The following is a 54,898-nucleotide window of genomic DNA, read 5'->3' on the forward strand; positions in this document are numbered from 1 at the left end:
ATCAGAGGTGTCTACCAAACAGGGGTCAGGTCCACTCGTTGAGTTTTTACAACCTTATTGACACCCCACGCCCAGAAAAGGCACGTGGGTATTCCGGTTTTTAATGATGATTGCGGTGTTTGACTGGTTCCATTCCGTGCGGACCAAGCCGCTGGCAGTCATCGACCGAGAGGGCGCCAAGCGTTAAGGAATTGATCGCAGGGCGGACCCCAGGTCTGCCCTGCGGTTTACGCCGAGCTTCTTGTACACGCGGGTCAAGTGGTACTCAATAGTTTTTGTTGACAGGTTTAGCTGCCGGGCAATGCCACTGTTGGTTTCACCGCTGGCTGCCATGTGAGCGATTTCCCTCTCGTGCGCTGTCAAAAGCGTTAAGGCTGGGTTTTCGGCTGTAGTGATCTGCTGTTCCGCTTGGCAGCGTCGCAGCATCGCCCAAGCCCCCATCGACCCGTAGAGTTCAGCCGCCAGATGCATAATCTCGGCGGCTTTATTCCTGCGCCCATACCTCAGCTCTGCCAGCCCGTACTCATACAGGGAGCGGGCGTAGTACGCGGGCATGCCGGCGTCCCGGAGCATCTCCACCGCATCCTCAAAAGCGGAAAACGCCGCGGTGGCGTGCTGGCGGCGAAGATCAATGCTTGCCATCGGGATTGAGTACTTCGCGCGCACGGAAAGCGAAACCTCCCGAGCGCTATCATCCAGCGCCGGGGCTAGGACCTGTTCAGCCTCGTCGAGGTGGCCCGCGCGAATCAGGCTTGATGCGTAGACGTCCTCCCGCGGCCAAAACTCCGGCCGCGGAAAAATCCGCTTCGCGGTCCTAGCCAAGTTTTCCCCAGCTTTCAGCGCTGTTGGAATGTCGCTGAGCTGCGCGGCGATCACCATGTTGGCCATCAGCGATGGCAGTTGTTGGATGGTGAAGGCGTCGGCGCCGGGGGCGCTGCGTCGCAAATAATGCTCCGCTAGGCTCTGCTTGCCTTCCAAAGCTGCGATGTAGGCTCCCGTCCATAAGAGGAGTGGCTCTACAAGGCGAGCTTCGTTGCTTTCAGCTAGGAGCAGACCGTGTTCCACTGTGTGCTTGGCATCGGTCCAGTGGCCTGCCACAAATTGGGCGCGCGCGTACAGCGGCGTCTTCCAGAGCTTGGCCATGGGCGCTTTCGCCGGGACGCGGCCTCAAGTGGTTGAGGGCCCGCGGAATATCGTCATTGGCCAGGTGCATAAAACCCGTGAAGAAGTCCGTCTCTGGAGCCACCGGCAAGGTGGCCAGGTGCTGGGAAAGGGAAGCGCCGCTCGCCGCTTCGGCAAAATGCTGCACAATCTCAAGCATGGCGGGGGCAAGGTCGCTGGCGGTGTCGCCGAATGCAACCTTTCGCAGCCCCTCGATGTCCCAGTCAGCCACTGCAGTCATGATTGCAAGCTGTGTGCGCTTCTTGCTTATCGACGCCACGCCCAACCAATCACCCGCCACCCCCACAAACCCGCCGTACAGGGCCTTCTCCGCCTCCGCTATCGGATCCGTCCCGTGTGGTGCCTGTGCGGTGGTTGTTGTCTGCGTCGGCTGTGCTGGCTGTGGCGGTTGAGGGAGAGCGTCGAGTTTCACCTCTACAGACGCCAGTTTGCGCGCCCACTCTTGCGTGCCCGCCGCAATGAAGAAGGCATCGGTTGCCGCAAGGGAGTCAACAAATCCCGTCAGCGCGTTGCGGTCGCATTGATCGATATCCCGGAGGAGGTACACAGCGCCTTGGGGCTGTGTAGCCACCGAACTGGGGGAGCGGAATGGTGCTCGGCGTGATCACGCGAAGCGCATCCGGCGGGATCTGCTCTTGCAAGCGGCGCATCACAGCATTGGTGTCCTCCGAGTCATCGCGCATGAGAAGGACGAACCCACCAGGGTGGCTAAACAAGGTGCGAGCAAGTCGCTGTGAGTTGACGTCTACTTCAAGGACCATGATGCTTCGATCTTAGGCCCACCAGCTACCTGAACCCGCCGTCTGCGACGTAGCGGCCATCCGGCGCCACATAGCGCGCCTTATAGATGGCGGGGGTGCCGGCTTGGAGCGACGCAGCGTCGAGAAGCAAATGCCATGTGCCGCCGTCGTCGCAGGTACCTTCGGTGATGTGCTCGACGAATCCGGCCTGGCCCGTGTGGCCGGGTGGCGTCGGTTCGAGTGTGCCGCGGCAGCCCAACTCTGGGTAGGTCACGTTGGGGTAGGCGATCTCCACGTTGAAGCTGTCGCCACGCCAGTCGCGTTCGATAGAGTACTGGCGAAAACTGCCAGCCAGGGGCTGCGCCAGCGGGTCGGTGTTTGCCAAGGTATCCAGCGTGTTCAGCGCGCTGGGGTCGGTGGTGGGCAGCCAGCTGATCACATTGAATTCATCTAGCGGGTTGCCAACAACCGTCTCCGTCGGCCCGCGGACCTGCTCCACGCGCCCGCCGCGCAGCTCGTACTGCGTGATGGTCGCCGTGGTCTCGCCGAAGCGGTACTCCTCCAAACCCGGGTACATCCCGTTGGAAAAAAGGAGCGTCCCCTCGCCGTCCGCAAGCGTGCTTGTGGCCTGCTCCCCGGTTGCTAGGGCTATTGCTACTCTGCGTTCTCCCGTACCACCCTCACTCACCAACAACTCCGGCACGGCATCACCATCCACGTCCAACAACGCGTACTGGAACGTGCCGTCATGCCCCGGCTGCGGCTCCGGGAAGAACCGCGCCGGGTTGGCGACGGCATCCGCGTAGGTGTCACGCAGGTGTTGCTGTGGTGACGCTGGTGGTGGCGCAGGCGGGGTAGCCGCTGCGTCCGGGTCCGCGGACCCGGCGTACCGCATGAAGCGAGCGCCAGCACAGCAGCGGCGGTGCCGGCGGTGATGATCGTTCGGTTCGGCATACTGTGAGTCAACATGTGGTGAGGCTAGCGGTTGGGGCTGGGGGAACGCTGGGCGTCGATAAGCAAAAAGCTCCTAATAGTAGTAGGGGAACTCGTCCCAATTCGGCGGGCGCTTCTGCAGGAAGGAGTCGCGGCCCTCCACAGCCTCATCGGTCATATAGGCCAGGCGAGTGGCCTCACCGGCGAAGACCTGCTGGCCCATCAAGCCGTCATCAACCAGGTTGAACGCGAACTTCAGCATGCGCTGGGCGGTGGGGGACTTCGTGTTGATTTCGCGCGCAACCTGGATCGCCTCGTTCTCCAACTCAGCGTGATCAGCCACGATGTTTACCGCACCCATCCGCTGCATCTCCTCCGCGGAGTAGGTGCGGCCCAGGAAGAAAATCTCACGCGCAAACTTCTGGCCCACCATCTTGGCCAGGTAGGCGGACCCGTAGCCGGCGTCGAAGGACCCGACGTCCGCGTCCGTCTGCTTAAAACGTGCCTCCTCCTTCGATGCGATAGTGAGGTCGCAAACGACGTGCAACGAATGGCCGCCGCCAGCCGCCCAACCGTTAACCACCGCGATGACCACCTTCGGCATCGTGCGAATCAGACGCTGCACCTCAAGAATGTGCAGACGGCCGCCCTCGGCTTTCACACGGGCTTCATCGACGGTGTCCGCAGTGTCGCCACCTGCGTACTGGTAACCGGAGCGGCCGCGAATGCGCTGGTCACCGCCAGAGCAAAACGCCCAGCCGCCGTCCTTCTCGGACGGACCGTTGCCGGTAAGCAGGATCGTGCCCACGGACGGGTCACGACGCGCATGATCCAGTGCGCGGTACAACTCATCCACAGTGTGGGGGCGAAACGCGTTGCGCACCTCCGGGCGGTCAAACGCGATGCGGACAATGCCGTCTTTGCGCTCCGTGCCCACGTGGCGGTGATAGGTGATGTCCGTGAACTTATCGTTCGTTGCCGGCTTCCACTGGGAGGCGTCGAAGGGATTGACGGTGGAGTACTGGGGGTCCTGGGGGTTCTGGCTCATAAGGGTGATGGTACGTGGGCTTCGGTGTGGTTAATGCGAAGCTGGTCGGGAACCGCCAGCAGGCGGGAACCGACGGGGCGGCCGAAACTACCGCGTCAGCACCAACGCCACCGCGCCCAAGCCCAACAGCGTGACGGCAAAGACCGTCACCATCACCCGCGCGATGTTGGGGGAGAGGGATTCGTCTTGGATTCCGTGGACGTCCCGCAAGTAGTCCGCGCGGTTAGAGGACACTAAGTAAATAGCGCACACCACCAGGACGCAGATCAACGCGAAAATCGCCGGACCGTAGGCATCTGCCCAGCGCAGCAACGTCAAGGACACCACCAGCATCGCCATCGCTGTGCGCGCCCAGGACATAGAGGTGCGCTCCGGCTGCAGGCCGGGATCTTCGTGCGCCTGCAGCGGCGCTTGCGAAGGCAAACGCCCAGGCAGCAACCTACCTGAACGCGACACCTACACCGCCACCATCACAATGGTCACCGCCAGCGACACAAACACGATGAAGGACAACACCGGGATAATCGCCGGCACGGGCAGAGGTCGGCCAGTGCGCATGGCCCGCTCCACGTGCACCCAGCGCACTGCGGCTCCGGCGGAGATGCACAGCCCGCCGAGGATCACCAGGATGGCGACAGCGGTTTGGTAGTCGGGGTGTAACCCGTCAATGTCGAAAGCAGCCAACGCCACCCCGCCTGCCAAAAACGCCAGGGAGGTGCGCGTCCAGGCGAGGAAGGTGCGCTCGTTGGCAAGGGTGAAGCGCGGGTCGGGCTCGGTGCCGTCGGGAAACAGTCGCTGTGCCAGCCGGCTGCGTTCAGGTGCGCTCATGGTCACCCACGCTACGCTGGCGCGCATGGAACTGCCCGAAAACCCCCTCAACATCCAGGAAATAATCCAAGAAATAAACGTTGATGACATCCTGCAGCGCTCCCACGTGGTGGCGTTGCCGATGCGGGTGAAGTTCCGCGGCATTACTACGCGCGAGGCGCTGCTGATTAACGGCCCGAAGAGGTGGGGCGAGTTCTCCCCGTTCACCGAGTACAAGCCGCAGGAAGCGAAGCACTGGCTGCGCGCCGGGCTGGAAGCCGCCTACTTGGGTCTGCCCGAAGCGGAAGGCGCAGTGCCGGTCAACGGCACGGTCCCGGCGCTCCAGCCGCACGATGTCGAAGGCGTGCTTGAGCGCTTCCCGGGCGTGCAAACCTTCAAGGTCAAGGTCGCCGATCCCGGCCAGACGCTCCAAGATGACGTCATGCGCGTCAACGAAGTTCGCCGCCTGCGTCCGGAGGCCGCGATTCGTGTAGACGCCAACGGCGGCTGGAGTGTTGCCGAAGCCGTCGAGGCGGAGCGTGCACTCACCGAAGGCGGCCCGCTTGAATACATCGAGCAGCCCTGCAAAACGGTCGAGGAGCTCGGTGCTGTCCAGAACCAGGTGCGCACGCCGATTGCTGCGGACGAGTCGATTCGCCGTGCCGAGGATCCGGGGAGGGTGGTTGGGGTGGTTCCCGTGGGTGTGGTCAAGCAAGCGCCCCTGGGTGGGGTTCGAAGGACGCTGCAGCTGGCTGAAGCGCTGAACCTGCAGCTCACCGTGGCCAGCGCTCTGGATACGGCGGTAGGAATTGATGCCGGCCTGGTGGCGGCGAAGCTCACCGGATCGCGCGCGGCCGGGCTAGCCACCCAGCGGTTGTTCCTGGAGGATGTTGCACCGGAGCGTCAGCTTCACAACGGCACGTTGCCCCTCACCCACACCACCCCCGACCCGGAACGCCTCCATGCTCTACGCGCACCCGACACAACCCGTGACTGGTGGTTCGACCGTGTGAGGGAGTGCATTACCCAACTTCGGGTGTAGAAGTTGTCACACTTCGGTAGTTTCGCTGGGTTGGGCAACACGTGGGGTTAAAGTGCAATGCGGAAATTGTCATTCCCGTTTTTAGGTGACGTCACAGAGAGGAACTCGAGATGTCTACTCCCGTAGTTCATGAATCCACCGCCTTGTCAGACGGTGACCGCGCCCCAAGCCCCGAGGCGGGCGAGTGGCGCCGCCAACTCATCGGATTGCTCACAGGTATTGTCCTGGCAATCTTGGTGTACATCTTCTTCCCAGCAGGAGCGGCTGACACTGTCGCCCAGTCTTCCGGCGCGAAGGAGGGCGTGGAGTACTCCGCGCAGTCCATGCGCGTTGTCGCCGCAACGACTGTCCTTATGGCGGCGTGGTGGATGACGGAGGCGATCCCGCTTGCCGCAACCGCACTGCTGCCGCTTGCGATCTTCCCGGTCATGGGGGTTGCGCCGTTTAAGAGCGTCTCTTCCCCGTACGCTTCCGCCACTATCTTCCTGTTCATGGGTGGCTTCCTGATGGCCCTTGGCCTGCAGCGTTGGAACCTGCACCGTCGCCTGGCGTTGGTCGTGGTGAAGATGGTTGGTACCAGCCCGAAGCGCATCATCTTGGGCTTTATGCTGGCCACAGGCTTTATGTCCATGTGGGTGTCTAACACCGCAACCGCTGTGGTGATGCTGCCGATCGGTACCTCCGTGTTGGCATTGACCGCGGAGTCCGTGGGTGGCATGAAGAACCAGAAGCGTTTCGCCACCGCCCTGATGTTGGCAATTGCATATTCTGCGTCTATCGGTTCCCTGGGCACCCTGATTGGTACTCCGCCGAACGCTCTGCTGAAGGGCTACATGGAGGAAGCGCACGGCATCACCATCGGCTTCGGTGAGTGGATGCTTGTGGGTATGCCGGTTGCAATCGTGTTCACTTTTATTGCGTGGTGGATGCTCATCACCGTCTTCAAGCCTGAGGTTGACCGGATCCCGGGCGGTAAGGAACTGATTGACGCTGAGCTGAAGAAGCTTGGGTCGTGGACCTTCCCGCAGGTTGCCGTGGGTGTCATCTTCTTGCTTGCTGCGCTGACCTGGATTTTCATCCCGTTGGGCCGCAACCATTTCGGATGGGACTTCCCGTATGACGATGCAGTTGTGGGCATTATCGCCGGCCTGCTCATGTTCATTGTCCCGGCAAGCAAGGACGGCAAGCGCATCTTGGACTGGAAGACCGCCAATGAGATGCCGTGGGACGTGTTGTTGCTCTTCGGTGGTGGCTTGAGCCTGTCCGCCATGTTCACCGCCACGGGCCTGTCCCTGTGGATTGGTGAGAAGGCCAAGGGTCTGTCGGTCTTGCCGGTGTTCCTGTTGTTGGCTGCGGTCGCGGCGCTGGTGCTGTTCCTGACGGAGCTGACTTCCAACACGGCAACGGCTGCAACCTTCCTGCCAATCATGGGCGGTGTTGCAGTGGGTATTGGTTTGACCGAGTCCACCGAGATGAACGTCCTGATCCTGGCTATCCCGGTTGCGCTGGCCGCAACCTGTGCGTTCATGCTGCCGGTGGCAACCCCGCCGAACGCTATCGCCTACTCCTCCGGCCACGTCAAGATGGGCGAGATGATCAAGGGCGGTGTCGGGCTGAACCTGATCGGCCTGGTGCTGATCTCCCTGGCTACCTACTTCATCGCTGTGCCGGTGTTCGGTTTGGTGCTCTAACACTTACAGGCTTGGTGCGGTAACTTATGGCGCATGGATAACCAGACGCGCCAGTTCGGTGCGGGCGATTCGGGTGAACAGTATCCGGGTCGCCCGCAGCAGTATTTTCCGGACCCGTCCAGCCAGTACGGGGGCGGCTACAACGAGCCGTATTACGGCGAGCCGGATTACGGCGTTTCAAGCTATAACACGCCACAGAAGGGGACGAATACCGCGGCGTTGGCACTCGGTTTGCTTGCCGCGATTCTGGCGGTTGCGGCCGTAGTGCTGTTTTTCCTGTGGCGTGCTTCGGCGCAGGAGGCGAACAAGCCGCCGGTGACGGTGACGGAAACCACCACGGCTACCACCACAGTGACCACCACGCGCAAACCCTTTGATTTCGGTTTTGGGGAACGTGACAACGAGAATCCGGGTGATCAGCCAGCCCCGGTTGTGCCTACTGAGGTGCTGCCAACGGATGTCCCGTTGCCGGACATCGATTTTGAGGGACTGTTGAACAAGCTTGATGAGTTGTCGAGGGGGTAAGCATGGAGTCGTTTGAACTTGCCTCGGCGGTGGCTGATCAGCTGGCAGAACATGTCACTGATGTGGTGATGAGTCCAGGTTCGCGCAACTCGCCGCTGGCGTACGCGTTGCTTGCGCGTGGGGATATCCAGGTGCACATGCGTATCGACGAACGCTCGGCCGCCTTCACAGCCTTAGGGCTCGCCCGCGTGCAGAAACGCCACGTTGGTGTGGTTATGACGTCTGGTACGGCGGTTGCGAACGCGCTTCCAGCGGTAGTCGAGGCGCACATGTCGCACACCCCGCTCGCGGTGATCAGCGCGGATCGCCCGGAACACCTGGTGGGCACTGGTGCGAGCCAAACTATCTGGCAGCAGGGCATCTTCGGCCGTTATGCACAAACGCAGCAGGTGCAGTTGCTGGAGCACGTCAGCGGGATCTCCTTTACTGCCCCCCAAGTGCATATCAACGTGGCGTTGGATGTGCCGTTGGTGCCGGGGAACGTGGCGTCGGTAAGCAAGAAGCTCCGGAGGGTGGGGCCGGGCTGCCTGACTCAGGCGACAAGGTTTGTGGACCACGGCGTGGTGGATGTGGACCTGACGCGCGACACGCTGGTCATTGCTGGTGATGAGGCGTGGGAGGTACCCGGGCTGGAGCACGTGCCCACGATTGCGGAGCCGACCGCGCCGACGCCCTTTCACCAGGTACACCCGCTGGCGGCGAGGTTTTTTGCGCAGTCGGAGGTGGCGATTTCCCACGACGGTGGTGATTTCGCGGCGTCCACGAAGCCGGAGCAGATCATTGTGGTAGGGCACCCCACGCTGCACCGCGATGTGATGGCGCTGATGGCAGACCCGGCGATTGAGGTCATCGGGCTGTCGCGTAGCGAGATTTTCACGGGCAACCCGAGCGCGCGTGGTTCCTCTGTGCGTGTGACGGGTCAGCCGACGGACACGTGGCTGAAGATCTGCGATGCCGCCGGCGACGTGGGCGCGGAAACCGTCCGCAGCGCCTTAGAGAGCGAGGAGTTTGGCTTTAGCGGCCTGCATGTTGCGGCAGCCGTGTGCGATACGCTTGCGGTTGCGGACACGTTTGTGCTGGGCGCATCGAATCCGGTGCGTGATGCGTCCCTAGTCGGCATGCCTTTTGATGGTGTGGACACGTACGCGCCGCGCGGCGCTGCGGGTATTGACGGCACGCTGTCCCAAGCGGTCGGCATTGCCTTGGCTACGCAGGCGCTGCGGCCGGATGAGATCCGTGCCCCGCGCACCGTTGCGTTGGTGGGGGATTTAACGTTCCTGCACGATGTGAACGGACTGCTGATCGGCCCGGATGAGCCGCGGCCAGGCAACCTGACCATCGTGGTGGCCAATGACAACGGCGGCGGCATCTTTGAAACCTTGGAGGTGGGAGCGGATCACGTGCGCGAGTACTTCGAGCGCGCCTTTGGCACCCCGCATAACGCGGACATTGAGGCCATCGCCGAAGGCTATGGTGCTGATTACCGTCGTGCAGAAAATGTGGCGGAGCTGCAGCAGATCCTGGTTGACGTGGAAGCGCAGCCCGCGCCGATCACCATCGTGGAAGCCGTCACTACTCGTCACACGCGTCGCGCGCTGGCGCAGCGCTTAAACAAGTAGGCGTGTTACTGGCCGTGAGAATTCACGCGGACTTCACGTTGGGTTGCGCAAAAATTTCCTTAACTGTGCCAGGGTGACTGAGTATGCGAGTGGGAATCGTTGCAGAATCGTTCTTGCCAAACATTAACGGTGTGACCAACTCCGTGCTGCGCGTGCTTGAGCATCTCAAAGCGGAGGGCCACGAGGCGATCGTGGTGGCCCCTGGCGCGCGCGACTTCCAGGAGGAGGTTCCGGACTACCTGGGTTTTGAGATTGTGCGCGTGCCCACGGTGCGTATCCCGATGGTGGATTCCTTGCCGGTTGGCGTGCCCACCACCAACGTCACGGCGGCGTTGGCGGAGTTCAAGCCGGATGTGATCCACTTGGCCAGCCCGTTTGTGCTTGGCGGTGCGGGCGCGTTTTCCGCCGCCCAGCTGGGGATTCCGTCGGTGGCGCTGTACCAGACGGATGTGGCTGGCTTTGCCACGAAGTACCACGCAGCCATGGTTGCTTCCATTGCGTGGGAGTGGACGCGCACGCTGCACAACATGTGTGAACTGACGCTTGCGCCTTCTTCCCAGGCAATCGCAGAGTTGGAACAGCACGGCATTGAGAACGTGCACCACTGGGGGCGCGGGGTGGACGCGGAGCTGTTTCACCCGCGGCGTCGTTCAGAGATGCTGCGCCGTAAGTGGGATCCGAGCGGCACGAAGCGCATTGTCGGGTTTGTTGGCCGTTTGGCCGCGGAGAAGTCCGCGCACCGCCTTGCGCCGCTTGCTGCAGACCCGTCGATTCAGCTGGTGATTGTTGGTGACGGCCCGGAGCGCGCCGCACTCGAAGCAGCGCTTCCCGGCGCGGTGTTCACGGGTGCTTTATCTGGCGAGCAGCTCGCGCGCGCCTACGCCAGCCTGGATCTTTTCGTGCACACCGGTGAGTTTGAAACGTTCTGCCAGGCCATCCAGGAGGCGCAGGCTTGCGGTGTGCCCACCATTGGCCCGAAGGCGGGTGGTCCGATCGACCTGATTGCTAACCACGTCAACGGCATGCTGCTAGACGTTGACACCTTTGAGCAGGACCTGCCGGAGGCCGCCGCCTGGATTCTTGATCCTGCCCGATTGGATGAGCTCAAAGCCAACGCGCGTGCCTCGGTTGCGGATAAAACTTGGGACGCGTTGTGTACGCAGCTAGTTGGTTACTACGACGAGGCGATCGCAGGCTATAACCGCACAGTAGTGAACATTTTTGGCCGCGAAGTGCCGCTGCCAGGATGGGCGAAGATCCCGGGGAAAAGAAAACGGGCATAGGGGCCCCTTTTCGCGCCAGGTAAGGCTAAACGTACATGAGTAACCCTTACCTAATGCTCTTCAGTGTAAAAGGATGCGGCGCATGGCACAGGAGCTTTTGCTTATCGACGTTCCGGTGGGCACCCAAACCACCATCACCACCACCAACGCTGACGCGGCACTTGACCGTCGGCTGCACGAGCTGGTCGCCACAAGGGTTCGCGCCGGGCGCGCGAGCACAGTGAGAAGCACGGTGGGGACTACAACGTCATCGATTTTCCTGGTGCCTATTCGCTGGACCCGATCAGCCCCGATGAGGCACTGACGCGCGAGCTGCTGTTGGATAACCCCGGCAGACTGGGGGAGGGCCGGCCTGATCTGGTCATGGTTGCGGTGGATACCGCCAACATCTCGCGCGGGCTCTATTTGGCTGCGCAGGTTGCGGAGCTGCCGTATCGCATGGTGATCGTGCTGACCAAGGGCGATGTCGCCCAGCGCCAGGGGCTTGAGGTGGATGCGGACGTCTTGTCGGCGAAGTTGGGGGTGCCGGTGGTGGCGCTTGACCCGAGGCGTCGTGAAGTTGCTGGTCTTGCTGAGGTGGTGCACGAAGAGCTGCACAAGCCGGTGGTCACGCACCGCCCGCACACCCCCGAGGATGACGGATTCAAGGCCGCCGATGCCCGCTTCACCTGGATCGATGATGCAGTCACGGCCGCCACGCTTCGAGACGAAAGCCGCGCCACCACCTCCGAAACCATCGACCGTTTCGTCCTGCACCCAGTCCTTGGCCCGCTGATCTTCCTGGCGGCCATGTTTGTGGTCTTTGAGATCACCACCACCGTCGCCGCACCTTTCCAAGACTGGATGGAAGGCTTCTTCACTGGGCCGTTATCCGACTGGGCGGCAGCCGGCCTTGTTGCGGTTGGCTTGGATTACCCATTTGTGCATGGCCTGCTTATCGACGGCATCATCAACGGCGTCGGCATGGTCTTAACGTTCGTGCCTTTGATGGCGTTGATGTTTTTCTGCCTCGCGGTGCTGGAGGACTCCGGATACATGGCGCGTGCGGCCGTGGTGGCGGACCGCGTCATGCGGGCGATCGGCCTGCCCGGCAAAGCGTTTATTCCGCTGATTGTGGGTTTCGGGTGTAATGTGCCGGCGATTTCGGCGACTCGCGTGTTGGCGTCGCCAATCCAGCGCCGTTTGACGGCCATGCTGGTGCCGTTTACCTCGTGCTCAGCCCGGTTGACGGTGTACGTGATGATGGCGAACGTCTTCTTCCCCGACCATGCGGGACTTGTGGTGTTTGCCATGTACGTGATCTCCATTGTGTTGGTGGTGCTCTCCGGCTTGGTGTTGAAGAACCTGCTGTGGCGCACCCTCGGCGCAGACCCTTTGGTGATTGACCTGCCGGTCTACCAGCTACCCACGGCGCGCCTGACGGCGTCGGTGACCTGGGCGCGTCTGAAGGGCTTTTTACAAACGGCGGGCGGCATCATCGTCGCAACCGTGGTGGCCATCTGGTTCTTGCAGTCCACCCCGGCCGTTGCTGGCTACTCTTGGGGCGATGAGGAGCTGCACCCGCAGGACTCCGTCTACGGCGTGGTCTCTGAGGCGATCGCGCCGGTCTTTGAGCCGGCTGGCTTCAACTCTTGGTCACTCACCGGCCCGCTGATCACCGGGTTTTTGGCCAAGGAGGCACTGATCTCCACTTGGGCGCAAACCTATGCGGTGGCCGATCCTTTGGAAAGTGACGCAAGCCCCGAAGAGCAGGGTGACTCGGACCTGGCTAGGGCGGTGCGCGCGGACTTTGAGCAGTCCTCCGGCGGACACGCAACCGCCGCCGCCTGGGCGTACATGATCTTCCTGCTGGCCTACACGCCGTGTGTGGCAACGCTTGCCGCGCAGCGGCGCGAGATCGGCTGGAATTGGACCATGATTACCATGGTGGGCCAGATCGGCGTGGCGTGGCTTTTAGCCGTGTTGACATTCCAGGTGCTGCGGGTGTTCATGTGATGTTTCGCAGAAAAGCTACCGCTGCCAAGACGCTGGACATGCCACCAATGGAGGCCGTCACTACCGCCATGCGTGAGGGTGCGCGCAGCCGTAGGGAGATTTGCCGGCGCACCGGCTTGTCCACCTCTACGGTGGATGCGATTATCCACCACTTAGAGCGCACTGATCTGCTGAAGCTGGAACCGCTGGGCTCAGCGTGCTGCGCTGGCGGCTGCGGGTCCTGCAGTGCGTCGAAGTCGTGCACGGGGGAGCGCACCGCCAGCGGGCCTGTGGCGTTGGTGTTGATGACTCGGCCGGGTGCTGCTGGTAAGTAGCGCCGCAAGTAGAGTGGCCGATATGTCAGTCGGTGATCTTTCCCCCAGCACCCAGAACTATCTCAAGGCGATTTGGGCGCTGGCAGAGTGGTCGGATGAACCGGTAACGTCTACCTCTATTGCCAAACACCTTGACCTGCGTAAATCCACCGTCTCTGAGGCGGTGCGCAAGTTGGGTGAGCAGGACTTGGTCCAGCATCAGCCCTACGGCGCAGTCACACTGACGGAGACCGGCCACGCGTTCGCGGTGGCGATGATCCGCCGCCACCGGCTCATTGAAACCTTTTTGGTGGAGGCGCTTGGCTACACCTGGGATCAGGTGCACGATGAGGCCGAAAACCTTGAGCACTCCGTGAGCGACTTCATGGTTGAGCGCATTGACGCCTTCCTGGACCACCCCACCCGCGACCCGCACGGGGATCCCATCCCTTCCGCGAGCGGGCGCATCGACGCACCTCAGGCCGTCCCGCTTACCGGCGTCGAGCCCGGCCAGAAAGCCACGATTGAGCGGATTTCAGACGATGACCCGAAGCTGCTCCAATTCCTGGACAGCCACGGGCTTGTTGTCGGCGCCACCCTGGAGGTGGGCCAGGGGGCGCCTTACTCCGGTGCGCTTGAGGTGCGGCTGACCGGCGCCAGCGCAGCGGTCCCGCTTGGTCAGGAAGCCACGGACTCCGTCTTCGTTCGCTTGGAGGCGTAACGGCGCTCCCGGGTCACCCCGTGCGGGCCGAACAGGTACACCACGGCAAACACCACGCCCTGAGCCAGGACGATCATGCCGCCAGAGGCCGTGTCCAGGTAGTAGGAGCAGTACAGCCCAATGATGGCGCATGCCGCGGACATTGTCGGCGCGATGATCAGCATGGTGCCGAACTTGTTGGTCAGCAGATACGCGGTAGCGCCGGGGATGATCAGCATAGCCACGACAAGGATTACCCCGACGGCCTGCAGCGCCACAACCGAAGTCAGCGCCAACAGCGCCAGCAATGCCGCACCCAGCAGCCGCGGGTTAAGCCCAATGGCGTGCGCGTGGATCGGGTCGAAAGCGTACAGCGTGAAGTCCCGGCGCTTGAGCAGTAGCACACTGAGGACGATTGCGCCCAGGAGCAGCACCTGCAGCAAGTCACCGCGGGAGACACCAAGCAGGTTGCCAAAGATGATGTGGTTTAGATCCGTATGCGAGGGCGTGACCGAGATCAGTACCAGTCCCAGCGCAAACATGGTGGTGAACACGATGCCAATGGCCGCGTCTTCCTTCACCCGGGAGGTATCACGCACCAGCCCGATCAGGGCCACTGCGATAAAGCCGAAGACCACCGCACCCAGGGCAAACGGCACGCCCACGATGTAGGCCAGCACCACGCCGGGTAGCACCGCGTGGCTGACCGCATCGCCCATCAGGGACCAGCCAACTAACACCAGCCAGCAGGACAACACCGCGCACACAACCGACGCCACCAGTGACGTGGCAAGTGCGCGCACCATGAAGTCATACGCAAACGGTTGCGTCAAGATATCGATCATGTTGCTGATCATGATGCGACCCCCATCCCAAATCCCTGCACCAGGTTGTCGGGCTCTAACACCACGTCAGTTGGGCCGTGCATGAGCACCCGACGGTTCAACAGGACCGTCTCCGGCGCGAGCTGTGGCAGCGCCACCAAATCGTGCGTGACCACAAAAATTGTGGTTCCTTCTGAAGCCAGCTCCTGAAGCAGGGCGGTGATGGTCGCCTCGGAGTGTTTGTCTACGCCGGCAAAGGGCTCGTCCAGAAGCATGATGCTCGCGCCCTGCGCAATGCCTCGGGCGATAAACGCGCGCTTTTTCTGCCCGCCGGACAGTTGCCCGATCTGGCGATCGGCGAAGTCCGTGAGGTGGGTGCGCGCAAGGGCACTGTTGACCGCCGCGTTGTCATCGGCGTGTGGGCGGCGGGTAAACCCCATGTGGCCGTAGCGGCCCATCATCACCACATCGCGCACGGTGACCGGGAACTGCCAGTCCACCTCTTCGCTTTGCGGGACGTAGCCCAATACCTGTGTTTTGCGGGCGCGAAGCGGGTCCATGCCGTTGATGCGCACTTCGCCGCAGTCTGGCTTCGCCAGCCCCATGATCGCCTTGAGCAACGTGGATTTGCCAGCGCCATTCATGCCGATCAGACCGCAAATGCGGCCCGGCTCCACGGTGAGTGTTGCGCCGTCGAGTGCGAGCACATCGCCGTATCGCACCACCACGTTGTCAACCGCTATCGCCGGTGTCACTTTGTGCTCCCTGTCAGGCCCTCGATGATGGTGTTGGTGTCATGGCGGATCAGATCCAGGTAGGTCGGCACCGGACCGTTTTCTTCAGACAGGGAGTCCACGTACAGCGTGCCGCCGAACTGCGCGCCGGTGGCCTCAACCACCTGCATCATCGGGGCGTTGGAGACCGTGGACTCACAGAACACGGCCGGGACGTCGTTTTCCTTCACAAACTCAATGGCACCCGCGATCTGCTGCGGGGTGGCCTCCTGCTCCGCGTTGACCGGCCAGATGTAGCGCTCCGTCAGCTTTGCGTCACGCGCCAGGTAGGAAAACGCGCCCTCACAGGTCACCAGCGCACGCTGGTTGTCGGGTACTGCTGCCAGCTTGGTTTCCAGCTCATCCTGGACACCTTGGAGTTCGTTTTTGTACTTCTCGCCGTTGGCCTTGAAATCCTCGGCGTGCTCTGGGGCGATCTCACTGAACGCCTTCACAATGTTGTCCACGTACTTCTGCACGTTTACCGGGCTCATCCAGGCGTGCGGGTTGGGCTTGCCGGCATACGCGTCCTCGGCGATGTCGATCGGCTCCACACCCTCGCTGACCACCGCGTGCGGCACATCCAGATCAGCAACAAACTGCGCGAACCAGTTCTCCAGGTTCATGCCGTTATCCAAAATCAGGTCCGCATCTGCAGCACGTGCGATGTCGCCTGGGGTGGGCTCGTAGCCGTGGATCTCCGCGCCGGGTTTGGTGATGGATTCCACCTTCAGGTGCTCGCCAGCCACGTTGGCGGCAATGTCTTGGATCACCGTGAACGTGGTGAGCACTACCGGCAGGTCCTTGTCGCTGGCGGTGGTGGAGGTTGTTTCCTGCGAGCTTTCCGCAGAGCAGCCCACCAGGCCAATGGAGAGGGCAGCGGTGAAGGCAAGGGCAAGTGCCTTGGTTTTCATCATGTGGTTCCTTCTTTATGTGTTGGGAAGTGGCTTTTAGAGGTATGGAAGCGGCGGCGGGCCGACGCGGTGGGACGTGGCGATGAAACGGTCTAGTTTCTGCGCAGACTCATCACGCAGGTACACGGCAAGCAGCCGCATGAGGTTGAGCGTGACTTTTTCGGGATCGGCGCTTGAGTACACGAGGCGTGCTGAGGCCACGTGGTCGCCGTCGCGAGCAGTCTCAAACAGCGTGATGGCTTCAAGCCACGCGCCCATGTTGGCTTCATCATGTCCCATGGTGGTGAATAGTAAAGTTCGGCTATCCGAACTTGCAAGTGGAGGGAGGGTGAACAGCCTCCTTTTGTGGGTGGCGAAGTAGACTTGCGCAGCATGGCCAAGGCGGATCTGGAGAAAAAGCCCTTCGACGTTGCCGGGATGTTCGACGATGTGGGAAAGAACTACGACAAAACCAACACAGTTTTGTCGTTCGGGCTGGATAAATACTGGCGACGCCGCACGCGCGAACGCCTCGAACTCAAACCCGGCGAGAAGGTCCTCGACCTAGCTGCCGGCACCGCTGTGTCCACCGTGGAGCTAGCCAAGTCCGGCGCCTGGGTGGTTGCGTGCGACTTCTCCCAGGGCATGCTGGCCGCTGGCAAAGACCGCAACGTGCCCAAGGTTGTCGGCGACGCCATGTACCTGCCATTTGCAGACAACACCTTTGACGCCGTAACCATCTCCTACGGCCTGCGCAACGTGCACGACTTCGAAACCGGCCTGCGCGAGATGGCACGCGTGACCAAACCGGGCGGGCGTCTGGCGGTCAACGAGTTCTCCACCCCCGTCATCCCCGGATTCCGCACCCTGTACAAGGAATACCTGCCGCTGGCCCTGCCGCCGATTGCTAAGGTGTTTTCTTCCAACCCGGAGGCCTACGAATACCTGGCGGAATCCATCCGCGCCTGGCCGGACCAGGAGGCGCTTGCGCGCGCGATTAACGCCAACGGTTGGTCCGATGCAGGCTGGCAGAACTTGAGCGGTGGCATCGTTGCCATTCACAGTGCGGTGAAGGAAGGCTAGCGGCCCAAAATTAGCGCCGCACGTCCCACAGCGGGGCGTTTCGTGGCGCAAGCTTGGACACGGCGCGCCACGCCCTGGCAATCATGTCGCGGTCTTCTTCGCTGACCAAATTGCCCATCAAGCGCGCCGCTGCCGGCATAAGGAAACGCCCGCCCACACCACGCATGGCCAAGGGGCCTGCGGCTGGTAAGAACTGGGGATAGGTGAGCAGGCGCGCAGCCGTGCGTGCCAGGGCGAAAGCGTCGCCGTAAGCCTGGCGAAGCGCGAACGGCCATGCCAACGTCAGATCCATCGTGCCACCGGCGTTCGAGGCATCCGTGATCATGTCGATCACCATCACGGCAGTCTCCATGCCGTAGTCAATGCCCTCGCCGTTTAAAGGGTTGACGCAGGCCGCAGCGTCACCAATCAGCGCCCAGTTCGGGCCAGCAACGTTGGACACCGCGCCACCCATCGGCAAAAGTGCAGAGGTGACGTCCTCCACAGGACCCAGCTGCCAGTTGTCCACCTGCTGCTCGGCGTAGGTGCGCAGCAGCTTTTTGGTGTTTACCTTCGCCGGTCGGGCGTTGGTGGACAGGGCGCCGCAGCCGAGGTTCACATAGCCGTTACCAAGCGGGAAGATCCAGCCGTAGCCCGGCTGTAGCGCAGACTCATCGCGCAGCTCAACATGGGAATGCATCCACGGGTCATCGCTGCGTGGGGATGCACAATATGATCTCGCCGCAATCCCATACACCTCACCCTTATGCCACTTTCTCCCCAGCTGCTTGCCAAAGGGGGAGCGCACACCGTCCGCAACAATCACCCACTTGGCGCTCACATCACCCTTTTGGGTGTGCACGGTGTGGATCGCGCCAGCACGAAACGTCACGGACTCCGCAGCACACGACTGCCACACTGTGGCACCTCGTGCCTCAGCCTCAGCAACCAACGCCGCATCAAACGCTACGCGCGGGCTGGCGGAACCAACCGCCGGATACTGGCCATCAGGCCACGGGGCGGTTACGTCCCCGCCGTAGCCGTGCAGCTTCAACCCCTTGTTGCGATACGCAGGCAACACATGCTCTAAACCAAGCGCCTGCAGCGTTGCCATTGCCCGGGGAGTGAGGCCATCGCCGCAGGTTTTGTCGCGGGAGGGTGGCGCAGCGTCGATAAGCAAACAGCCCAAGCCGCGCTCCTGGGCGGCAATTGCCGCCGTTGCCCCAGCTGGACCTGCACCCACAACTACGACATCGAACATCACGTGCTCATTGTGCCAGCCCGGCCCTGCTGCAATCCCACAGGCATTGTGTGGACTACGGTTGTCACTGTCATATGCCCGTTTTCAACCTGCAAGGACATCATCGATGACCAACGGCATCCAGCCGTCACCACGCGGCGCGTTTCCCGTAGATCTTGGTAACGACGCACTCAATGCACGCGTGACCAACGGCATGGCAAAGGTGGAAGCGCTACTGGCGGAGCGCCTATCCAACGGAGAGCCGTTTATCACCGAAAAAGTCAACCACCTTGCCTTTGCCGGTGGCAAGCGTTTCCGTCCTCTGATGGCGCTGCTGTGCTCTGAATTTGGGCCAAACCCGGACGCGGAGAACGTGACCAAGGGTGCCGTACTGACCGAAATGGTGCACCTGGCCACCCTCTATCACGACGATGTGATGGATGAAGCCGAGCGCCGCCGCGGCGTGGCTTCCGCCAACGCCCGCTGGGACAACTCCGTGGCCATCCTCGCCGGCGACGTGCTGCTTGCGCACACCTCGCGCCTTATGGCGGAGATTGACACTGAGACCGTTTCCCACTTTGCCGACACCTTCCAGACACTGGTCACCGGCCAAATGCGCGAAACCATCGGCGCCGGTGACCAAGACCCGGTAGAGCACTACCTGAAGGTTATCGAGGAGAAAACCGGCGTCCTCATCGCCTCTGCTGCCTATCTCGGCGCACTGTTTGCCGACGCCCCGCGTCAGACCGTTGAAAGCTGCCAGCGCCTCGGCGCTGCGGTGGGCATTATCTTCCAGATTGTGGACGACATTATTGACATCTTCTCCGACCCGGAGCAATCCGGAAAAACCCCAGGCACCGACCTGCGCGAGGGTGTATTCACCCTGCCAGTCCTCTACGCCATGGAGGAAGACTCAGAGGCCGGTCAACAGCTGCGCACCATGCTCACAGGGCCTCTGCCTGACGACGCACACGTGAACTTCGCCCTCAACCTCGTCTCCCAAACTCGCGGCCGTGAACGCGCGCTGGAGAAAGTCTACGAGTACCTCGCTGTGGTTGAAAAGGAGCTTTCCCTGCTTCCGGACGTCCCCGCCAAGCACGCCCTTGCCAACTTGGCAACCTTGACCGTGGACCGTGTTGGATAGCGGTTTACCTGGTTTTGTATGGGTTTACCTGGCGATTTGCTAACTAGCGCGTCCAGTGATGTAGAGTAATCCACGCGCTTAAAGCGCATGCCAGGTTGTCCGAGCGGCCAAAGGAAGCGGACTGTAAATCCGCCGGCGTTAGCCTTCAGAAGTTCGAATCTTCTACCTGGCACAGAATGCGCAAAACCCGCCCACGCAGATCAATGCGGAGGGCGGGTTTTTGCGTTCCGGCTTGTTGCCCGGCTTGTTGCCCGGGGGCCTGGCTTAAGGGGCCTGCTATAGCGCGCAAACAGCAACGTTATAACCCTTATAAAAACATCCATTAACCAGCCGATTTGTGTTTAACTCACGTATCGGGTTAATCTTTTCCAGGCTTCAACGGAGCGGGTCACACCGAAAGGTGAGGTCCACAACATAGAGGCTGTGCCCCCTTAGCTCAGTCGGCAGAGCGTTTCCATGGTAAGGAAAAGGTCATCAGTTCGATTCTGATAGGGGGCTCTGCTGTTTGTTACGGTATCTACCTAGCGGTAACTATCTAGCAAACGCATGGCGGTGTAGCTCAGTGGTAGAGCAAGCGACTCATAATCGCTGTGTCGCGAGTTCAATTCTCGCCATCGCTACGTAACTCGGTTACGCGGCTGATCCCAGTCGCGTGGTAGGGTCTAGGTGCATTTGCACTCTAGGGGCGTGGCGCAATTGGTAGCGCAACGGTCTCCAAAACCGTAGGTTGCAGGTTCGAGTCCTGTCGCCCCTGCCAGAACTTTCAAGTTGGAGGAGTTCTCTTGACTAACCCAAATGGTCAGACCCCCGCACAGCCGACCGGTAAGCGTCAGCTGCACGGGGCTACCCCCATTTCCTCCGAATCCTACGAGGATAAGCGCGCCTCCAAGCGCGCAGTAGCCACCGCTGATGATGAGCCTGTAGCTGGCGGTGTTGCAGCATTCCCAGGCGAGGTTGTCCAGGAGATGAAGAAGGTCATCTGGCCTACCAGCCGCCAGATGGTTAACTACACCCTCGTGGTGTTTGGGTTCCTCATCATCCTGACCGCGTTTATGTCCGGCACTGACTGGCTTGGCACGCGTCTGGTTGAGTGGGTGCTCATCCGTTAGCTATAATGCACTTCGAACGTTTTCCCGCCACCTTGGCAGCAAGCCAGGGGAGGCGGGATACTTTTTCGCTAGCGGCCTCTGTCTAGCTGCCTCTATCAACGTGGGTAGGCTGGCGGGAAACGTTGGCGTCGGTAAGCAAAAAGCTCTAGAAGGTGGAAAAGCGAATGGATACTGAAAACCAGAATGTGAACGAAGCTGAACTCGAAGTAGAGGAAAGCCAGGAGATGATCGACGAGGGCGCCCCGGTTGAGCCGGAGACCGACCCGCTGGAGCAGGAAGCCGCCAAGGAGGCGGACGCGGACTCTGAGTACCGTGCCCGCCTGCGCGAATACACCCGCGAGCTGAAGAAGCAACCGGGTGACTGGTACATCATCCAGTCCTACTCTGGCTACGAAAACAAGGTGAAGACCAACCTTGACATGCGTATTCAGACGCTTGAGGTGGAGGATTCCATCTATGAGGTAGTGGTGCCGATCGAGCAGGTCATGGAAAACAAGGACGGCAAGAAGAAGCTGGTCAAGCGCAAGCTGCTGCCGGGCTACGTGCTTGTCCGCATGGACATGAATGACGCTGCATGGTCTGTGGTGCGCGAGACGCCGGGCGTGACCAGCTTCGTGGGCAACGAGGGCAACGCAACCCCGGTGAAGCACCGCGATGTGGCGAAGTTCCTCATGCCGAAGGTCGCCCCAGTTGAGGGTAAGTCCAACGCAAACGAGGACGGCGAGACCGTCATCGCAATGCCGGAGGATCAGGCCAAGCAGGTGGTGCACGACTACCAGGTTGGTGAGGCTGTGACCATCCTGTCCGGCGCGCTGGCTAGCGTTTCCGCCACGATTAACGCGATTGATCCGGAGACCGGCAAGATCCAGGCCTTGGTGTCCATCTTTGGCCGTGAGACCCCGGTGGAGCTCACCGCAGACCAGATCGAACGCATTATGTAGGGCTGTTTTGCTTATCGACGCTTCAACCGCGTAACCTTAAACGCCGTCCGTCTTTTTCGGACGGCGTTTTTCATTCGTTCATCCCCGGTTGCTGGGATACACCCGGAATCCGGAAGGGCGCACGCTAAACATCGTGGCTGCGTCCTGTACCAAGGAATAGAGGTAATTCGATGGCTAAGAAGAAGGTCACTGGCCTGATTAAGCTTCAGATCGAAGCTGGTATGGCTAACCCGGCTCCGCCGGTTGGTCCGGCACTTGGTGCCCACGGTGTGAACATTGTTGAGTTCACCAAGGCATACAACGCTGCAACCGAGTCCATGCGCGGCAACGTTGTCCCGGTTGAGATCACGGTTTATGAAGACCGTTCCTTCGACTTCATCCTGAAGTCCCCGCCGGCTGCGAAGCTGCTGCTGAAGGCCGCTGGCCTGCAGAAGGGCTCCGGCGTCCCGCACACCCAGAAGGTTGGCAAGGTCACCTGGGAGCAGTGCAAGGAGATCGCTGAGACCAAGAAGGCTGACCTGAACGCTCGTGACATCGAGGCAGGTGCGGCGATCATCGCTGGTACCGCTCGCTCCATGGGCATCGAGGTTGAGAAGTAAATAACAACGCACATGTGCGTAAGTGGCAGGGCCGCAAGCCAGGCCCGCAGACCACGACTCCTGAAAGGAACCCAATATGGCTAAGAAGTCCAAGAATTACAACGAGCAGTTTGCAAAGGTTGACCGCGACAAGCTGTACTCCCCGCTGGAGGCTGTGAAGCTGGCGAAGGAGACCTCCTCCGCTAAGTACGACGCCACCATCGACGTGGCAATGCGCCTGTCCGTTGACCCGCGCAAGGCTGACCAGCTGGTGCGCGGCACCGTCAACCTGCCGCACGGCACTGGTAAGACCGTCCGCGTTGCTGTTTTCGCTGAGGGCGAGAAGGCTACCGCTGCTAAGGAAGCTGGCGCTGACATCGTTGGCACCGACGAGCTGATCGAGCAGATCAACGCTGGCCAGCTCGACTTCGACGTGGCTATTGCTACCCCGGACCAGATGGCCAAGGTTGGCCGTGTGGCTCGTGTGCTTGGCCCGCGTGGTCTGATGCCGAACCCGAAGACCGGCACCGTTACCCCGGACGTTGCAAAGGCTGTTGAGGAGTCCAAGGGCGGCAAGATCGCTTTCCGCGTGGACAAGGCAGCTAACCTGCACGCTCTGATTGGTAAGGCGTCCTTCACCCCGGAGCAGCTCGCTGAGAACTACGGCGCTCTGCTGGATGAGGTTCTGCGTCTGAAGCCGGCGTCCGCCAAGGGTGTCTACCTGAAGAAGATCACCGTTTCTGCAACCCAGGGCCCGGGCGTTCCGGTTGACCCGTCTGTTCAGAAGAACTACGCAGAAGCATAAACTTCTAGCGCTTAGCGCTTTCTAGAGCGCCCCGGCGCCAGGCTTTCAAGGTCTGGGCCGGGGCGTTTTGGTGTTTTGGGGTGGAAATCCTGACAAATTCGACGAGCACCCCTTGAAGATCTGGCCACGACCTGGGAAACGCAAACTGCGTCGTCGACTTTGTCAGGGGGTGCGATCAGGTGCGACTCAACTGGCGCTTTTGCAATGACGCTTGATGAAAGTAGTATTCGTTAAGTGTTGAAAACAGTTCCCAATAAGGTGAAGGCGCTCTGGATACTCGTTGTCCTCACTGCCGCGCTGGCCATGGTGGCCATGGTGGCGTTCCCGGCAGGGGTGGCAAAAGCCGATACGCAACGCTTCGATCGCGGACACGTCGACGCATTCAACGTCACCGCCAGCGACGGTAACTTGACGCTTGACTTGCAGGAAGACGTGACGGGCAGTCATGTACGCCGTCAACCAGAAAGCGTTGAACTGATTGTTGAGGAGGCGGCGTATACCGAGGAGACGGCCAACGTCGCAGAGGTTGGTACGGCCGGGTACCTCCTGCCGCAGACGCAGCGTTCTGATCTGCTCTGGCCGGGCTGGGACACCCAAGGCGTACGCGAAGGGGGCTTCGGCCGCGTGGACCTAGAGTTTCTGGAGATTAACGGACCGGGCGAGGTGTACGTGTTCCAAACCGGTAGCTTCGGCGCATATCAGTCGGTCCTGGATGGTGGACAGGCGAAGCTGGGCAGTGGTGCTCGCATTGTGCAGGAGGAGCCGTCCCACGTGCACGCGAACTGGCTGTTTACCCAGCCCGGTGTCTACACCATGCGCGTGGTTGCCAAGGCGGATGGCGCGGAGTCGAACCAGGCGGTGTACACGTGGCGGGTTGGTGGCGGTGAGGCGACCACCACGGCCGATAACAACACCAGCGAGTCGGCGCCGAAGCAGGAGGCGCCGAAACAGGAAGCGCCGAAGCAACAGCCACAGTCGCAGGCCCAAAAGCCGCAGCAACAACAGCAGGCGCCGAAGTGCACGGCCACGCTGCGCCCAATGATTAAAGACGACCGCAACGTGACGGCCACCTGGACCCGTCCGGAGGACTTGGTGTTTGGTCTCGGTCAGGCGGCAGAAGTGGATTTGCCGCAGGCGGTCGGCCCGGTGCCGGCTGGCAAAGCGTGGATGATTGGTGCGACGCAGCAGGATGGCGTTCCGTGGCTTGGTGCGAACACGCAGCATGAGAGCCTGATCGCGCATACGACGGGCGATGTCACGTGGGAGGTTACAGGCTTTGACGGGCCTGGTTCCATGGTCGTGTTCACCCAGGGTGGCTTGGGCCAGGTGGTGGGCGAGCAGTGGTTTTCTGCGGGCAACGGCAAGCTCGAAGGCCGCCACACTATTCCGGCGAATTCACACGTGCACCCCAACTGGGTGTTTTCGGCATCCGGGTCGTATCGGGTGAAGATTCGCCAGACTGCCACCACAAAGGCCGGTGAAAGCGTCAGCGGCGAGGCGGTGTTGACGTTTAACGTTGGTACCCCGGGTAACGCCGATAGCGGCCATTTTGATTTCGGTTCGATGTTTGATCCGGAGGACAGCTGTGCCGCAGCAGCAGGTCAGTCCAATAACAGCGGCAACAACACAGAGGCTCGCCCCGACGCTCTCGCGGAGACCGGCACCACGGTGATGACTGTGCCGTTTGCCATCCTTGGCCTGGGAGTCCTGGTCTTTGGCGGCGGCATGATGTGCTTGGATTCGGTGTTGCGTCGTAGGTTGCTGGGCGCGTTCGGGGCGGGCCAGTGAGTGTGAAAAACGCAGCTACGGCTGTATGCATCGGCGCGAGTATGTTGCTCTGTGCGTGTGCCCCAGCCGAGTCGGCCACCGGTGGGGGAGATGGTGGGAGGTTGGGCGTGGTGGCGTCGACAAGCATCCTGGCGGACGTTGTGCAGAATGTGGCGGGTGATGCTGCGGAAGTGACGCCGCTGATCCGACGCGGCGCGGATCCGCACAGCTATGAGCCGACGCTGCACGCCACGCGCGACATCGCGTACGCCGATGCGGTGTTTACTAACGGGCTGCTGCTGGAGCCGCAGGCGCTGACCCGCACGATTGCGTCGACGGCGCGGCCCGACGCGCACGTGGTGGCGCTGGCGGAACAGACCCAGCGCTACGGCTATGCGCCGATTCCGCTGGTGGAGGACGCCAGCCTGGACACGGTGTGGCTGGGCTTGCGGTTTGAGGCGGACCTTCCGGCTACGGCTGTGTCGGAACTTTCGCTCATCGGCGCCACCGGCCCCGGCAAAGCCTTCGCCTTCATCCTTGGTACGTTTGGCACTCCGGAGTTGCTCTTTGACTCCGACGGCGGTTCCACCATGCTGCCCGTTGGGGCGCACACGCACGTGAGCTGGGCGTTCTCGGCGCCGGGGGTGTATGAGCTGCGGCTGCGGGCGTCTGTCAAGGACGCGGTGAACCTGCCTGAGTCAAGCGCCGCCGAGGAGACCATCACGGTGGTGGTGGGGCAGGACCCGGCGCAGGTCACACCCGGCAAGTTGGCAATTGAGCACGGACACGTGGACATTGCCACGCGTATGGACGAGGCAGGCACCCACCTGACGCTGCACGCTGATGAGCACGGCGAGGTAAATCCCGCTGACGCCGTGGTGGTTGTGCCTACGACAACGCTGCAGCCGATTCCGCCGCAGCGCGAGTTTCGCTTCCTGGGCAACCCCGATGATGAGACGTACCTGCTTCCGCAGGCGGTGCTAGGACGCCACGTGCACGGTGAGTTGGACCCGCACATCTGGCACGATCCAGCGGCGATGAAGGCCGTTGTAGACGTGGTGCGCGATGAGCTTTCTGCCATCGACCCCAAGCACGCAAGCATGTTTGCCGCCAACGCGAAGCGCTACCAGGAAGAGCTGGATGAGGCGGACCAGACGGTGCGCGCCATGTATGAGCAGATTCCGGAAACGAACCGCAACCTGGTTACCACTCATCACGGCTACGCCTATTTGGGCCGTGCCTACGGGCTGCGCATCGCGGGCTTTGTCACGCCGAACCCGAGTGTGGAGCCGAGCCCGCGTGACCTGCTGGCGCTGACTCGCACCTTGGAAAACCTTGATGTGCCTGCCGTGTTTGTGGAGTACGGCAGTGAGCAGGACACGCCCGTACTGAATCAGACGGCGGCGATGCACGGGATACGCGTGTGCCCGATCTGGGGCGATTCCCTTGACCCGCCGGACCACGGGCCTGCGCAAACGTATGTGGAGTTTGTATTGGCCAACGGAGAATCAATTAGCAACTGTTTGAAAGGGCAACAACAACAATGACAACAATGAAGAAGATTTCAGCACTCGTTACCGCAGCACTGATTGCAACGGCACCGGCAATAGCGTTGGCGCCGTTGTCTACAGCCCAGGTGCAGGACAACAACCCGGCATTGCAGCAGGTAGTGGAAGCAAACGAGGCGATTGCCCCGCTGGGTGAGCGAACGGTGATTAGCGCGGGCCACGCCGACCTGGGCCCAATGTTTGTAGATGGCCAGCTGCAGTTCCTCGTGCGTGATGACACCCACACTCCAGCAGTGTGGCGCCATTTGGAGGACGTTGTCTTTGAGGTTAGCGACGCCGCCAAGCAAACTCTGCCGGAAACCAACGATTTTGATTTCACTGGCGCCAAGCCCGGCAGTGACGTGTGGGTCGTGCCTCAGACGGAGGTTGCAGGCGTGCCGTGGTTGGGGTGGAACTCGCAGGCGCCGTCCTTGCTGGAGCGCTCCACGAGCGGCATGAGCCTGGAGTACGGCGGGCACAGTGGCCCGGGTAGTTTTTCCCTGTTTGTGCAGCCGGGTGGTTTCCACGAGCCACAGCAGCTGTGGAACTCAAGCACGTCAGGTACGCAGTCCATGTGGGTGGAGCCGAACACGCACACCCACGCCAACTGGGTGTTCACTGAGGCCGGCGTGCAGCTGGTCAACGTGCGCGTGAACGTTGAGGACACTGAGGGCACCGTACACACGGATGAGCAGGTGTTGCGCTTTGCCGTATCGACGGATGCGAGCCAGGCGTTTGACGCAGAGTTTGACACAGTGTTTAAGGATGCAGCAGGTGGCGATGGGGCCCAAACAAGCACAAGCACCGGACTCATCGCCGGTGTGGGTATCGGCGTGCTGGTTTTGGCCGCAATTGCCTTTGTGCTGGTAAGGGGGCGTAAGAAGTGAGGCCACACGCCATCACAGTGCGTGACCTGAGCGTGTCGTATCCGGGCCGCGAGGTGTTTCAGGGTGTGGATCTGACGTTGCGCGGCGGCGAGTTTACAGGCTTGCTCGGGCCGAATGGTGCGGGTAAAACCACGCTGATGCGGGCCATGTTGGGGCTTGTGCCGGTGAGCGCCGGCACGATCGAAGTTACCGGCTCACGCCCGATCCGCAACGTGGTTGGCTACGTGCCGCAGCGACACAACGTTGCCTGGGATTTTCCTATCGACGTCTACGCCGCCACCCTCAACGCCACCCTGGGGCAGCGACCGTGGTACCGCCGCGCCGGCGAGCGCGAGCACACCTGGACACAGCGCGCACTGCGCATGGTGAACCTTGCTGACCTGGCTGATCGCCCGATCAGCGACTTGTCCGGCGGCCAGCGCCAACGCGTGCTCATCGCGCGCGCCCTGGTGCGCCGCCCGCGCATGCTGCTTCTTGACGAGCCTTTTACCGGCCTCGACATCCCCACCACCGAGCATCTTTTGGGGCTGTTTCGCAAGCTTGTGGACAAGGGCCTGGGCGTGGTCATGTCCACCCATAACATCGCAGAAGCCGTCGACGCTTGTGATCGCCTCATCTTGTTTAAAGGGGGCGTGGTTGCAGATAGCAAGGTAGATCAGCTTGATAGCGCCACGCCGTGGATGGACACCTTCTCTGTCACCGAAGACTCACCGTGGCTACGCGGGGTGCGCACGCATTTGGAGGCCAACTTTGCCTAACCTTATGCCCGAGATTTCGTTCCTGCAGTTTCTTGCAGACATGGCCAACCCACAGCTGGCATTTTTGCCGCGCGCACTGTTGGCCGCGGTGATTGCCGCGCTGTTGTGTGCGGTTGTTGGGTGCTTTGTCGTGCTGCGCGGCATGGCGTTTATTGGAGACGCCGTCGCCCACGCTGTCTTCCCCGGCATCGCCGTCGCGTTCGCCCTGCAGACCTCGGTGCTGCTCGGTGGGGCGGTAGCCGGCACATTAGTGGCGGTACTGATCGCCGTGATGTCCCAACGCCGCACGATTAAAGAGGACTCCGTCATCGGCATTGTGTTTACCGCCGCCTTTGCCGTGGGTTTGGTGATCATTTCCCGTGTGGAGGGCTATACCGGCTCCGTCAGCTCCTTCCTCTTCGGCTCTCTGACCGGTGTGAGTACCCGTGATTTGCTCATCAACGCAGTCGTCGGCGCGCTGATCGTTGGCGTGGTGATCGTGCTGCGCCCGTGGTTTAGCGCAGTCGCCTTGGACCGTGAAACCGCCCGCGCCATGAGTTTGCCCGTCGCAGCACTGGACCTGGCGCTGTACTTGGCCGTTACCTTCGCCGTGGTGCTTGCCGTGCAGACCGTGGGCAACATCCTCGTCGTAGCGCTGTTGATCACCCCGGCCGCCGCCGCACGCATGTTTACTGACCGACTGGAGACCATGATGATCATCGCCGCGGCAATCGGCGCTACTGGCAGCTTGCTGGGTGTATGGCTGGCGTGGGCGTATGACTCACCAACCGGTGCAACTATCGTCCTCTCCGTCACCGTCCTGTTCGCACTCAGCTGGCTGTTTGCTCCACGACGAGGCGTATTAGCAAAGGCGGTGCACCCATGATCCTGAAACGTGGTGCAGCAGTAGTCGTTGCCGCACTTGCGCTTGCGGCCGCCCCCTACGTGCAGGCGGAACCCACTACTGCATCAAGTACTGGGCACAAGCCAGGCGCGCCGGGGCACAGCGTGACCCTGGATGCGGAGGTGGACCACCCGTGCGCGGACCGCAAGCTGCTCTACCACTCCCACAACGACGCCCTCTACGGCACCCGCTCCGGCGGCAAGCTAGCGGTGATGGCGGTGGACGGCCAGCAGGTCACTACCCAGGACGCGGTCTGTTTCCGCCTGGCGCCGGATGCGGATACAGACGGCAACGACCTGTCTAAACTCACCATTCCTGACGACGGCACCTTGGACTTCCTCGGCCCCCGCGGCAGCGAATTGTGGGCCGCGCCCCAAAGCGTGGATTGGACCGACAACTGGCGCCCAATCTGGTCGGGCCTTGGCGCTTTCGATCCGGCGCATGAGCTGGATTCCGCGTCCATTCCGACAAACTTCAAGGGCGACGTCATGCACTTCGACCTACTTGAGATGGACGGCCCTGGCGACATCAACGTCATGTTCACCAGCCGCGTCTACGAGCCGGAGCGGTTATTTGACTCCTCGGATCCGGACATGCGTACCATCACCTACGAGGTTGGCGGGCACGGCCACTTCACGTGGACCTTCTCTAAGCCGGGCGTGTACGCACTGACGTGGCAGGGCAGGGCCGAGCTGAAGGATGGCAAAACCGAACGCTCCGAACCCGTCATCCAGTACTGGCTCGTTGGTGACGACGCAACTGTCGGCCTTCCCGACGGCACCACCACCGGCCTGCGCGCACCAAAGTCTTCAACGCCTGAGACCAGCACGCCGGAGACCAGCCCTACGACTACCACGGCACAGCCCTCGCCTTCGCCTTCGGCACCTTCGCCCTCGCCTTCGGCACCTTCGCCCTCGCCTTCGTCTTCGGCGCCGGTGCCGTCGTCAAGCAAACAAGCCCCGACGCAGCGCGTGGTTATCACGGCGGGGCACATGGATATGGCTCTGGTGAGCGATGGTGAGCAGATCAGCACCATGCTTGTGGACGACTCGGACCCCCTCCACCCCGCGCACCGTCCCTCCGGTAGCTTCATTTTCGCCGTGCCGGACAAGGCGCGCACTGACCTGCCGGAAAACGTGCGCGGCAGCTTCCCGGGCAGCCCGGAAGCGATGTGGATTCTGCCGCAGGCGCAGGATCGAAGCCTGCCTTGGCTGGGTTTTTCCACCACAGGCCTAGCAGCAGATGCGATTGCAGACGGCAGCCGTGTCACCGTCAGCATGCGCAACGTCACCGGCCCAGGCCGCATTATGACCTGGCATGAAGACCTACGTGGTTTACGCATTGAGCTGGATTCTGCTGATTCCTCGAAGACCATCCAGTACCCAGTCAACGCGCACGACCATCAGGGCTTCGGATTTACGGAACCCGGCATGTACACGGCGACGTTTGTGTACTCCGGCACCACACGCGCTGGTGAAGCGTTTGAAAAGGAGCTCGTGGCTAGTTTTGCGGTTGGTGACCACGCCATTGCCAACGCCCACGCCGACCCTAACGGTGCTGCAGGCGGGGCTAGCGGCGGGAACCTGACGGTGCAGCAGGCGCTGGCTGGCGGTATTCGTGACATAGGCAAAGAGATTAAGAAGATCGGCGACTCAATCACCCCCACCTCACGCGCCAAACAACCGACCACGACGCCAGTTGCGAAGCCGAGTGCGAAACTGACGTCTTCCGCTGCTGCTTCGCGCCCAACCGCTGCTGCTTCGCGCCCGACCGCTGCTGCACAACCGACTGCAGCAGCGCGGCAGAGTTCAGCGGCGCGGCCGACTTCCTCGGCGCACCCGACTTCCGCGACCCGCTCCGCAGCACCGACGACCCAGGCCGCAACAAGCACGTCTGCGGCAAGCGCTTCCACTGCCAACGAAGACACCTGGTCTAGCGGCATGCATCCGACTCAGACGGGGGCGGACCCGCAGGCCGAGTACGTTGCCGCCGGGACTGCCCCTGCTGGAGGTGGGTTCTGGGCTGGCCTTGCCATTGGTATTGGCGTAATGGCGCTCATTGGTGGCGGCGTGCTGTTCATCGCGGCCTGGAATCTCTTGCGCCGGTCGGAGCCGGGAGCTGTTTCGCTAAACCCCGATCGCGCTGCAAACCCCGAGCACAACACCCCGAGTACGCCATAAAAACGCTACGTACTCGGGGTGTTGTACTCGGGGTTTAGCTGCAACGGCAGCAAAAGTAGCTAGCCAGTGCTACCTCGGCTTAGGCACGAAGTAGGTGAAGGTGAACTTGGCCAGGATGGCGTTGTCAAGAGAGGAGTGGATCTCAATCTCGTTGACAATCATGGTCCGGCCGACGCGGACAACGCTGGAGGTTGCAATCGCGTCGCCTTCGTTCTTGTTGGACACCACGTTGCCGGCAACGGACACGGCCAGCGGTACAACACCTTCCGGTGCGAGCTGCATGGCGTGCCAGGTACCCGTCAGATCAGCCAAGCCGAACAGTGCCGGGGCGGAGAACATGCCGCCAGGCTGCATGATCGCCTGGTGCAGCGGCATGCCGATCTTGACGTGCTCCTTGTCACCAGAGATGGGGTAGAGGCGCAGGGTCTGCATGACGTCCTGGACGCCACCGTCCTCACGGTAGAAGTGATCCCAGCGCTGCTGAAACTCGTTGCGCTCGCTCATTTACTTCAGCTCCAATCCATCAATCTCGGTGCTTTGGCTGGCAACCCAATCCGGCTCCGCAACCATGAGGGAGAAATCCTGGCCGTCGCGCTGGGTGACATCCACCACGTAGTGCAGGCCAGCGGCTTCTGCCTCTTTGACGCCTTCGATGTTGTCCATGGGGACGGGGACAACGATGCGTCGGCAGTCAGGCTGCTCCTTGAAAATGGTGGCAACCGCATCGCGGATCTCGGCGGAGGTGCCGAGGTCGAGGACGACGTCGGTGCGTCCATAAGGGTAGGTGTGCTTCAGCGGGGAATCCGCAATGCTGCGATGGGTTAACATCACTCCTCCTTATTCTGGGACTCAACTAGGGAGCTGTGTACGGAATCGGCGTCCTCGCCAAGCATGACGCGAACGTCCTGACGCAGCTGGATCTTGTTGATCTTGCCGGCAGGGTTACGCGGAATCTCATCCACACACACCACCTTGCCCGGCAGCTTGTAGCGGGCAAGGTACTTGGCGCAGTGCTCGCGGATCTCTTCCAGGGAGATCTCCTTGCCGTCCTTGGTTTGCAAAACCGCGACGACAGCCTCACCCCATTTCGGATCCGGGACACCAACAACAGCGTTGGAAATGACATCGTCGTGCTCAGCCAGGATGCGCTCAACCTCGGCAGGGTAGACGTTCTCACCACCGGAAATGATCAGGTCCTTCAGGCGGTCCACGATGTAGTAGTAGCCGTCCTCATCGCGGTAGCCAATGTCACCCGAGTGGAACCAGCCAGCGGAGTACGCCTTCTGAGTGGCATCCGGGTTATTCCAGTAACCAACCGCAACGTTCGGGCCCTTCACCCACAGCTCACCCGGAACGCCGACCTGCTTGATGCCCTGGCCGGTTTCCGTATCTACAAGCTTGATTTCCGTGTGCGGCATGGGGATACCACAGGAGCCGATCTTCTCCAGGGTGCGTGCCGGCGGCAGGTAGGTAGCAAACGGGGAAGTCTCCGTCAGGCCCCAAGCCTGCTGCACCACAACGCTCTTCGCCTCCCAGTAGGTGCGAATCAGTCGCGGCGGCACAGGGGCACCAGCACAAATGATGGCGCGTAGCGACGTCAGGTCAACGCCATCAAACGCAGGGTGTTGCGCCATACCCTCAAGCTGTGCCGGCACCAGGAACGCGGAGCCGATCTTGTACTTCTCCACCTCATCAAAGATGCGCTTCGGGTCAAACGCACGGTGCACGACCACGGTGTTGCCGCGGGCAAGAGCACGAACCGCAAAGGAGTTCAGCGCACCAACGTGGAACAGCGGGGCAGAAGCCAAGGTGGTGTCACCCACGCGGGAGTCCACCACGGTGTCCACGTTGATTTGGTTCCACCACAGGTTGCCAAAGGTAATCTGTGCCCCCTTCGGCAGGCCAGTGGTACCAGAGGTGAACAGCAGCAGTGCCAGCTCAGACATGGTGCGCGGCATTGGTTTTTCTACCGCCGCGGTCTCAATGTCTTCCAGGTGGGACGTCTTGGACCAGTAGAGCGGGATGTCGCTCTCTGGCGGTGCGGCGGGGTCCGTGTCCACTGCCAAAACGTGGTGGCGTTCAATGCCGTACACACGCTTGGCCTCATCAAGGAAGGTGCCCTCCACAATGATGGAGTGCGGGGTACCCATGGCCAGCAGCTGGGAGATCTCACCAGAAGACAGGCGGAAGTTCAGCGGCATGAACACAGCACCGATCCACCACGACGCCATCAGGCCGTAGATGAACGAGCTGGAGTTCGCACCGAGGTAGGCAACGCGGTCGCCCTGCTGGACACCAGCCTCACGCAGGTGCGCAGCCCACTTCACAGCCGTGTCGCGGAAATGGGCGTAGTCCTGCTCCTCGCCCTCATACACAAGGGCGAGCTTTTCCGGCTGCCACTGTGCGGTGCGCTGCACCTGGGTGCACGGGTTTACGTCAAGGCTGGTTGGGTCATGTTCGACACCGAGGATCATCATAGGTCGTCGCCTCCGGCAGTATTGGCGAAGCCGCGAGCAGCAATTCCGCCATCAATCTTGATGACTTCACCGGTGATGTTCGCCCCGTCCTTCTTGGACGCAAGCAGCACATACGGGCCGGTAAAGGCATGGGGGTCTGTAGAGATGTCATGCAGCGGCAAGTACGGGTTGCCACCCTCGGGCCGCTTATCCATGACGTCAGAAAACTTGCGGTCATCCAGGCCCGCAGACGCAGGGCCGGAAAGGTTTGTCCGCATACCACCAACACCCACGCCGTTGACGCGGATCTTTGGTGCCAACTCATAGGCCAGCTCCAGCATGAGACCCTGCGCACCGAACTTTGATGCGGTGTAGACAGGTCCGCCGCCCGCTGCATAGCTTGAGGCATTGGAGAGGGTAAAGATGAGCGAACCCCTCGTCTCCAAGAGATGGCGCCACGTCGCCTCAGCAGTGAGCAAATATCCCTTGAGGTTAATGCCCATGACTTCGTCGAAGATCTTGCTCATCTCTTCACCACCCAGGCGGGTGATGGAACGGTTCCAATCCCAAATGCCAGCATTGGCAATGGCCGTATCCAGCGGGCCGTGGTGCGCCACCGCCGCGTCTACTGCAGCGTGCAGGGAGCTGGGGCTGGTGACATCCGCCTTAAGCGGAAGCACCTTGTCTGTACCCAGCTCTGCCGCCACTGCCTCGCAACGCTCAAGCGAAATGTCAAGGATGGAAACCTTCGCACCCTCCTCAACAAAACGTTTGGCCAGGGCAGCACCCAGGCCGGATCCGCCACCGGTGATTAGTACGTGTTGACCTTCAACCATCGGTGACACTCCCTAGAAGAACGTGGAGATGTTCTTGGACGCCAAGACGTTGATGTCCAGCAGGATCCTGCGGTCGAACACCCTCCACTTCGGGCCAGTGCCGTCGCCATCAGTGACCGGGCGCAGCAGGTCCGTGCGGGTGCCCACGAACTGGTCCTGCTCACGCTCAAGCCTGGTGCGCCACACGTAGAAGTTGGTGCGTACCTCAATGGCTTCCGCATTGTCCTCACCAACGGCGGCGTGCTGAGCTACCAGGTTGGTGATCAGGTGGCGGGTACGCGACGGCGGGTCTTCAGCCCACGCCATGCCGGAGTCAAAGCGACGGATGCGCCATGCCAGCGACTCGTAGGTCTCGTCGTAAAACGCAGGCCCATCCGGATCAGAGATAGACAGTGCCTGCTCACGACGCAGACGGTTGGTGCGGGTCGGCGCCCAGTAGTAGAGGTCAGGCTCGAAGCGCTCGAGCCAGTCAACGTAGCGGCCTTCATCCAGAAGGGTGGCTTCGTCGTAGTACATGTTGAGGAGCTCGAAATAGGTCGTCTGATCGACGCGCTCTCCAAGCGTCACATCTTCCCGACGCAAAAAGTCAGTCATGATGCCGTTCCTTTCTTTCCTAGCGTCTTTTCCTAGCGTGCGAGTTTCTTCAGCGGGATGGACGTATCAGCAAGCTTTTCGCGGTCAACCTTGATGCCGCGGTCAATGATGCGGCGAGCAGCACGTACCGCCATCGAATCATCAATCGCAGCGGCGCCGACCAGGTCACCGTCCTCGTTGACGCGAAGCGCAACAGACGGGCGGCCCTCAGCGTCCTCACGGATGATCGTCTCCCCAGGCAAGGTCATATCCCCGGTGCCCTCAACGTGGCAGCCATAGCGGTCAGACCAGAACCACGATGCGGAGTGCGTCGGCGCATCCTTGCCAGCAATGGATGCCGCAGCGGCCTGAGCTTCCTGGATAGCGGAATCCCAGTGCTCGTGGCGGCGTAGCAACATGCCGTCTTCAAGCCGGGTGCGCGCGCAGTCACCCACAGCCCAGATGTGAGGATCGGCGGTGCGCTGCTGTTCATCCACCAACACGCCGTTATCCACCTCAAGGCCAGCGGATTCAGCCAGCAGCGTCTCCGGGATGATGCCGATGCAAAGCAGCACCGCGTCAACCGTGACGGATTCGTCACCATCAAGATCGCCGTCAAGACCGATGGTGAACTTGCCGTCCGCTTCTTCAATGCTGGAGGTCATAGCGTTGATGAATGCAACACCGTTCGCCTCGTGCATCTCGTGCAGGCGCGTTGCCAGCTCCTCGCCCACAGCGGGGATCAAGGAAACCGGGGCCGGGTCAATCAGTACGACGTTCGCGCCAAGCTCACGTGCCGAGGACGCCACCTCAGCACCAACCAGACCAGCACCGATGATGCCCAGCGTGGTGCCCGGCGTGATCTTCGCGCGCAGCGCCTCAGCGTCCTCGGTGGTGCGCAGGATCGAGATGTTCTCATTGTCAAAGCCCGGACCGCGGCCACGGCGAGCAAGCCCGCCGGTAGCAATGACCAGGTTGTCGTAGGGGAACTCCTCACCGCCGTCGAGCACCAGCTTCTGCGCGTCAGCCTCAATGCGCTCCACGTTGCGCTGCAGCAGACCGATCTTGTTCTCCTTCAACCAGCTGGCTGGACGGAACTGCAGGTCCTCTGCGCTCTTCGTCCCTACGAGGAACTCCTTGGACAGCGGTGGCCTGTCATAGGGCACACCGTTGGGGTCAATGATGGTGATTTCGCCGTCATAGCCGGATTTGCGCAGCTCATTGGCTACGGTGAAGCCGGCGATGCCGCCGCCGACAATCGTCGTGGACGTCACTGCTCGGCCCCCTCAGCGGGAACGCCGGGGTAGAGCCACACCTCGTCGCCACGAAGCTCGACCTTGTGCGTGTGGGTGTCCTCGGTGGCCGGCATGCACTGCACCTTGCCGGTCTTCATGCAAAACGAGCTGGAGTGGACCGGGCATTCAACCATGGTGCCGTCAACCCAACCGTCAGACAGGTGCGCCACTTCGTGGGTGCAAATGTCATCGAGGGCGTACACCTCGTCATCATCAGTGCGGAACAGTGCGATGGGTTTGGAAAAGCCGGACATTTCCTCAGTAACCAGGAAACCTTCCTCCTGCTCCAGATCGTCTAGGTTGGCAACCTTTACGGGTTCAGTCATGATGCGTTCCTTTCGGGGAAGAGGTGGTGGGGTTAGGCCTTGGTTTCTTCGGTGTTTTCGTGCCAGGCCGGGGTGGACATCAGCTCGCGCCAGCGGCGGTACAACGCACGGCCAGCAGCATCCGAGTACAGCTCAGAGGTGGTGCCAGGGAAGCCCTCGCGCTCACCAACCGTTGCCATACCCATCTGGTAGTTCAGCGGAGTGTTGCCAACCATGAAGCCGTGGGCGATGGACTGGCACTCGGACCAGTTCTCACCGTCGTCCTGCTCGAAGATGCCGGACGGGCCGAAGGTGCGGAGGTTGTACAGGCGCTGCGCACGGGCAACGTCTTCCGGCATGGAGCGATCCAGCACGGTCCAAGCCCACACTTCCATCTTGTCGGTACCCTTCGGGTGCCAAACGCGGATGGAGCCGTTGACCGGTAGGTAGGAGAAGTTCGGGAACACCGTTGCGTGACCGTTGGTCATCGGACCCATCACCTGCTCAGGGGAGAGGCGCTCACGCAGGAAGTCATAGTCGTAGTACTCGTGTACCGGCTGCGCATCGAAGCGGTTCTTCGGGTGAACCGGGAAACCAGCGCCGTTGCCGCGGTCATCGTGGTACTGCACGCCCTTGCGCTCAGCGATCTCCTTCTTCGGGCCCTTGCCGGAAGGCGACATCACCATCAGAGCGGACGCGTGAGACATGTTCACGTGGTACCAGTCGGTAGCAAACTGCTCAGCAGCCAGCTTCCAGTTGCCGTCCAGCACCCACTTGGTCACGCCGCCGACAACGTAAGTACCCTCCGGGTCGCGGTCCAGGAAAGCATCCATGTACCACTTCATGTCACCCAGCAAGTCTTCCAGCGGTTCTGCATCCTTGTCCCAGTTGGCAAAGATCAGGCCACGGTAGGACTCCACGCGCGGGACGGTGACCAGCGGCCAATCGTCGGTGGAGAAGTTCTCGTCGTACTGCTCCCTGCCAGGGAGGTTCACCAGCTTGCCGTCCAGGTCATACGCCCAGCCGTGGTAGGTACAGGTGAACATCTTGGTGCGGCCCTGGTCTGCGCGGCAGACGCGGGCGCCGCGGTGGCGGCAGCTGTTGAGCAGAACGCGGATTTCCCGCTGCTTGTTCATGGTCGCAATAACAGGGTCCTCGCCCATGTACGTCTGGAAGAAATCACCAGGCTTCTGGAACTGGGACTCATGCGCGATGAACAGCCAGGAGCGGGCGAAAATACGGCCCATCTCCTGCTCGTAGACCTGTTTGTCCGTGAACACTCGGCGATCAACCAAACCGCCGTCGGGATCAACCATCCCAGAGACGTCCAGGTACTTCTTCATTTCCTCCGGACGGTAGAGGCCGGAATTCGGGGGCGCAGTCATTGCTGATTCTCCTTCTGCGGACTGTCCTATCTGGATTCGCAGTGAATGCCACCGTGAACTGCGTGTTATGGCGACGCAATTCACAGTTCAGACAGATATTTGTCTGCTTCACACACCTTTAAGGCTACCCGGGGTGCGGATTGCGAACACCCGTGTTCCAGTCCTTGGAACGCCTGTACCCGGGTTTGCGGTTGCCTCCTATCGTCAGAGTTGTCATCGCTACCTAATTAGGGAGGTTCCCATGAGTGTCAAGCTCATCGCTCTGTCCCACAGTCCGCTGCTGGGCATCAATGACCCCAAGCCCGAAGTTGATGAGGCCCTCCAGGAAGCCTTTGCCAAGGCGCGGGAAGCGGCTGCTGAGTTCGACCCGGACGTTGTTCTGGTGTTCACTCCGGACCACTTCAACGGTTTCTTCTACAAGCTCATGCCCCCGTACTGCGTTGGCCTTGCCGCTGAGTCAATGGGTGACTACAAGACCACGGCTGGCCCGTTCGACGTGCCGGAGGACCTGGCCGCTGAGCTGGCACAGTTTGTCATTGACAAAGACATTGACATGGCAATCTCCCGCGAGATGGTCCTGGACCACGGCGGCGCGCAGCCGGTGGAGATCCTCTTCGGCGAGCTGACCGCGAAGCCGGTCATCCCGATCTTTGTCAACGGCGTTGCCCGCCCGTTCACCTCCATGCAGCGCATCCGCCTCATGGGTGAAGCAGTGGGTGAGTGGGCGAAGGCCCAGGACAAGAAGATCCTCATGATCGCCTCCGGTGGTCTGTCGCATGACCCGCCGCTGCCGCAGTGGGCTACCGCTACGGATGCACAGAAGGACTTCATGCTGCACGGCCACCCGGACCAGGCAGACCGTGACGCACGTGAGGCTCGCGTGATCGCCGCTGGTAAGGAAGGCGCTGCAAACGCAGGCATCATTGACATCAATCCGGAATGGGACAAGCAGTTCATGGATGACTGCCTGTCCGGCGAGCCGACTCGTTTCGACGCTTACAACGCCGACCAGATGGACGAAGAGGCTGGCCACTCCTCGCACGAGGTCCGCACGTGGGTTGCTGCGTTCTCGGCTCTCGTTGCCGCTAACGGTGGTGTCAATGGTGAGTTCACGTTCTACGCGCCGATTCCTGAGTTTGTTGCGGGCTTTGGCTTGATCGTGGCGTCGTAAAGCGAGAGGCTCATGGAACAGCAAGTAGCAAACGACCTTTTGGCTGCGTACAGCAGCAAGAACCCGATTGTGCCGCCGCGCGAAACCATCCCGGGGCTTGATCTGGCCGGCGCCTACCGCATCCAGCAGTTGCAGGAGCAGCAGCTTGTCGACGCTGGGCGTACCGTCGTCGGACGCAAAGTCGGCCTGACCTCGCTAGCTATGCAGCAACAGCTTGGCGTGGACAGCCCGGACTTCGGCTTTTTCACCGACGCTGACCTGTATGAAATTGGTGCCGACATTGATGTCAGCCGCTTCATCGCCCCTAAGGTGGAGCCGGAGCTGGCATTCAAGCTGGCCCGCGACCTGCCCGCCGGTGCGACGATGGAGGAGGCGAAAGCCGCCATCGAGTCCGTGCACCTGGCTGTGGAGATCATCGACTCCCGCGTGCGTGACTGGGACATCAAGCTGGTGGACACCGTGGCCGACAACGCCTCCTTTGGCGCTGTTGTGTGGGATCCGACCCCGCTTGACGTGGCGCTGGAGGACCTGCCGAAGGTGCCTGCCCGCATGGAGCTTGACGGCGAATTTGCAGGCGAAGGCGAAGGCTCCGCCGTGATGGGCGACCCGGTGGCACCGCTGCCGTGGCTGGCCAACATCCTGCACGAGCAAGGCACCGCACTCAACGCTGGCGACATTGTTATCTCCGGCAGCTTCTGCGCTGCAGCAGCTATCGCCGCAGGACAAAAGCTTGTTGTGGACTACGGGCAGCACGGTTCGATTACCCTGCGCTTTGTTTAATTTCGGCTAGCTCACTCTCACTCGAAAGACAGTTATATGAATAAGAAAATGACCGCGGCCATCGTCGGCTCCGGCAACATCGGCTCGGACCTGATGATGAAGCTGCTCAACAGCTCCGAAAACATCGAGCTGCGCTACATGATTGGCGTGGACCCAGAGTCCGAGGGCCTGGCCCGCGCACGGGAAAACGGCATCGAGGCATCGCACGAGGGCGTGGACTGGCTGCTCAAGCAGGATCCCCTTCCGGACCTGGTGTTTGAGGCAACCTCTGCTGGCGCCCACGCTACCAACGCCCCGCGCTACCGCGAGGCCGGCATCCGCGCAATCGACCTGACCCCGGCAGCCGTCGGCCCGTACCTGTGCCCGGCTGTGAACCTGGACCAGCTCTCTGCAGTGGACAACGTCAACATGATCACCTGCGGCGGTCAGGCAACCACCCCGATCGTGGCTGCAGTGTCGCGCGTGGTTGAGGTTGCGTACGCGGAGATCGTGGCGTCCATCGCCTCGCGCTCCGCAGGTCCTGGCACTAGGGCCAACATTGATGAGTTTGTGGAGACCACCTCCGCCGCACTGAAGGAAGTTGGCGGTGCGAAGGACTCCAAAGCCATCATCATCCTCAACCCGGTTGAGCCGCCGATGATGATGCGCAACACCGTGTACTGCTCCCTGCCGCCAGAGGCAGCGGCCCCGGGCGAGCTGCAGGATAAGGTACGCGAATCCATTACCACGATGGTTGAACAGGTAAGCAAGTACGTCCCTGGCTACCGCCTGACTGCAGACCCGCAGTTTGAAGAAGCCCGTGAGGACTGGCGTGGCCTGGGCCGCGTCACCGTCCTCATTGAGGTGCAGGGCGCGGGCGACTTCTTGCCGGAGTACGCCGGAAACCTGGACATCATTACCTCGGCGGCTGTTGCCACCGCGGACAAATACGCTGAGCTTGTTGCTGCGCAAAACTAAGGAGCCTTCCACACATGTCTGCAAATGAAGTAATCGAGGGAATCCCGTCCCACAAGATTCGCCTCAACGACACCACGCTGCGCGATGGCTCTCACGCGGTACGCCACCAGTACACCAAGGAGCAGGTGCGCACCTTAACCCGCGCGTTGGATGACGCTGGCGTGGAAATGATCGAGGTCACCCACGGCGACGGCCTTGGCGGTTCCTCCTTCAACTACGGCTTCTCCCACACGCGTGACCTGGAGCTGATCGAGGTTGCTGCCGAGGAAGCAAAGCAGGCCAAGATCGCAGCGCTGCTGCTTCCGGGCCTGGGGACGGTTGAGGACCTGAAGGATGCAAAGGCTGCTGGCGCATCCGTGGTCCGCATTGCCACGCACTGCACCGAGGCTGACATTTCTCCCCAGCACTTCGCTGCGGCTCGTGACCTTGGCATGGAAACCGGCGGCTTCTTGATGCTGTCGCACCGAGCCACCCCGTCCGAGCTGGCTAAACAGGCCCGCATCATGGTTGACGCAGGATGTCAGTGCGTGTTCGTGGTTGACTCCGCCGGCCACCTGATCATGAACCAGGCCGCAGACCGCGTGCGCGCCCTGGTCGAGGAGATTGGTGGCGACGCACAGGTTGGCTTCCACGGCCACCAGAACCTCGGCTTCGGCGTTGCCAACTCCCTGCTGGCCGTAGTCAACGGCGCTAAGCAGATTGACGGCACGCTCTACGGCCTGGGCGCCGGCGCCGGTAACGCGCCGATCGAGGTGCTGGCCACCGTATTCAACCGCATCGGCGTCAACATTGGTGATGTGGATGAGACCAAGCTGCGTGACGCTGCCGAGGACCTGCTCAAGCCAATGGTGAACTACCTGCCGATGATGGACCGCGGCTCCATCGTCCAGGGCGAGTTCGGCGTGTACAACTCCTTCCTGCTGCACGCACGTCGTGCAGAGGAGCGCTACGGCGTTCCGGCAGCAGAGATCCTGGAAGAGGTTGGCCGCCGCGGCTACGTGGGTGGGCAGGAAGACATGATCATTGATGTCGCCGTCCACCTGGCCAGCCAGCGCTAACGGTTTCGCTTGGCGCTGTTCTAGTTGTTGCTAGCAGGTCTCGCGCCGGTATGCGCGGGTACCTGCGGCACAAATCTTTTTCAAAATGGGGATTACGGTATCCGGGTTAAACTCAGACGCCGCAAACGACACTGACATGGCCGCCACAGGTGGGCCCGAAGCACCATAAATCGGCGCGGCGACACAGCACAGACCTTTGGCAATTTCCTGCCTGTCGTACGCCACCCCTTCCTCGCGGACACGCTCCAACGTGGCGGCAAGCTGCTTTGGATCAGTGATGGTGTGCTCAGTCCAGGGCACAAGACCTTTCCGGATCACACGCTCAGTTAACGCCTGGTCATGCGCCATGATCGCCTTGCCAACCCCGGTAACGTACGCGGGGATGAGCCCGCCGATACGCGATGGCGCAGTGACGCCGCGGACGGAAAACAGCTTGTTGGCGTAGCGCACGTTCGTGCCCTCGATATAGCCCAGGTGTACCGTGCGCCGCGTCTGCTCAAACAAGGCGGCCAAGAACGGGGTGAGAATTTCAGAAACCCGCTCGCCCTGCTCAGTCTGGGACTCCACGGGCTGTGGGCAGCCAAACCCGGGGTTTAGGCGGTACATGTCATCGGCCTTAAATACGGCCTCATTTTCCACAAGTTTGTTCAACAGGCGGTGCGCGGTGGACTTGGACAATGACGCACGCCTGGCCAACTCGGATACGCCCACCCCCGACACGTCTTCAGGCTGAAAAGCCCTAATCAACGCGAACGCTTTGTCAATAGACCCACGCTGGTCCGCGTTAGCGCTGTTTGAACTCACCGCTTTAGATACCGCGTTAGACACCATGGAAGAAGTGTAACGTGTGCCGTCAACCCCTTTCCTGCGTTCACCTTATGTACCGAGGAGTGGAACGCTCGCGCGGCGCCAGAAGGAAATTCGATACCGTGGCGGCATGACCAACATCCAGATTCCTGAGTACAAGACAGACAAGTTCTTCGGTCTCGAAGACAAGTGGATCGAAACCGCGCCAGGCGAGCTCACCCATTACCACGACCTGGGCGAGGGCGAGGCAATCCTCTTCCTCCACGGCTCCGGCACCGGCGTGACCGCTGCCGCGAACTGGTGGCTGAACCTTCCGGAGATTGCCAAGCATGCACGCTGCATTGCCATTGACTCGATTGGTTACGGCCAGACTGTTGTAGCCGAGGGCACCGAGTACGGCATCCGTGCCTGGGTTGAGCACGCACTGCGCGTCCTGGACGCACTGGGCATTGAGAAGACCTGGATCGTGGGCAACTCGCTTGGTGGCTGGGTTGGTTTCCAGATGATTATTGACCACCCGGAGCGAGTCAAGGGCATCATCTCCATGGGCACCGGCGGCGCGAAGCTGACCGGCGCGCTGAAGGGGCACTCCAACCCGGAGCTGTCCGAGGCTGGCATCCGCAACACCCTTGAACAGTTTGTGGTTAACAAGTCCCTGATCACCGACGAGCTGGTTTCCCTGCGCTACCAGTCCGCGCTGAACGACACGGCGTCGGATCGTCTCCAGCAGGTCGTCCAGGCCCGTGACCGTGACCGCACCGAGCTGCCGCTGGACTTTGACGTTTTGGCAAAGGTGGAGATCCCGGTCCTGCTGGTCCACGGCATGCAGGACATCGTGATCACCCCGCAGCGCACCTGGGACCTGGTCAACACTATTCCGTCCGCAGACGCGCATCTGTTCGCGCAGTGCGGCCACTGGTCCCAGGTGGAGAAGGCTGAGGAGTTCAACGAGCTCATTGTCAACTGGATCCAGCGCCAGTTCGCCTAATTATTTAGGGCTTAATAACTAGGGCGGCTCACCTGGAAGCGCGGATTTGGTTCCCGCGCGCACGGCCGCTAAGATACCCACCTGAAGTTTGAACGGCTTGCCAAAGGCAGGCTGAGCTCAAGTTTCACCGAAGACCGTCGGCTACTCCCGGCGAATATCAAAGGGAGTCGAAGGATCCTCGCAAGGGATCGGCCCACGCAGGAGAAACGTGGCTTTCCTTTCAAAGGTGCGCCTCGTGCTTCTGCACGGGGCAATTTTTGTTGCTCCGGGCGGATACAACATGAAGAAGTATTGGAAGGAGGCGTGTGTCATGGCAAACCCGAAGAACGTTGCCGAGCTGGCTGAACTGAAGACGAAGTTCGCTGACTCGGATGCCCTGTTCCTCACCGAGTACCGCGGTCTGACCGTGGGTCAGCTGCAGCAGCTGCGTGGTGAGCTCGGATTTGATGTTGAACTGCACGTCGCCAAGAACACCCTCATCAAGATCGCTGCTGCTGAGCAGGGTATTGAGGGTCTCGATGATCTTCTGGTCGGCCCGACCGCTATCGCTTTCATCAAGGGCGATGCATCCGTGGACGCCGCGAAGACCATGAAGAAGTTTGCCAAGGACAATGACAAGTTCATTGTCAAGGGCGGCTACATGGACGGTAGTGCTCTCGACGCAGCTCAGGTTGACGCTGTTGCTGAGATGGATAACCGCGAGACCACCCTTGCCAAGCTCGCTGGCGCGTTCCAGGGCTCTCTGGCGAAGGCTGCCGGCCTGTTCCAGGCTCCGGCATCCAAGACGGCACGACTCGTTGCCGCGTTGCAGGACAAGCAGGAAGCTGCCTAAGCGGCAGGTTCCCACAAAAACTACACACCCCATATATCGGCCGTAATGCGGCCAAAGAAAGGATGCCATCATGGCTAAGCTCACCAAGGACGAGCTCATTGAGCAGTTCAAGGAAATGACCCTCATCGAGCTCTCCGAGTTCCTGAAGGAATTCGAGGAGGTCTTCGACGTGACCGCTGCTGCTCCGGTTGCAGTTGCGGCTGCTCCGGGTGCTGCTGGCGGCGACGCAGCTGCTGCTGAGGAGAAGGACGAGTTTGACGTTGTTCTCGAGGACGCTGGCGACAAGAAGATCGGCGTGATCAAGGTTGTCCGCGAGCTGGTTCCGGGCCTGGGCCTGAAGGACGCCAAGGAAATGGTCGAGGGTGCTCCGAAGGCAATCCTCGAAGGCGCCAACAAGGACGACGCAGAGGCTGCAAAGGCAAAGCTGGAAGAGGCTGGCGCAAAGGTCACCCTCAAGTAAGCACTTCCTGCTTGTCTGCGTCACCCCCTCCCGTCGCAACCGCGACCGGAGGGGGTTTCGCGTTTCTTACACACGCTTTTTACACTGGGTGCGGGCTAGATTTGCGTGCTAACGGTTGCTAAACCACTGCAGTACTGCGGATAGTCCCACGGTTGCGCCGAGGGCAAGCAGCCCGATGAGGGTGGAGGCGACGAGGATTCCGAGTCCTCGCGGTGGGATGGCGGGTTTGGCGCTTCCGAATCTGATGGCTTGGCTCATGGCGTTGATGCGGAGTTTTTCTGCTTGGATGGCCAGGCGGGCGTCGCTACGCGGCGGCAGCCCAGTGGCGCGGGTGTCACTGGGTTGCTGTTGTGGCTGCTGTTGTTGCGGGGGTTCGGGGTGGGACATGGCCGTAAGCGTTCCTTTGTTGTTACAACCTGGGCAGGTCATCGATGAAGCGGGCAATGGCGTCATCAACGGGGTTGGCAGGCGCAGGCGGTGGCGGCGGTGGGGGAGCTACCTCCACCTGGGTGACAGTCACCGGCGCCGGAGCCGATGGTGTTGGCACAGGTGGCGGGGGAGCCGGGGCTGGCGCTGGTGCGGGTGCGGCAGCCGGATCTGGCGGAGGTGGGGGAAAGTAGCTTGTTGGCAGGGGCGGAAGCTCACCTAAGGGCGGAACGTGCTGCACAAGGACTGTATCTTTCGCCGACCCAGGCGCCCCGCAGGCAGCCAACGTCATGCTAAACAGGCACACAAGGAGTGCGCGGGCAGGTTTCAACGGGGGCGTCATCGGGATAACTCGCTTGCTACCGCATGCACGGCTTTGATGTGTTCCGGACTGTAGAAGAAACGTTTCACGCCCTCGTCCCACCCTTCGGGTGTTGTCGGGTTGCCGGCGGCGCAGATGATGCGGGCGGCAGTCAACGCAGCGTCATCCACATTATCCGGGTTGGGGCGTGTACCAGGCTCCGCGGCTTCGGAAAATTGCTCCCAGCGTGAGGGCATGATCTGCATCGGGCCGACCGCCACGTCATTTATCGGGTCACCATCAGTGGCGCCAGCATCAGTGTCGGGCACAATAACGGGCGGAAGATCCAACACGTGCAGGCCACGCAGCGGCACTGTGGTTACGCCGTCTTCTCCAACTGTTGAACCGTCCGCGCGGCCGTGATCAGAAGCGATCTGCGCTATCGCGGCAATGGTTGGCCAGCCCACCGCGCAACCCCCATCAGATTCGACCCGCCACGCCGCATAAGCGTACGCGCGGAGTTGGCGTTCGGGGATTCCGTAGGGCTCAGCCCGGCGATGCGACCACTCGGAGACTGTCTCTACCTCGGCGTGTTGCTCGGGCACCGGCGGCACCAGACGTGGGGTACATCCAGTGACGCTGGCAGCGCCTATAACCACAGCCAGCGTCAGCACGACCGACCTAAAAGCGGTCCTAGAAATGGCCCTAGTGGTGGTCACGATGGTTCGGGGAGCCAAAATCTTCAGCCACGGTAGCGGCGAGCTCACGGTACGCCTGCAGCGTGGGTTTTGCCAGCCGATCAAGATCTACCGTGGCACCTTCCGCCAAATGCTTGTCATAAGGGATGACGTGCACGGCCCTGGTTCGGGCCCGGAAATGCTCAATGAGCTGATCAACATCCACACTTGGCTTACCCGGGGCCGAGGAAGAAATCACCACTACCGCGTTAGCGGCCAGATAGTCGTAGCCGTGCATATTCAGCCAATCCAACGTTGCGGAGGCGGACTGGGCACCATCGAGCGCTGGGGAGGTGACCAGGACAAGCATGTTCGCCAGATCCAGCACGCCGCTCATCGCGGAGTGCATCAAGCCAGTACCGCAGTCCGTCAAGATCACGTTGTAATGGTGCTGCAAAATCTCAATGGCACGGCGATAATCCTGCTCACTGAACGCCTCCGAGACCGCAGGGTCACGCTCCGACCCAATCACCTCCAGGCGGGACTCAGCCTGGTTGGTGTAGGCGCGTACCTGCGGGTAGCGCACCGTTTCTTCAGCGTTGAGCAAATCCCGAATAGTTGTAGCACCTTGCGCAGCCACACGCTGCGCCAGTGTGCCTAGATCCGGGTTGGCATCTATAGCAATCACGCGGTCGCCGCGTTCGCTGGCAAACACGCCTCCAAGCGCCACGGTGGTCGTGGTCTTACCCACCCCGCCTTTCAAGCTCATTACCGCAATGCGGTAATCGCCCCGCAGCGGCGTGCGAACTGCCTCAAGGAGACGCTGCTGCTCAAGGTCACGCTTTGAGCTGCCGGGGTTAATCCGGGCACCGCTGAGACGGTGTACAAGGCGGCGCCAGCCGCGCTGCGGCGGCGCTTTGACCGGGTTGACCAAGTTGCTCTGATCCAAAGCGCTGGGAGGTGTCAGCTGGAACTCCGGGCTGGGCTGGGCGGCAGGCTGGGTAGGAGGCTGACCATGAGCCTGGGTAAAAGGCTGACCATGAGCCTGAGTAAAGGCGAACTGCGCACTATCTCTCGGTGGACCTGGCTGATGCTCTGGCGCCGCCATGGGCTGCGGGGGTCGGGGAGAGTGCGCCTGGTGGTCAAAATCAGACCGACCATGAAAGCCTGGCGGCGGAGCCATTGGCTCGGGGGCTTCACCCGTGGAAATCTCGCGCGGCTGGTGCTGCCAAGGCTCTGGACGCTCCTCTGGAGGACGGTGCCGGCCAGGCTGTGGAGACTGTGGAGACTGTGGTGGCTGCCCAGCCTGAGGAGCCTGTGGAGCCTGCGGGGGTTGTGCAGCTTCTGCAGGCTCATTGCGTGGTACTTGCTGCTGGTGATCCGGTGTGGGTGCGCTGTGTGGCGCCTCCTGCTGGCGGTGTGGGTCTTGGTCAAACTGGAGCCAAGACGGAATCGGCGGCTCGCTGCCGTGGCGATGATCCACGGGTCCTCCTTCGTTCAGCCTTACAATCTTTAACACAGGCTACAAGAAACTCATGGTAGTCTCAGCGGCGGGTTTGTCTAACCTCATATCCCTTGAAAGCAGCGCTAAGACCAGTGTCACCTTTAGCTCCCGGCAACATACGCCGCAACCTGATTGCATCCGCGGGTGTGGCTCGTTCGCAGCGCACAGCACCGCGAGACACTGACCGTCCGATGGTGATCGCGGTTGCCGCCCTCAGTGAGCAGCTGCTGACCACAGCCACCACCGCGGTTGTAGCAACGGTGCTTGCAGCAGTAGTGCGTCCCCCGGTACTGGCAGTGGATGCGGACGGGTACAACCAGCCATTGCGTGCGGCCCTGGGATCCGGCGTGGGAGGCAACATCCTTGGTTTGGCGCAGCTGCCCGCGCGAGACCTGAAACGCACTGTCATTGAACGCTATGCCGACTCTTTCGGGGCCACGGCACTGTTGGGCATGCCGGTAACCAACCCGGGGCGGATAGCGCCCGAAACACTATTGAGCGCGGTGCAGCGTGCCTCCCACCGCTGGCCGGTCATTGTCGTGGATTTGCCGTTTACCTGCGGTGAGGAACTGATCGCCGCGGGCACTGCTTTAGCCTCGCAGGTTTTGTTGGTAACCGACAGGTACCACTCGGGCCACTCGTGGCTCTACCAGCCCGGTCACCATCTGAGTGAGGCGGCGCGGCAGGGTCGCGTCACCGTCGCCAAGGTGGGTGCCCGGCCGGATGAAACGGATGCAGAAGATACGCTGACGCTGCCAATGAGTGGGGTGGGCCACAGCGCCCGCAACAGGATCATCATCCCCCAAGACCCTGTCGCCTTAGTTCAATACAACCAGCTGCTGTCCAGGCTCTACCGCTAGGCCAACGGGAGCAAACCCTACGTCGTTGCCCAGTAGTACTGGTAGAGGCCCTGGCACGCCAGAATCAACGGGATGAGGGTGAGGGAGACAACGACGTCGATCAGCGAGACTATGCGCGCGCTGCGGGCCTGCTGCACCTCATCGCGTGAAGGAAGCTGCAGTGCCAGCATCACCAGCAGGCACACGCAGAGGGACGTTGTAGCCGCCACCCAAACCCACAAGTCAGCTGGCGCGGAAGGCAGCCACCACACACCCGGGCGAACAAGTGGATGCCAGCCCGCCTGGCACCAGCGGACAAAAGCACCAGCTATCATCGCCGCAGACAGGATGCCAACGAGATTCAGCACGCTGATGATGCGCGCGTCAGCGTAGCCATTTTGGCGCAGCACCACAGCGATAAGCAGCATCAGCGCAATCACACCGTGCTGCCAAACCGGGCTTGCGCTTAAACACGCAACAATGCCTAGCGCAATCGCAGCCGCCGCCCAGGTTGCGCCCCTGCTGGCTGCTTCAGCGCGCCTGGCAAACTGGCGGATAGCGGCACGTTCCACAGCATCGCCGGCATCGTTTTGACGGATCAACGTAGGAAGCCCCGTTGCACGAAGTCCCACTGACGGAGCAATGAGCAAGACGAGGATGGGCAGCCACGCACCCCAAGCGCACACCGCATAAATATTGGCACCAGCCATGACGGCGCCAGCAACCCCAGCAGCAACCACCGCTAGCGCACAACAGGCGACGATCCCAGCAAGTCCACCGGCGGGCCTACCTCGACCAGCGGCCCACACAGCCGGAACCGTAGCCAGTGCAACCACCGCCACCCACCACCCCACAGACTCGGGCCCGGGCAGGCTGGACAGCATGACCCAAGAAGCCACACCAACTACCGGCGGGAGGGCAAATCCGAGCAGTCGCATCCACGGGTGGCGTGACCAGGCGGCTAACCCCACAAGCACCACCGCAGCCGCAATGGCCACACCCAGCAGGAACCAGCTTTTCAACGACAACGGCAGCCCCTGGACCCACAGCCCCGCACTAGCCAAAAACGCACTGAACGCCAGCGCGACAGCCGCAACCCCAAACACGGCACTCGAGCGCACTTCACCGGAATAGCCCCACTGTGCTGCGTCAATGGTGCTGCGGACTTCAGCCAGCGCATCATCTACAAACGGGGTGTGCGCAGCTTCCTCCCGACGGGTGAGGTACAGCTTGTCACCATCTTGGACGCCAAACTCCTGCAACGTGGCGTGTGGGTCAATCGCCCCGGTTTTAGGTAAGGACAACACCCAGGTATGTGTATCCGCGCTAGTGATCGAGGAGCGTGTATCTGCACCCTGCTCTCCAGCTGTATCTGGTGACGTTTCGTAGCGATCCAGCAAATCAACAACGTCGGCGACGATATCCACCGCAGGCCGCGCCATGGGAAGGGATACGTCGAGCTGCCGCTGACCGTGGAACACACTCACGCGTACAAACGGATTACTCATGGCCCTTATAGTTTCACACTCCGCGCGAAACGTATATCCGGGATAAGAGTTTTGCAAAGCCTACCTTAGAATGCGGTGATATGAGCACCCGTATAGTCCACCGCCCGGCGCGCCTGCACAGGACTATTCCACAGGAATCGCCGCTGGAGGTGGCGCAGATCCCAACAATTCGTGCGCGCTCGGGCGGAGCCAACGCACTGACACTGATGATGCCGATCATTGGCGGAGTTGGCATGGTTTTAATGATGATGTCATCCGGAAACCCTATCCGCATGGTGGTCGGTTGCGTCATGTTTGTGGCCGTGATCCTCGGCGCGATAGGTATGTTTATCCGCCAGCGCACCGGGTCGCGCAGGCAAGCAGAAGAAGAGCGAACCCGCTTCCTTGAACATCTTCAGGAGCTTGAGGATGAGGTGCGAAGCGTTGCCGCAGCGCAGCAAGTGGAAGCGTTGACGCGCCACCCGCACCCGCGTTCCTTGCTTGATGTCATCCGGGACCCGTACCGTTTGTGGGAGCGTCGCCGCGGGGATGAGGATTTTCTGGTCACGCGCCTGGGCACTGGGGTGGGCAAGTTGGCCCGCGGTTTGAAAGTGCCGCCGGCGAACAATCCGATGGCGGTTGCGGAGCCGTTGTCTCAAGCGCACCTTGACCGCATGATGCGTCGCACCAGCACCATTGAGGGCCTGCCGATTGCAATCCCGGCGCGCGGCGTGGTCTCACTGGTGGGGCCTTCCGAACTTACTGCGGAGGCGATCCGCGCCATCCTTTCCCAGATCGCTGTGTTTCATGCGCCCGATGATGTGCGGGTACACCTGGGGCTTCCGCTTAGCGACGTTGGCGATAACGGCCACTGGGCGCTTTGGCTACCCCACCTGCTTTCGGCCGAGAGCTTTGACGGGCCGATTGGCAAACGCAATGTGTCCTATGACGAGGAGACTTCCGAAGAGATCGTTGCTGAACTTGAGGAGCGCGCCGAGGAGCTTGCGCAGCGCTCCCGCTACCAGCTCACTGAACTTGATCGGGAGCATCTCGTGCTGGTGGTGAACATGGATCACCCGTACGGCCGGATGCTCAGCGCGAAGGCTGGGGCGATCCGCTCGCTGAAGGCGGCCCGGGTGACGTTGTTGGCCACCACCACGGTGCAGCACCAAGAACCGTCCCACGTTGATGTGCGAGTGCTGATCTCGCCTGAGCGCACGTTCAGCGTGCAGTTGCTGGACCGTGGTGAAATCCGTGAACCGCAAAGTGGGGAGGCGGGGTATGTGGAGCGCGTGCTCTACGGCGGTGATGCTGGTGTGCTCGATGAGGTCAGCCCGGCCATTGCGGAAAGTGTGGCGCGAGGGGTCTCCCCGCTTCGGTTGGTTGAAGATGCCTCCCCGGATTCCGCGCTGGAGCGCACCATTGCGTTGGATGACATGCTGGGCATTGCCAACTTTGCCACGTATGACATTGCCAAAGCCTGGGCGCCACGCGGGCCGCGCAACTTCTTAAACGTGCCCTTTGGTATCGGCGCGGATGGCGAGCCGATTCGTCTGGATATTAAAGAATCTGCAAAGTCCGGTATGGGCCCGCACGGACTGTGCGTGGGGGCGACCGGCTCCGGCAAATCTGAAGTGTTGCGCACCCTCGTGCTCTCCCAGGTGATTTGTCACCCACCCGACCAGCTTTCCTTGGTGTTGGTGGACTTTAAAGGTGGTGCAACATTTGCTGGCCTTGAGCCGCTGCCACACACCGCGGCGATTGTGGACAACCTGGAAGATGGCGCCGGGCTTGTAGACCGCTTGCATGACTCAATCCTGGGCGAAATCCAACGCCGGCAACGGGTGCTGCAGCAGGCGGGCAACTTGGCAAACGTGGGCGAGTACAACAAGCTCCGCGATGAGGGCAAGGTCAGCGACCCACTGCCGGTCCTGTTTGTGGTGATTGATGAGTTCGGTGAGCTGCTGGCAGCAAAACCAGAGTTCATTGAGCTGTTTGTCCAGATCGGGCGTATTGGTCGTTCCATCGGAGTTCACCTCCTGCTGGCCTCTCAGCGGTTGGAGGAAGGCCGTTTGCGCGGACTGGAGTCCTACCTTTCGTACCGCATTGGCCTACGAACCTTCTCCGCCCAGGAATCCCGTGCGGCCATTGGCTCCACCGCGGCACACGAACTGCCTCCCATCCCGGGCTCGGGGTACCTGAAGGTTGACCCTGACCTCTTCGACAGGTTCAAGGCGGCCTACGTGTCGGGGCCCTACGAAGCCATTGAGCGTGCCCACGAACGTGAACTGCCGCCTGTGCCCATGCCGCTGCACCTGGTCAACACAACCGAGGATTGGTTGGCTCAGCGCCAGGCGGAGTTTACCACGCAGCTACACAGCAAACGCGAAGCTGAGCGCGCAGCCGCAGGCGCTGCACACACTTCACCAACCACGTTGGAGTTGGTTGTGGGGCGCCTCGCCCCCGCAGCGGCAAAAACACGCCAGATTTGGCTACCCCCACTGCCGCACACGATGGATCTTAGTGAGGCACTCGGGCCCGTAGGCGCAACCTCAGACCGTGGATTAAGTGCTGAATCTGCTGGACACATGGTCTTTGTGCTAGGCACAAAGGACAAACCGATGGAGCAATGGCAAGGCCCGCTCACGCTTGATCTTGCAGGCTCCGGCGGCAACGTTGCCATCATGGGTGCGCCGCAGTCCGGCAAAACTACCGCACTGCGCACCCTGGTCACATCGGCGGCACTGACACACACTCCGCAGGACGTGAACTTCTACCTCATCGACATGGCCGGGTCTTCCCTGTCCTACCTTGAAACGTTGCCGCACGTGGGCACGGTGGCTACCCGCTTTGATGAAGATCAGCTCCGACGCACCGTTGCAGAGGTAGGCACGTTCATGGTGCAGCGAGAAAAACTGTTTTCCGCCCACCAAATCTCGGACGTGGAGGAAATGCGGCGCATGCACAAGCAGGGACTGCTGGCCAACCTGCCGTCAGCTGACGTGGTGCTTGCTGTGGACGGCTGGTCAACCTTAAGAAAAGACCACGAGGACCTAGCGGACCACATCACTGAGATCGCGCAGCGCGGCCTGGCGTACGGCATCCACGTTGTCCTAGTCACCGGCCGGTGGGCGGACTTCCGTTTGCCTCTGCAGGCCGTCATTGGCACGCGCTTAGAGTTTGCGCTCAATGACCCGATCGACTCATCAATGGGTAAAAAAGTCTCAGAAGGCCTCATGGGTCTTCCCACCGGCCGTGCAGCCACAGCGGACGGTCTTTATAGCCAAATCGCCCTGCCGACGCTGAGCAAAGGAATCGGGGCAACAACAGCCACACCGCAGGCTACCGTCCAAGCCATCGCTGAAGCGTGGCCAAAATCCAGTGCGCCGGCAGTGCGCATGCTGCCTACGGAAGTGTCCTTAGCTGCGATCCGCACCCCACACCCCACCGTCGCACCCGTACGACTGGGGCTGGCGGAATCAACACTTTCACCAGCACGCTTCAACCCAGAAGGCGATGAACGCCACGTGCTGGTCATTGGAGACTCAAAGGCGGGCAAAACCACAACGCTGAAAACCTACATCTCCGAGATCATTGAAGGCAAGCAACCCGGTGAAGTGATGTTTGGCGTGTGGGATCTGCGCCGCGGCCTGCTGGGGGTGGTGCCGGATCAATTCCTCGGAGGATTTGCCGGTACGCGTCAAGGGTGTGAAACGCTTGCCAAAGGCATTGCAAGCGAACTTGAGCGGCGCCTGCCTGGCCCTGATGTCACAGTCGAACAACTCCAGACCCGCACCTGGTGGCAAGGTCCCGAAATCTACGTCGTGGTAGACAACCTCGACAGCATCGAAGGCAACGCCAACCCCCTTAAACCTCTCGCCCCGTACATCAACCAAGCAGCGGACTTAGGGCTGCATGTAGTTGTTTCGAGACGCTCCACAGGAATGGCGCGCACAGGGTATGACCCGATCATGCAAGCAATCCGTGAAGCCGGGGCCGCGGGCGTACTGCTCTCTGGTGACCGGCAGGAGGGAGCCATCTACCCGGGGGTGTTTCTTAAACCGCTTCCGGCCGGGCGGGCGCAATGGGTCAACCGTGCAGGTCGGGTTGAAATGATCCAGGTAGCCAAACCTTAAGGGCGCCACGAGCGATATTTAATCTAGAAATTTTCCGCGATCTACATTAACCTTATTCAAATCTTATGTTGGTCGGTTGAATGGAAGGTGCTCACATGGCAACTACGGCCACTACGGCCACAGATGGCAAGCCGCTTCTTAGCCTGCCGCAACATGCTCCGCGCCCGCCGTTTGTGTGGTCGGCGCATTTGCCCACAACGTGGCGGTTTATTGATGTGGATCCGGCCCGAACGGATGCAAGTGTTGCAAACCTGCTTCGGGATGATGATCTTGTCCCCGGGGTGCGGTTGAGCAGTGCGCAACGCCGAGCGATGCAGCAAAGTTTCAAAGAGATGGCCACCCAGGCACGCGAAGCGGGCATACTGCTTGCCCTTGT

Annotated in this window: 55 protein-coding genes, 4 tRNA genes and 1 pseudogene (1 of these 60 cut by a window edge); 36 read left to right on the top strand and 24 right to left on the bottom strand. The window is 61.3% G+C overall.

The window, feature by feature from the left end:
* Positions 1-183: 183 nt before the first annotated feature.
* The 6 genes from HMPREF3101_RS10215 to HMPREF3101_RS10240 all read right to left on the bottom strand — a co-directional run bounded on the left by HMPREF3101_RS10215 (position 184) and on the right by HMPREF3101_RS10240 (position 4,731).
* Positions 184-1,143, bottom strand: a complete 960-nt coding sequence (locus tag HMPREF3101_RS10215) for a helix-turn-helix transcriptional regulator (RefSeq protein ID WP_083280215.1) — start codon at positions 1,141-1,143, stop codon at positions 184-186.
* On the bottom strand, positions 1,040-1,753 hold the full coding sequence (locus HMPREF3101_RS10220; protein WP_141737439.1) for a hypothetical protein: 714 nt from the start codon (positions 1,751-1,753) through the stop codon (positions 1,040-1,042). The genes HMPREF3101_RS10215 and HMPREF3101_RS10220 overlap by 104 nt, the downstream gene beginning before the upstream one ends.
* A 215-nt stretch (positions 1,754-1,968) precedes the next feature.
* Positions 1,969-2,817, bottom strand: coding sequence for a hypothetical protein (locus HMPREF3101_RS10225; RefSeq protein WP_070465237.1), 849 nt, complete (start codon positions 2,815-2,817; stop codon positions 1,969-1,971).
* Positions 2,818-2,949: 132 nt separating this feature from the next.
* Positions 2,950-3,903 carry a 1,4-dihydroxy-2-naphthoyl-CoA synthase gene (locus tag HMPREF3101_RS10230; protein WP_070465240.1) on the bottom strand — a complete coding sequence of 318 codons (954 nt, stop codon included), beginning with the start codon at positions 3,901-3,903 and terminating at the stop codon, positions 2,950-2,952.
* An 87-nt stretch (positions 3,904-3,990) separates the two neighbouring features.
* The gene (locus HMPREF3101_RS10235; RefSeq protein ID WP_083280216.1) at positions 3,991-4,326 is read right to left on the bottom strand and encodes a DUF202 domain-containing protein; all 336 of its coding nucleotides are present in this window, start codon (positions 4,324-4,326) and stop codon (positions 3,991-3,993) included.
* A gap of 33 nt (positions 4,327-4,359) precedes the next feature.
* A complete protein-coding gene (locus HMPREF3101_RS10240; protein WP_070465245.1) occupies positions 4,360-4,731 on the bottom strand; it encodes a YidH family protein in 372 nt (123 codons plus the stop codon).
* 25 nt (positions 4,732-4,756) lie between these two features.
* Between HMPREF3101_RS10240 and HMPREF3101_RS10245 the strand changes: the two genes are divergently transcribed.
* The 9 genes and pseudogenes from HMPREF3101_RS10245 to HMPREF3101_RS10285 all read left to right on the top strand — a co-directional run bounded on the left by HMPREF3101_RS10245 (position 4,757) and on the right by HMPREF3101_RS10285 (position 13,879).
* Positions 4,757-5,752 (top strand): o-succinylbenzoate synthase, encoded by a 996-nt coding sequence (locus HMPREF3101_RS10245; protein ID WP_070465390.1) that lies wholly within the window; start codon positions 4,757-4,759, stop codon positions 5,750-5,752.
* A 110-nt stretch (positions 5,753-5,862) separates the two neighbouring features.
* Positions 5,863-7,443, top strand: a complete 1,581-nt coding sequence (locus HMPREF3101_RS10250) for an SLC13 family permease (RefSeq protein ID WP_070465249.1) — start codon at positions 5,863-5,865, stop codon at positions 7,441-7,443.
* A gap of 33 nt (positions 7,444-7,476) precedes the next feature.
* On the top strand, positions 7,477-7,968 hold the full coding sequence (locus HMPREF3101_RS10255; RefSeq protein ID WP_070465253.1) for a hypothetical protein: 492 nt from the start codon (positions 7,477-7,479) through the stop codon (positions 7,966-7,968).
* 2 nt (positions 7,969-7,970) lie between these two features.
* Positions 7,971-9,587, top strand: coding sequence for a 2-succinyl-5-enolpyruvyl-6-hydroxy-3-cyclohexene-1-carboxylic-acid synthase (gene menD, locus HMPREF3101_RS10260; RefSeq protein ID WP_070465257.1), 1,617 nt, complete (start codon positions 7,971-7,973; stop codon positions 9,585-9,587).
* An 83-nt stretch (positions 9,588-9,670) separates the two neighbouring features.
* The gene (locus HMPREF3101_RS10265) at positions 9,671-10,870 is read left to right on the top strand and encodes a glycosyltransferase family 4 protein (protein ID WP_070465262.1); all 1,200 of its coding nucleotides are present in this window, start codon (positions 9,671-9,673) and stop codon (positions 10,868-10,870) included.
* Between the two features lie 82 nt (positions 10,871-10,952).
* Complete coding sequence (locus tag HMPREF3101_RS10270; protein ID WP_070465265.1) at positions 10,953-11,174, top strand: hypothetical protein; 222 nt, start codon at positions 10,953-10,955, stop codon at positions 11,172-11,174.
* Positions 11,108-12,865: pseudogene (gene feoB / locus HMPREF3101_RS10275) on the top strand (ferrous iron transport protein B); the annotation flags it as partial. The gene HMPREF3101_RS10270 and the pseudogene feoB, both read left to right, overlap by 67 nt.
* The gene (locus HMPREF3101_RS10280) at positions 12,865-13,179 is read left to right on the top strand and encodes a hypothetical protein (RefSeq protein WP_141737440.1); all 315 of its coding nucleotides are present in this window, start codon (positions 12,865-12,867) and stop codon (positions 13,177-13,179) included. The pseudogene feoB and the gene HMPREF3101_RS10280, both read left to right, overlap by 1 nt.
* Positions 13,180-13,201: 22 nt before the next feature.
* The gene (locus HMPREF3101_RS10285; RefSeq protein ID WP_070465271.1) at positions 13,202-13,879 is read left to right on the top strand and encodes a metal-dependent transcriptional regulator; all 678 of its coding nucleotides are present in this window, start codon (positions 13,202-13,204) and stop codon (positions 13,877-13,879) included.
* On the opposite strand, the gene HMPREF3101_RS10290 is transcribed toward HMPREF3101_RS10285, so the two are convergent.
* The 4 genes from HMPREF3101_RS10290 to HMPREF3101_RS10305 are packed head-to-tail and all read right to left on the bottom strand — an operon-like array spanning position 13,837 to position 16,648.
* Positions 13,837-14,715, bottom strand: a complete 879-nt coding sequence (locus tag HMPREF3101_RS10290) for a metal ABC transporter permease (RefSeq protein WP_070465274.1) — start codon at positions 14,713-14,715, stop codon at positions 13,837-13,839. The genes HMPREF3101_RS10285 and HMPREF3101_RS10290 overlap by 43 nt on opposite strands.
* Positions 14,712-15,437 carry a metal ABC transporter ATP-binding protein gene (locus tag HMPREF3101_RS10295; protein WP_070465278.1) on the bottom strand — a complete coding sequence of 242 codons (726 nt, stop codon included), beginning with the start codon at positions 15,435-15,437 and terminating at the stop codon, positions 14,712-14,714. Before HMPREF3101_RS10295 ends, HMPREF3101_RS10290 begins: the two co-directional genes overlap by 4 nt.
* A complete protein-coding gene (locus HMPREF3101_RS10300) occupies positions 15,434-16,372 on the bottom strand; it encodes a metal ABC transporter substrate-binding protein (protein WP_371327078.1) in 939 nt (312 codons plus the stop codon). Before HMPREF3101_RS10300 ends, HMPREF3101_RS10295 begins: the two co-directional genes overlap by 4 nt.
* A 33-nt stretch (positions 16,373-16,405) precedes the next feature.
* Positions 16,406-16,648, bottom strand: coding sequence for a hypothetical protein (locus HMPREF3101_RS10305; protein WP_141737441.1), 243 nt, complete (start codon positions 16,646-16,648; stop codon positions 16,406-16,408).
* A 93-nt stretch (positions 16,649-16,741) separates the two neighbouring features.
* Between HMPREF3101_RS10305 and HMPREF3101_RS10310 the strand changes: the two genes are divergently transcribed.
* Positions 16,742-17,431, top strand: a complete 690-nt coding sequence (locus HMPREF3101_RS10310; protein WP_070465395.1) for a demethylmenaquinone methyltransferase — start codon at positions 16,742-16,744, stop codon at positions 17,429-17,431.
* 10 nt (positions 17,432-17,441) lie between these two features.
* On the opposite strand, the gene HMPREF3101_RS10315 is transcribed toward HMPREF3101_RS10310, so the two are convergent.
* Entirely contained in the window at positions 17,442-18,671 is a 1,230-nt protein-coding gene (locus tag HMPREF3101_RS10315; RefSeq protein WP_070465287.1) for a geranylgeranyl reductase family protein, read from the bottom strand.
* 106 nt (positions 18,672-18,777) lie between these two features.
* Between HMPREF3101_RS10315 and HMPREF3101_RS10320 the strand changes: the two genes are divergently transcribed.
* The 15 genes from HMPREF3101_RS10320 to HMPREF3101_RS10390 all read left to right on the top strand — a co-directional run bounded on the left by HMPREF3101_RS10320 (position 18,778) and on the right by HMPREF3101_RS10390 (position 31,249).
* Positions 18,778-19,794: a polyprenyl synthetase family protein gene (locus HMPREF3101_RS10320; protein WP_070465290.1), complete on the top strand. Its 1,017-nt coding sequence runs from the start codon at positions 18,778-18,780 to the stop codon at positions 19,792-19,794.
* 89 nt (positions 19,795-19,883) lie between these two features.
* Positions 19,884-19,966 (top strand) — tRNA-Tyr (locus HMPREF3101_RS10325).
* Positions 19,967-20,219: 253 nt separating this feature from the next.
* Positions 20,220-20,292: transfer RNA gene (locus tag HMPREF3101_RS10330), tRNA-Thr, on the top strand.
* Between the two features lie 50 nt (positions 20,293-20,342).
* A tRNA-Met gene (locus HMPREF3101_RS10335) sits at positions 20,343-20,414 on the top strand.
* A gap of 61 nt (positions 20,415-20,475) precedes the next feature.
* A tRNA-Trp gene (locus HMPREF3101_RS10340) sits at positions 20,476-20,551 on the top strand.
* A 25-nt stretch (positions 20,552-20,576) separates the two neighbouring features.
* Positions 20,577-20,903, top strand: coding sequence for a preprotein translocase subunit SecE (gene secE / locus HMPREF3101_RS10345; protein ID WP_070465294.1), 327 nt, complete (start codon positions 20,577-20,579; stop codon positions 20,901-20,903).
* A gap of 164 nt (positions 20,904-21,067) precedes the next feature.
* On the top strand, positions 21,068-21,844 hold the full coding sequence (gene nusG / locus HMPREF3101_RS10350) for a transcription termination/antitermination protein NusG (protein ID WP_070465297.1): 777 nt from the start codon (positions 21,068-21,070) through the stop codon (positions 21,842-21,844).
* Positions 21,845-22,014: 170 nt separating this feature from the next.
* Entirely contained in the window at positions 22,015-22,443 is a 429-nt protein-coding gene (gene rplK, locus HMPREF3101_RS10355; protein WP_052205427.1) for a 50S ribosomal protein L11, read from the top strand.
* 76 nt (positions 22,444-22,519) lie between these two features.
* The gene (rplA, locus tag HMPREF3101_RS10360; protein ID WP_070465300.1) at positions 22,520-23,227 is read left to right on the top strand and encodes a 50S ribosomal protein L1; all 708 of its coding nucleotides are present in this window, start codon (positions 22,520-22,522) and stop codon (positions 23,225-23,227) included.
* A 234-nt stretch (positions 23,228-23,461) separates the two neighbouring features.
* Positions 23,462-25,015 carry a TIGR03773 family transporter-associated surface protein gene (locus HMPREF3101_RS12200; protein ID WP_070465302.1) on the top strand — a complete coding sequence of 518 codons (1,554 nt, stop codon included), beginning with the start codon at positions 23,462-23,464 and terminating at the stop codon, positions 25,013-25,015.
* Positions 25,016-25,056: 41 nt separating this feature from the next.
* Entirely contained in the window at positions 25,057-26,541 is a 1,485-nt protein-coding gene (locus tag HMPREF3101_RS10370; protein ID WP_070465305.1) for an anchored repeat ABC transporter, substrate-binding protein, read from the top strand.
* Positions 26,542-26,546: 5 nt separating this feature from the next.
* The gene (locus HMPREF3101_RS10375) at positions 26,547-27,428 is read left to right on the top strand and encodes a choice-of-anchor M domain-containing protein (RefSeq protein ID WP_070465308.1); all 882 of its coding nucleotides are present in this window, start codon (positions 26,547-26,549) and stop codon (positions 27,426-27,428) included.
* Positions 27,425-28,186: an anchored repeat-type ABC transporter ATP-binding subunit gene (locus HMPREF3101_RS10380; protein WP_070465311.1), complete on the top strand. Its 762-nt coding sequence runs from the start codon at positions 27,425-27,427 to the stop codon at positions 28,184-28,186. The genes HMPREF3101_RS10375 and HMPREF3101_RS10380 overlap by 4 nt, the downstream gene beginning before the upstream one ends.
* A gap of 4 nt (positions 28,187-28,190) precedes the next feature.
* The gene (locus HMPREF3101_RS10385) at positions 28,191-29,051 is read left to right on the top strand and encodes an anchored repeat-type ABC transporter permease subunit (protein WP_070465314.1); all 861 of its coding nucleotides are present in this window, start codon (positions 28,191-28,193) and stop codon (positions 29,049-29,051) included.
* Positions 29,048-31,249 carry a choice-of-anchor M domain-containing protein gene (locus tag HMPREF3101_RS10390; protein WP_070465316.1) on the top strand — a complete coding sequence of 734 codons (2,202 nt, stop codon included), beginning with the start codon at positions 29,048-29,050 and terminating at the stop codon, positions 31,247-31,249. Before HMPREF3101_RS10385 ends, HMPREF3101_RS10390 begins: the two co-directional genes overlap by 4 nt.
* A 69-nt stretch (positions 31,250-31,318) precedes the next feature.
* On the opposite strand, the gene HMPREF3101_RS10395 is transcribed toward HMPREF3101_RS10390, so the two are convergent.
* From HMPREF3101_RS10395 to HMPREF3101_RS10430, 8 genes are read right to left on the bottom strand one after another with little or no spacing between them, the layout of a single operon-like run.
* Positions 31,319-31,753 carry a PaaI family thioesterase gene (locus tag HMPREF3101_RS10395; protein WP_070465319.1) on the bottom strand — a complete coding sequence of 145 codons (435 nt, stop codon included), beginning with the start codon at positions 31,751-31,753 and terminating at the stop codon, positions 31,319-31,321.
* A complete protein-coding gene (locus tag HMPREF3101_RS10400) occupies positions 31,754-32,077 on the bottom strand; it encodes a hypothetical protein (RefSeq protein ID WP_070465322.1) in 324 nt (107 codons plus the stop codon). It abuts the gene before it with no gap.
* On the bottom strand, positions 32,077-33,726 hold the full coding sequence (locus HMPREF3101_RS10405; protein WP_070465325.1) for an acyl-CoA synthetase: 1,650 nt from the start codon (positions 33,724-33,726) through the stop codon (positions 32,077-32,079). Before HMPREF3101_RS10405 ends, HMPREF3101_RS10400 begins: the two co-directional genes overlap by 1 nt.
* The gene (locus HMPREF3101_RS10410; protein ID WP_210386197.1) at positions 33,723-34,541 is read right to left on the bottom strand and encodes an SDR family NAD(P)-dependent oxidoreductase; all 819 of its coding nucleotides are present in this window, start codon (positions 34,539-34,541) and stop codon (positions 33,723-33,725) included. The genes HMPREF3101_RS10405 and HMPREF3101_RS10410 overlap by 4 nt, the downstream gene beginning before the upstream one ends.
* A gap of 12 nt (positions 34,542-34,553) precedes the next feature.
* Positions 34,554-35,135, bottom strand: a complete 582-nt coding sequence (locus HMPREF3101_RS10415; RefSeq protein WP_070465330.1) for an aromatic-ring-hydroxylating dioxygenase subunit beta — start codon at positions 35,133-35,135, stop codon at positions 34,554-34,556.
* A gap of 32 nt (positions 35,136-35,167) precedes the next feature.
* Positions 35,168-36,388, bottom strand: coding sequence for an NAD(P)/FAD-dependent oxidoreductase (locus HMPREF3101_RS10420; protein WP_070465333.1), 1,221 nt, complete (start codon positions 36,386-36,388; stop codon positions 35,168-35,170).
* Positions 36,385-36,735: a non-heme iron oxygenase ferredoxin subunit gene (locus HMPREF3101_RS10425; RefSeq protein WP_070465336.1), complete on the bottom strand. Its 351-nt coding sequence runs from the start codon at positions 36,733-36,735 to the stop codon at positions 36,385-36,387. Before HMPREF3101_RS10425 ends, HMPREF3101_RS10420 begins: the two co-directional genes overlap by 4 nt.
* 32 nt (positions 36,736-36,767) lie before the next feature.
* Complete coding sequence (locus tag HMPREF3101_RS10430; protein WP_070465339.1) at positions 36,768-38,099, bottom strand: aromatic ring-hydroxylating dioxygenase subunit alpha; 1,332 nt, start codon at positions 38,097-38,099, stop codon at positions 36,768-36,770.
* 241 nt (positions 38,100-38,340) lie between these two features.
* Here HMPREF3101_RS10430 and HMPREF3101_RS10435 point away from each other — a divergent pair, with 241 nt between their 5' ends.
* The 4 genes from HMPREF3101_RS10435 to dmpG are packed head-to-tail and all read left to right on the top strand — an operon-like array spanning position 38,341 to position 42,065.
* Complete coding sequence (locus HMPREF3101_RS10435) at positions 38,341-39,270, top strand: 3-carboxyethylcatechol 2,3-dioxygenase (protein ID WP_070465342.1); 930 nt, start codon at positions 38,341-38,343, stop codon at positions 39,268-39,270.
* 12 nt (positions 39,271-39,282) lie between these two features.
* A complete protein-coding gene (locus tag HMPREF3101_RS10440; protein WP_070465345.1) occupies positions 39,283-40,050 on the top strand; it encodes a 2-keto-4-pentenoate hydratase in 768 nt (255 codons plus the stop codon).
* A 36-nt stretch (positions 40,051-40,086) separates the two neighbouring features.
* Positions 40,087-41,007, top strand: a complete 921-nt coding sequence (locus HMPREF3101_RS10445; RefSeq protein WP_070465347.1) for an acetaldehyde dehydrogenase (acetylating) — start codon at positions 40,087-40,089, stop codon at positions 41,005-41,007.
* A 14-nt stretch (positions 41,008-41,021) separates the two neighbouring features.
* A complete protein-coding gene (gene dmpG / locus HMPREF3101_RS10450) occupies positions 41,022-42,065 on the top strand; it encodes a 4-hydroxy-2-oxovalerate aldolase (protein WP_070465350.1) in 1,044 nt (347 codons plus the stop codon).
* Between the two features lie 30 nt (positions 42,066-42,095).
* Here the strand turns inward: dmpG and HMPREF3101_RS10455 are convergent, their stop codons facing one another.
* Positions 42,096-42,896, bottom strand: a complete 801-nt coding sequence (locus HMPREF3101_RS10455) for an IclR family transcriptional regulator (protein ID WP_070465353.1) — start codon at positions 42,894-42,896, stop codon at positions 42,096-42,098.
* Positions 42,897-43,002: 106 nt separating this feature from the next.
* On the opposite strand from HMPREF3101_RS10455, the gene HMPREF3101_RS10460 reads away from it, so the two are divergent.
* From HMPREF3101_RS10460 to rplL, 3 genes are all read left to right on the top strand, one after another.
* Positions 43,003-43,860 (top strand): alpha/beta fold hydrolase, encoded by an 858-nt coding sequence (locus HMPREF3101_RS10460; RefSeq protein ID WP_070465356.1) that lies wholly within the window; start codon positions 43,003-43,005, stop codon positions 43,858-43,860.
* Between the two features lie 310 nt (positions 43,861-44,170).
* The gene (gene rplJ, locus HMPREF3101_RS10465; protein WP_070465397.1) at positions 44,171-44,692 is read left to right on the top strand and encodes a 50S ribosomal protein L10; all 522 of its coding nucleotides are present in this window, start codon (positions 44,171-44,173) and stop codon (positions 44,690-44,692) included.
* A 70-nt stretch (positions 44,693-44,762) separates the two neighbouring features.
* Positions 44,763-45,152, top strand: coding sequence for a 50S ribosomal protein L7/L12 (rplL, locus tag HMPREF3101_RS10470; RefSeq protein WP_052205421.1), 390 nt, complete (start codon positions 44,763-44,765; stop codon positions 45,150-45,152).
* A gap of 108 nt (positions 45,153-45,260) precedes the next feature.
* On the opposite strand, the gene HMPREF3101_RS10475 is transcribed toward rplL, so the two are convergent.
* A complete protein-coding gene (locus HMPREF3101_RS10475; protein WP_070465358.1) occupies positions 45,261-45,539 on the bottom strand; it encodes a hypothetical protein in 279 nt (92 codons plus the stop codon).
* A 56-nt stretch (positions 45,540-45,595) separates the two neighbouring features.
* On the opposite strand from HMPREF3101_RS10475, the gene HMPREF3101_RS12205 reads away from it, so the two are divergent.
* The gene (locus HMPREF3101_RS12205; RefSeq protein ID WP_168160191.1) at positions 45,596-45,772 is read left to right on the top strand and encodes a hypothetical protein; all 177 of its coding nucleotides are present in this window, start codon (positions 45,596-45,598) and stop codon (positions 45,770-45,772) included.
* 145 nt (positions 45,773-45,917) lie between these two features.
* On the opposite strand, the gene HMPREF3101_RS10480 is transcribed toward HMPREF3101_RS12205, so the two are convergent.
* Complete coding sequence (locus HMPREF3101_RS10480) at positions 45,918-46,484, bottom strand: lysozyme family protein (RefSeq protein WP_246816736.1); 567 nt, start codon at positions 46,482-46,484, stop codon at positions 45,918-45,920.
* A 100-nt stretch (positions 46,485-46,584) separates the two neighbouring features.
* The gene (locus HMPREF3101_RS10485) at positions 46,585-48,039 is read right to left on the bottom strand and encodes a MinD/ParA family ATP-binding protein (RefSeq protein WP_246816737.1); all 1,455 of its coding nucleotides are present in this window, start codon (positions 48,037-48,039) and stop codon (positions 46,585-46,587) included.
* A gap of 113 nt (positions 48,040-48,152) precedes the next feature.
* On the opposite strand from HMPREF3101_RS10485, the gene HMPREF3101_RS10495 reads away from it, so the two are divergent.
* On the top strand, positions 48,153-48,920 hold the full coding sequence (locus HMPREF3101_RS10495; RefSeq protein ID WP_083280220.1) for a hypothetical protein: 768 nt from the start codon (positions 48,153-48,155) through the stop codon (positions 48,918-48,920).
* 17 nt (positions 48,921-48,937) lie between these two features.
* On the opposite strand, the gene HMPREF3101_RS10500 is transcribed toward HMPREF3101_RS10495, so the two are convergent.
* Positions 48,938-50,407: an EsaB/YukD family protein gene (locus HMPREF3101_RS10500; RefSeq protein ID WP_070465367.1), complete on the bottom strand. Its 1,470-nt coding sequence runs from the start codon at positions 50,405-50,407 to the stop codon at positions 48,938-48,940.
* Positions 50,408-50,487: 80 nt separating this feature from the next.
* Here HMPREF3101_RS10500 and eccCa point away from each other — a divergent pair, with 80 nt between their 5' ends.
* Positions 50,488-54,522, top strand: a complete 4,035-nt coding sequence (gene eccCa, locus HMPREF3101_RS10505; RefSeq protein WP_070465370.1) for a type VII secretion protein EccCa — start codon at positions 50,488-50,490, stop codon at positions 54,520-54,522.
* A gap of 95 nt (positions 54,523-54,617) precedes the next feature.
* On the top strand, positions 54,618-54,898 hold the beginning of the coding sequence (locus HMPREF3101_RS10510; protein WP_070465373.1) for a hypothetical protein. 481 nt of this gene lie beyond the right edge of the window; the window shows 281 of its 762 coding nt (coding positions 1-281); its start codon is at positions 54,618-54,620; the stop codon falls past the right edge of the window.

It is taken from the genome of Corynebacterium sp. HMSC29G08, assembly GCF_001806875.1.
Classification (GTDB): Bacteria; Actinomycetota; Actinomycetes; order Mycobacteriales; family Mycobacteriaceae; genus Corynebacterium.

Bases quoted from the DNA above. Each gene is read 5' to 3' on its own strand.
- HMPREF3101_RS10215 (WP_083280215.1), bottom strand. From the start codon at position 1,143: ATGGCCAAGCTCTGGAAGACGCCGCTGTACGCGCGCGCCCAATTTGTG.
- HMPREF3101_RS10225 (WP_070465237.1), bottom strand. From the start codon at position 2,817: ATGCGGTACGCCGGGTCCGCGGACCCGGACGCAGCGGCTACCCCGCCT.
- HMPREF3101_RS10230 (WP_070465240.1), bottom strand. From the start codon at position 3,903: ATGAGCCAGAACCCCCAGGACCCCCAGTACTCCACCGTCAATCCCTTC.
- HMPREF3101_RS10240 (WP_070465245.1), bottom strand. From the start codon at position 4,731: ATGAGCGCACCTGAACGCAGCCGGCTGGCACAGCGACTGTTTCCCGAC.
- HMPREF3101_RS10245 (WP_070465390.1), top strand. From the start codon at position 4,757: ATGGAACTGCCCGAAAACCCCCTCAACATCCAGGAAATAATCCAAGAA.
- HMPREF3101_RS10250 (WP_070465249.1), top strand. From the start codon at position 5,863: ATGTCTACTCCCGTAGTTCATGAATCCACCGCCTTGTCAGACGGTGAC.
- HMPREF3101_RS10255 (WP_070465253.1), top strand. From the start codon at position 7,477: ATGGATAACCAGACGCGCCAGTTCGGTGCGGGCGATTCGGGTGAACAG.
- menD (WP_070465257.1), top strand. From the start codon at position 7,971: ATGGAGTCGTTTGAACTTGCCTCGGCGGTGGCTGATCAGCTGGCAGAA.
- HMPREF3101_RS10265 (WP_070465262.1), top strand. From the start codon at position 9,671: ATGCGAGTGGGAATCGTTGCAGAATCGTTCTTGCCAAACATTAACGGT.
- HMPREF3101_RS10270 (WP_070465265.1), top strand. From the start codon at position 10,953: ATGGCACAGGAGCTTTTGCTTATCGACGTTCCGGTGGGCACCCAAACC.
- HMPREF3101_RS10280 (WP_141737440.1), top strand. From the start codon at position 12,865: ATGTTTCGCAGAAAAGCTACCGCTGCCAAGACGCTGGACATGCCACCA.
- HMPREF3101_RS10285 (WP_070465271.1), top strand. From the start codon at position 13,202: ATGTCAGTCGGTGATCTTTCCCCCAGCACCCAGAACTATCTCAAGGCG.
- HMPREF3101_RS10290 (WP_070465274.1), bottom strand. From the start codon at position 14,715: ATGATCAGCAACATGATCGATATCTTGACGCAACCGTTTGCGTATGAC.
- HMPREF3101_RS10300 (WP_371327078.1), bottom strand. From the start codon at position 16,372: ATGATGAAAACCAAGGCACTTGCCCTTGCCTTCACCGCTGCCCTCTCC.
- HMPREF3101_RS10305 (WP_141737441.1), bottom strand. From the start codon at position 16,648: ATGGGACATGATGAAGCCAACATGGGCGCGTGGCTTGAAGCCATCACG.
- HMPREF3101_RS10310 (WP_070465395.1), top strand. From the start codon at position 16,742: ATGGCCAAGGCGGATCTGGAGAAAAAGCCCTTCGACGTTGCCGGGATG.
- HMPREF3101_RS10315 (WP_070465287.1), bottom strand. From the start codon at position 18,671: ATGTTCGATGTCGTAGTTGTGGGTGCAGGTCCAGCTGGGGCAACGGCG.
- HMPREF3101_RS10320 (WP_070465290.1), top strand. From the start codon at position 18,778: ATGACCAACGGCATCCAGCCGTCACCACGCGGCGCGTTTCCCGTAGAT.
- nusG (WP_070465297.1), top strand. From the start codon at position 21,068: ATGGATACTGAAAACCAGAATGTGAACGAAGCTGAACTCGAAGTAGAG.
- rplK (WP_052205427.1), top strand. From the start codon at position 22,015: ATGGCTAAGAAGAAGGTCACTGGCCTGATTAAGCTTCAGATCGAAGCT.
- rplA (WP_070465300.1), top strand. From the start codon at position 22,520: ATGGCTAAGAAGTCCAAGAATTACAACGAGCAGTTTGCAAAGGTTGAC.
- HMPREF3101_RS10370 (WP_070465305.1), top strand. From the start codon at position 25,057: ATGTTGCTCTGTGCGTGTGCCCCAGCCGAGTCGGCCACCGGTGGGGGA.
- HMPREF3101_RS10375 (WP_070465308.1), top strand. From the start codon at position 26,547: ATGAAGAAGATTTCAGCACTCGTTACCGCAGCACTGATTGCAACGGCA.
- HMPREF3101_RS10385 (WP_070465314.1), top strand. From the start codon at position 28,191: ATGCCCGAGATTTCGTTCCTGCAGTTTCTTGCAGACATGGCCAACCCA.
- HMPREF3101_RS10390 (WP_070465316.1), top strand. From the start codon at position 29,048: ATGATCCTGAAACGTGGTGCAGCAGTAGTCGTTGCCGCACTTGCGCTT.
- HMPREF3101_RS10395 (WP_070465319.1), bottom strand. From the start codon at position 31,753: ATGAGCGAGCGCAACGAGTTTCAGCAGCGCTGGGATCACTTCTACCGT.
- HMPREF3101_RS10400 (WP_070465322.1), bottom strand. From the start codon at position 32,077: ATGTTAACCCATCGCAGCATTGCGGATTCCCCGCTGAAGCACACCTAC.
- HMPREF3101_RS10405 (WP_070465325.1), bottom strand. From the start codon at position 33,726: ATGATGATCCTCGGTGTCGAACATGACCCAACCAGCCTTGACGTAAAC.
- HMPREF3101_RS10410 (WP_210386197.1), bottom strand. From the start codon at position 34,541: ATGGTTGAAGGTCAACACGTACTAATCACCGGTGGCGGATCCGGCCTG.
- HMPREF3101_RS10415 (WP_070465330.1), bottom strand. From the start codon at position 35,135: ATGACTGACTTTTTGCGTCGGGAAGATGTGACGCTTGGAGAGCGCGTC.
- HMPREF3101_RS10425 (WP_070465336.1), bottom strand. From the start codon at position 36,735: ATGACTGAACCCGTAAAGGTTGCCAACCTAGACGATCTGGAGCAGGAG.
- HMPREF3101_RS10430 (WP_070465339.1), bottom strand. From the start codon at position 38,099: ATGACTGCGCCCCCGAATTCCGGCCTCTACCGTCCGGAGGAAATGAAG.
- HMPREF3101_RS10435 (WP_070465342.1), top strand. From the start codon at position 38,341: ATGAGTGTCAAGCTCATCGCTCTGTCCCACAGTCCGCTGCTGGGCATC.
- HMPREF3101_RS10440 (WP_070465345.1), top strand. From the start codon at position 39,283: ATGGAACAGCAAGTAGCAAACGACCTTTTGGCTGCGTACAGCAGCAAG.
- HMPREF3101_RS10445 (WP_070465347.1), top strand. From the start codon at position 40,087: ATGAATAAGAAAATGACCGCGGCCATCGTCGGCTCCGGCAACATCGGC.
- dmpG (WP_070465350.1), top strand. From the start codon at position 41,022: ATGTCTGCAAATGAAGTAATCGAGGGAATCCCGTCCCACAAGATTCGC.
- HMPREF3101_RS10455 (WP_070465353.1), bottom strand. From the start codon at position 42,896: ATGGTGTCTAACGCGGTATCTAAAGCGGTGAGTTCAAACAGCGCTAAC.
- HMPREF3101_RS10460 (WP_070465356.1), top strand. From the start codon at position 43,003: ATGACCAACATCCAGATTCCTGAGTACAAGACAGACAAGTTCTTCGGT.
- rplJ (WP_070465397.1), top strand. From the start codon at position 44,171: ATGGCAAACCCGAAGAACGTTGCCGAGCTGGCTGAACTGAAGACGAAG.
- rplL (WP_052205421.1), top strand. From the start codon at position 44,763: ATGGCTAAGCTCACCAAGGACGAGCTCATTGAGCAGTTCAAGGAAATG.
- HMPREF3101_RS10475 (WP_070465358.1), bottom strand. From the start codon at position 45,539: ATGTCCCACCCCGAACCCCCGCAACAACAGCAGCCACAACAGCAACCC.
- HMPREF3101_RS12205 (WP_168160191.1), top strand. From the start codon at position 45,596: ATGGCGTCATCAACGGGGTTGGCAGGCGCAGGCGGTGGCGGCGGTGGG.
- HMPREF3101_RS10500 (WP_070465367.1), bottom strand. From the start codon at position 50,407: ATGAGTAATCCGTTTGTACGCGTGAGTGTGTTCCACGGTCAGCGGCAG.
- eccCa (WP_070465370.1), top strand. From the start codon at position 50,488: ATGAGCACCCGTATAGTCCACCGCCCGGCGCGCCTGCACAGGACTATT.